We start from the raw sequence: 56,414 nt of genomic DNA on the forward strand, positions 1-56,414 counted from the left end.
ACGCGCCCCCCCCCCCCCCCCCCCCCGCCCCCCCCCCCCGCCCCCCCCCCCCCCCCCCCCCCCCCCCCCCCCCCCCCCCCCCCCCCCCCCCCGCCCCGTTTCGGCGCTACCCTCACCGAAGGACCCGGGCCGCAGCCCGCGTGGATCCGGTGAGGCGGGGGAAAGCGGGCAGACGGCGAGGGAGGGAGTCGCGGTCCGTGGCGTTCACGGACTCACGGCCCTCCGGACGAATCCGCGCCCGCGGCTGCCGCCCGACCGGGCATCCGCCGTCGCATCGCGGGTAATTTCGGTAATTCACAAGGTAGTTGTAGCCAGGAGGCTGGAATGGTTCGTACGGCGTTGGGCTTGCGGGGTTTGCGCACCACGCGTGCCGCGAAATCCGAGCGGCGGTCGCCGGAACCACCGCGGGAAGCAGCACCCCGGGAGCGGCGCGGACTCCCCTTCCTGGTACGCGTACTGGTCACCCTGCTGGCGTTCGCGGCCATGGTGGCGTTCGCGGCAGTACTGGCGAAGCTGACGCTGCAGCCGTCCCCGGCCTCGGAGGCGATGACCCACAACAACCTGCATCCGGGCCGCTCCCTGCGCGCGTACCTCAACCAGCCGGCGCTGTACGACGCCGTGAAGCAGGTCGGCGGGAACATTCTGCTGGGCGTGCCCTTCGGTGTGCTGCTGCCCATGCTGGCACCCAAGACCCGGGGACTGCTGCGGGTGGTGCTGCTGACCGCCGTGGCGATGCTGCTGGTCGAGGTGGTGCAGGGGGCGTTCCTCACCGGCCGCGCCTTCGACATCGACGACGTCATCCTCAACACGACCGGGGCACTGATCGGTTACCTGCTGCTGGGCCGGCGGCTCGGCAGGGCGGTGCACCCCCGTCGCCCCCGCCGCGACTGACCCGAGCCGCCGGGGAAGATGGTCCGGACCAAAGCCTTGACACCCCCTTACCTCACTTCTTAAATCAAGAGGCGAAGCATGCACCCCCCACCTCGCATCCCCCGCCTCGATCGGCAGGCCCGCCCGCACGGGCCGCCGTAAAGAAGGGAGAGTCATGGACTCCCCGCGCCTGCTCCGCCGATGTCTTCTCGCCGCTCTGGCCGCCGCGTTCGCCGCCTCCGCCGCCGTCGTTCCCGCGCACGCGGGTCCCCGGGCGGCGGCAGCGGCCGTGACGTTCTCGGACACCTTCGACGGTCCCGCCGGATCGGCCGTCAACTCCTCGAAGTGGCAGATCGAGACCGGCGACAACGTCAACAACCACGAACGGCAGTACTACACGCCGGGCAGCAACAACGCCGCCCTGGACGGCCAGGGCCATCTGGTGATCACCGCCCGCAAGGAGAACCCGGGCAACTACCAGTGCTGGTACGGCCGTTGCGAGTACACCTCGGCGAGGCTGAACACGTCCGGCAAGTTCACCAGCACCTACGGCCACGTCGAGGCGCGGATGAAGATCCCGCGCGGGCAGGGCATGTGGCCCGCGTTCTGGATGCTGGGCAGCGACATCGGGCAGGTCGGCTGGCCCAACTCGGGCGAGATCGACGTCATGGAGAACGTCGGCTTCGAGCCCTCCACCGTCCACGGCACGCTCCACGGCCCCGGTTACTCCGGATCGGGCGGCATCGGCGCCGGCTACACCCTGCCCGGCGGCCAGGTCTTCGCGGACGCCTTCCACACCTTCGCGGTGGACTGGGCGCCCGACTCGATCACCTGGTCGGTCGACGGCACGGTCTACCAGCGCCGCACGCCGGCCGACCTGGGCGGCAAGACCTGGGTGTTCAACAAGCCGTTCTTCCTGATCCTGAACCTTGCGGTCGGCGGCTACTGGCCCGGTGACCCGGACGGCTCCACGTCCTTCCCGCAGCAGCTCGTCGTGGACGAGGTGAAGGTGACGACCAGCGACTCGGGAGGCACCGCGGGCCCGATCACGGGTCTCGGCGGCAAGTGCGTGGACGTGGCGGGGGCCAGTGCGGCCAACGGCACCCCCGTACAGCTCTACGACTGCAACGGCACCGCCGCCCAGAAGTGGACGGTGTCCCCGGACGGCACGATCCGCGCCCTGGGCAAGTGCCTCGACGTCACCGGCAACGGCACGGCGAACGGTTCGACCGTCCAGCTGTGGGACTGCGCCGGGAGCCCGAACCAGAAGTGGGTGGTCACCTCGGCCCGCGACATCGTGAATCCCCAGGCCGACAAGTGCCTGGACGTGACCGGCAACAGTTCGGCCAACGGCACACGGCTGCAGATCTGGACGTGCTCCGGCGGCGCCAACCAGAAGTGGACGGTGGGTTAGTACTGCGACCGCATCTGCGCGACGGATGTGGTGTGGGGCTCGTTGGTGTATCTGTGTGCCGATGAGCTGACGGTTATGCAGGTCGAGTCGTGGACGTCCGGGTCCTCGCTTCTTCCAGCTCAGGGACTCGGATGGCAACGTCACCCCCCGAGCCCCGGCTGGAGGACCCCGTCCCGTACGCCGTCCGGCGAAGTCCACTCGTCCCGAGCCACCCGGGGTTCCGAGGCGGCCCCGGCTGCGGGCCCTGGCGACCTCCGGTTCTGCCCTCCCGGGTACCGCACCGGCTCGCTCCGGTCGGGCGGCGAGCAGTGCGCGGCGGGTCGCCTGCCGCCGCCTACGGCCGCAGCCGGGCCGCGAGTGCCTCGGCGACCTTCCTGAGCGACTCGCCGGCCAGGGCCGGGTCCGCCTTGGTGACGGGCCATCCCTGGGAGACCACGAGCGCCAAGTCGCCCTTGCCCGCCACCGCCACCCGTGCGACGGCGGCCGTGCCCCGGCCCGGGGTGACCCTGGTCTGGCCGATCCCGGGCTTGTCCTTGGAGAACGCCATCACCTCGGCAGCGCGGAGGTTGCCGAGGCGGGCGATCTGCGGCAGCGCCAGGTTCACCGCCACCCCTCCCTCGGACGCGGCCACGAGGTCGATCTCCACCGGGGCTTCCGAAGCCGTGAAGTTGCAGACGACGGACGCGTGCGGCGGGACGGCGGGGTTGGAGGGGAGCCCGAACGGCGGCGTGGGCTGCCCGCTGGGCCAGGCCTCAGCCGGCCGGCCCGGGTCGACGGTCCCCTGAGTCGCGGGGTGGCCGCCGGACGCCGCCGGGGTGACGGTCCGTTCGGCACCGGCCTCCTTCAGCGCCGCCGCCGGGTCGAGGCCGAACGGGCAGGCCGACGTACCCGTCAGCTGCTTCGCCGTCGAGGCGACCCGGTCGTAGGACAGCCTCTCACCGCCCGAGGCGGCCCCGCCGGAACTCCCGGACGAGGAACAGGCGCTCCCGGCGAGGGCCATCCCGGCCGCGCCGGCCAGGGCGAGGATGCGGCGGTAGTTGGCTGCTGTGCGATCAGCTGTCATCCGGTCAGCCTAATACTGCAACCGCGGGTCGTTGGTGTATCTGTGTGCCGATGAGCTGACGGTTGAGCAGGTCGAGTCGTGGTTCGAGGGGACAGTCGGGTTCCATGCCCGCATCGCGCATCATTTGGCAGGTCGGAGCCCCGCGATCGGGCGCTGGACTACCTGGCCGGGCTGCTGGCTCCGTAGGAGCGGAAGAACGGCTGGACGCTGGCCGAGCAGGTCGGGCAGCTCCGTCCGGACGGGGTTCAGCGCCTGCTGGAGGAACGCCGCATCGCGCACGTGCCCGCCACCAAGGTCAACGACACCGGACCGTCCCCCATTGACCTCGGCGGCGCCTCGCGATTGGCTTCCCTGGCTCGGTCAGGCACCATCCGCCCTTTCAACAAAGGGAGTTGCATGCGCCATCTCAGGCACATGGCCGTCTTGGCGGCAGTCTTGGGGACTTGCGCGACAGCGGCGCTGCCGGCGTCCGCCGCATCGGACGGGCACCGGGGGCGCACCGATCGGGTGAGCGTGGCTGCCGACGGCACGGAGGCGAACGGCGAGTCGGGGCAGGCGACGCTCAGCGGTGACGGCCGCGTCGTCATCTTCGGCTCGCAGGCAGACAACTTGATACCCGGCGACACCCGGAGAGGTGGCGCCTTCCTGAAGGAGCTGCGCACCGGCAAGGTGGAGCGGGTCAACGTGGCCGCGGACGGCGCACCGGCAGACGGCTTCACGGGGGACGCCGCGGTCAGCGGCAACGGACGGTTCGTCGTCTTCAGCTCGGACGCGACGAACCTCGTGCCCGGCGGCAACCCCACCGGCAGTACCGAGGTGTACGTACGCGACCGCTGGACGAGGCGTACGGAAGTCCTCATCGGGGACCGGCCGCACGAGCGCGTCGAGGACGGTGAGCCGTCGATCAGTGCGGACGGCCGCTTCGTCGCGTTCCTCTCCACGCGCAGCGACCTGGTGCCCGGGGACACCAACAGCGCGCAGGACGTGTTCGTGAAGGACAGGAGGCGCGGGACCGTCGAACGTGTCAGCGTCGCCTCCGACGGCACGCAGGCAGACGCCTACTCCATCTCTCCGGTGATCAGCGCGGACGGCAGCCGGGTCGGGTTCAGGAGCAGGGCGTCCAATCTGGTCCCCCGGGCGGTCGCTGACCGGGATGCGCTGGCGCGGCCCCGGGCCCAGGTGTTCTACGCGCACGACATGCGCACCGGCCGCACCCAGTTGGCTGCACACACTCTCACAGGCTCACAAGTGGCGGTCCTCACCAACATCGGCCTGAGCCCGGACGGGCGCCATGCGCTGTTCATGAGCGGCAACAGCGACATCGTCGCCGACGACACCAACGGCACCACGGACGCCTTCGCGACGGATCTGCGCACAGGCATCACCCGGCGGCTGAGCATCGCCGCCGACGGCACCCAGGCCAACGACATGTCGTACGGCCGCGTGGCCATGAGCGCCGGCAACCGGCGCGCGTTCTTCACCTCCGCCGCCTCCAACCTGGTGCCCGGTGACACCAACGGCAACGAGGACGTCTTCGTACGCGACCTGCGCACCGGCGTTGTGGAACGCGTCAACGTCGCGTCCGACGGAACGCAGGCCAACGCGTTCACGCTGAATTTCAGCGTTGATCTGGCCGGACGCACGACGGTGTTCGACAGCACGGCGAGCGATCTCGTCCCCGAGGACGGCAATGGGGTGAGCGACGTCTTCCTCCGCCGCCTGCGATGAGTCCAGCGGAAGACCAGAGGCCGGCAGTGCACGTCGGACGCGAGGTGGATCTTCGTGGTCAGTCCTTCGCGGGACCGTCAGACGGCATGGCCGTGCGGCTCTCCGACCGGGGCCCCGTTTTGCGGGCTCCGGACAATGATCCAACGGAACGGCTCAGTGGGGATGCCAGGTGAGCTTGTCGCCGCCGACCCAGCGGACGACGTCCGGGTCGTCGAGGTCGTGGACCGTGATGCCGTAGGCCGCGGCGGCCACCAGGACGTCGGTCAAGGCCCTGGCCTCGCCGACCACCTCGCCGTCGATCTCGACGATGCGGAACGGCGGCCTGCCCGGCTGCACCCCGAGCACCAGGATCCGCGGGGTGGAGATGTAGGGGCTCGCGCTTTCGGTCATGTCTAGAGCGTAAAGCGGTTCTCCCGGGTCAGTGGTGGGCCCGGGAGGCGGTCGTCGCCACGTCGGCCCGGTGTGGAGCCTGAGGGGCGAGGGGCCCGTGTTCGCCCAGCCGGGTGAGCCCGTGCCGTCGTAAGTGGCTGCGGCTGTCGGCAGGACGCCCTGCCGCAGCGCCCGCCCCTCGGCCGGTGCGCGGGCGGGGCGACCGCTTCGCCCGGTCCGCCGTGCGGGCCGGCGGCGGCTGGGCAAGGCTGGAGGCAGGAGGTGTCGATGGACCCCGTCGAGGCACTGGACCGGATCGCGTTCCTGCTGGAGCGGGCCCAGGCCCCCACGTACCGCGTCCGCGCGTTCCGTACCGCGGCCGAGGTGCTGGGCGCGCTGCCCGGGGACGAGCTCAGGGAACGGGCGACGGCAGGGACCCTGGAGTCCCTGAAGGGGGTCGGCCCCAAGACCGCTCAGGTGGCGCGCGAGGCACTCGCCGGTGAGGTGCCCGGCTACCTGGAGAAGCTGGAGGGCGAGGCCGACGCGCCGCTCGCCGAGGGCGGCGAGGAGCTGCGGGCCCTGCTGCGCGGCGACTGCCATCTGCACTCCGACTGGTCGGACGGCGGCAGCCCGATCGAGGAGATGGGCCGGGCCGCGGCACGGCTCGGGCACGAGTGGGCGGTGCTCACGGACCACTCCCCCCGGCTCACCGTGGCACGCGGGCTGTCCCCCGAGCGGCTGCGCGAACAGCTGGACGTGGTGGCGGAACTCAACCGGCGGTGGGCGCCGTTCCGGCTGCTCACCGGCATCGAGTGCGACATCCTCGACGACGGCTCGCTCGACCAGGAACCGGAGCTGCTGGAGCGGCTCGACGTGGTGGTCGTCTCCGTGCACTCCAAGCTGCGCATGGACGCCCGCCCGATGACACGCCGCATGGTGGCCGCCGTACTCAATCCGCACGCGGACGTCCTCGGGCACTGCACGGGCCGCCTGGTCACCGGGCGGGGGCGGCCGGAGTCCGAGTTCGACGCGGACGAGGTCTTCGCCGCCTGCGCCGAGGCGGGGACGGCCGTGGAGATCAACAGCCGTCCCGAGCGGCTCGACCCGCCGCGGCGGCTGCTGCGCAGGGCGGTCGAGGCGGGCGTGCTGTTCTCCGTCGACACCGACGCGCACGCGCCGGGCCAGCTGGACTGGCAGATCCACGGCTGCGCGCGGGCCGAGGAGTGCGGGGTGCCCGCCGAGCGCGTGATCACCACCTGGACGGCGGACGAGCTGCTGTCCTGGACCAGGAACAGGACGACACCGCGACGCGTGGCAGGCCCTTGACGTGGTACCCGTGCGACGTGAGAGGAGATCACATCTGATGGAACGGGCAGCCGTGTTCGATGTCGACGGCACTCTTGTCGACACCAATCACCTTCATGTGGCGACCTGGTGGGAGGCCTTTCGGCAGGCCGGGCACCAGGTGCCGATGCACGACATCCACCGGGCGATCGGGCTGGGCTCCGACGACCTGGTCCCCCACCTGCTCGGCGAGGACCGCGACCCGGACCAGGACGAGGCGCTGAGCCAGGCGCACAAGACCCTCTACGGGACCTACTTCGAACGCCTGCCCCCGATGCGGGACGCCGGGCGGCTGCTGCGGCGACTGGCCGACGACGGCTGGGCCGTGGTGCTGGCCACCTCGGCGGGCGGAGCCGAACTGGGTGCACTGCGCCGGGCGATCGACGCCGACGACGCCATCAGGGCGACGGCGAGCGCCGACGACGTCGACCAGGGCAAACCGGCCGCGGAACCGGTCGAGCACGCCCTGGAGCTGGTCGGTGTGCCGCCCGAGCGTGCGGTGTTCGTCGGCGACACCGTGTGGGACATGCGCGCGGGCACCCGGGCCGGCGTGACCAGCGTGGGCGTCCTGTCCGGCGGCATTCCGCGCGCCGACCTGGAGGAGGCCGGGGCCGGCTCGGTCTACCAGGACACGGCCCACCTGCTCGCCCGGCTGGCGGACAGCCCGCTGGCTCCGGACGCGTGAGCGGCGCGGTGCCGCCCGTGGACGGCGGCACGCGGGCCTGAAGCCCCGGCGGGCGGGGCCGAACACCTCCGACGGGCCGGGACCCGCCGGGCCGAAACTGTGCGCGGCCGGTCGGCTCAGGACGCGGGGGCCGCCCTGCGGAGGTTCGTGATGCAGGTGCTGATGGCCGCCTGGAGCTCCTCCAGGCGCTGGAGCATGTCGTCCTCGTAGATGTCGTCGATGTCCTCGACGTCGTCGAAGGTCAGCTCCTCGAAGACCTTCGTCGCCCGCTGGAGGCTGCTGTAGAACTTCGTACGGCGTTCCTGGACCCGCAGTTCGGGGTCGGCCTCGACGGTCTGGACGACGAGGCTCCTGACGGTGTCGTAGGCCTCGGTGGCCCACTGTCCGGCCTCTTCGTCCTCGTCCAGTTCGTCGATGAGGGACAGGTGCCGCTCGGCCTCCGCGCGCAGCGCGGCGGGGGCGTCGATGGTCTGCCCGGCCGGCGTCTTGACCTGGCCGTTCTCGACGATCTGGCGGACGTAGCCGATCCGGTCGGCCGCGCGGGTCTCGGTGGCGACGGCCTTCTTCAGGTCGTCGGTGCGCGCGATGTCCCGGGCCAGCTCGGTCTGCAGCGCCGGGTCCTCCTTCAGCCGGTCCAGGAGGGCCGACCGCGCGGCCTGGGCCGTGGAGGGGTCGGCGAGGATCGCGGCCCGCAGCGCCGTGGGGTTCTCGGCGACCTCCAGGGCCTTGGTCGGCCGGATGCCCTCGGCCTCCGCCGCCGCGGTGATGGCGGTCCCGCGCTCCGAGGCGGCGCTGGAGCGGGAGGCGTAGTACATCAGCCAGGCGTCGGAGTCCGGCAGTTCGACGTCCTGCCCCGGGGCCAGTACCTCGAAGTGCGGGACGAGACCGTCGTCGGCCGCCTTGTCCCATGCCTTGTAGTAGCGCATGACCCGCTCGGCCGAGCATCCGGCCAGTCCGGCGAACTCCCGCGCGGAGATCTTGGGGGTCTCCCCCGCCGCCTGCCCGCCGGGCGCACGCTGCGCGCCACCTTCAGCGCGAACGTCCAGCCGCCGGTCCGCGCGTAGACGCCGAACTCCCGCGCGTCCCGCGACACCCGCTCGTCCACCGGCCCGTCCACCGGCCCGTCCAGGGTGGCCGGCTCGTCCACCGGCTCCACCGGCCCGACCGGCTCGTCCACCGGGACCTCCTGGCCGGACGCGGCACCCTGCCCGGACGCGGCATCCTGGGCGGACGGCGCGTCCTGCCCGGACGGCGCTCCCGCGTCCCAGAAGTTCTCCTCGGCGGACGTCTCGTCGGTGGACGGAACGGCCGTTCCGGGCGCGGCGCTCGCTACGGACACAGGGGACTCCCAGCTCGGTGCGGATGACAAGAGGCGGAGCGAGCAGCCTATATGAGCCCCTTCACTTGCCTTTGTTCACCGCCTTCCGGGCCCGTGACACAGATCACCGCGCACTCCCCTCTTCCGGGGAACACCCACCGGTAGTTACCCGTTGAACCAACCGTGGGTGCGGATGGGACAGTGTCCCCGGGCCTCACCTATTGCCCACAGGGACGATCGTCCGGCTGAAGCCCTGTGGAGCGTCTCGCCGAGAGGCGACCGCCATGCGTGCCCACATCAGGACCGCCCCGACCGAGATTCCCCCGTCCCGGTCGGGGCTTTCTGCGTCCCGGGACCGCCGCGGGGAGTCGGCAGTCGTGTCCGCTTGACTTCGAGTGCTCTCCAATTCGTAGCGTTCCCGGCATGAGCACTGCACAGCACAAGATCGGTTCGGGCTTCGGCGCCCGCAGCACCGCCGACGACGTCCTGCACGGCACCGACCTCACCGGGAAGCTCGCGCTCGTGACGGGCGGCTACTCGGGGCTCGGTCTGGAGACGACGCGTTCCCTCGTGAAGGCGGGCGCCCGCGTCGTCGTCCCCGCGCGGCGGGTGTCCGTCGCCCAGGAGGCCCTGGCCGGCCTCGACGGGGTCGAGGTGGACGAGCTGGACCTCGGCGACCTCGACAGCGTGCGCGGCTTCGCGGAGCGGTTCCTTGCCACGGGCCGGAGTCTCGACATCGTCATCGGCAGCGCCGCGGTCATGGCCTGCCCGGAGACGCGGGTGGGGCCCGGCTGGGAGGCGCAGTTCGCGACCAACCACCTCGGCCACTACGCCCTCGTCAACCGGCTGTGGCCGGCCGTCGCCCCGGGCGGCGCCCGCGTGGTGTCCGTCTCCTCCGCGGGCCACCACTACTCGGGGATCCGCTGGGACGACGTGCACTGGCGGCACGGCTACGACAAGTGGGAGGCGTACGGCCAGGCGAAGACGGCGAACGCCCTGTTCGCCGTCCACCTCGACCGGCTCGGCCGGGACGCGGGCGTACGGGCCTTCTCGCTCCATCCCGGCGGGATCCTCACCCCGCTCCAGCGGCACCTTCCCAAGGAGGAGATGGTCCAGCGCGGCTGGATCGACGAGGACGGCACCCCGCTGAACCCCGCGGGCTTCAAGACTCCCGAGCAGGGCGCGGCCACCCAGGTGTGGGCCGCGACCTCGCCTCAGCTGGCCGGGATGGGCGGGGTGTACTGCGAGGACTGCGACATCGCGGAGCCGGCTCCCGCGGACGGCACCCGGACCGGCGTGAGCGCCCACGCGAGCGACCCGGAGCAGGCCGCCCGGCTGTGGCGCCTGTCGGCGGAACTGACCGGGGTCGACGCGTTCGCGTGAGCGCCGGGGCCCCTCACCCGCGGGAGACGAACTCCCGCAGGCCGGGGGCAAGTTGACCGGCGGGGGTGGCGCCAGAGGTCCGTGGCCGCCGTTCGCGTGGACCACGAGCGTGCTCGTACGGGCGGCCCCGCGCCGTGCGGAGGCCGGGACCGGCTACGCCCGCTGTTCTGCCCGTTCCCGCTGCGGCACGACCGTGTACCTGGGGTCCTGCGCCGAGGCGACGCCCGCCGCGAAGACGCCGAAACGGGTGCAGGCCGAACCGGCGAGGAGCGCGACACCGCTGACGGCGGCAGCGGCCCGGGAGCGGCCGCCCAGGAGGGCGCCGCCGAGCGCGCCGCCCGCGGTGAGGGCACGCGCGGCCCGCAGCAGCGTGCCCGCCCGGCCCTCGCGGTAGGTCTCCGCGACCATGCCGAGGCGGTGCTCCGCGGCCCGGGTCGCCGCCGTCTCGGCCAGCGCCGCCAGCGCCGCGGCGCAGCGGGCGGGCGCGGTCTCCCGGGCCGGGGCGACCACCAGCGCCATGCCGGCGGCGGCAGCGGTGGCCGACGCGACGAAGAGGTACGGCAGTTCGCGGTGGGCGCCGTGCCAGGCGGGTACGGCCGTGTCCGCCGCGAGGACCGCGGTGTACGCGGCGACGGCCGGGCCGAGCAGGGCGGCGGCGCCGGTCGCGGCGGCCCCGGCCCGCGGCAGCCGTCCCGTCAGCGCGCAGGCCGCGGCGACGCCGGCGGCGGGTCCGTACGCGGACAGCAGCCAGGAGCCGACGCTCATCGGCGAGGTCGGCTTGAAGACCCGCAGCATGTTGACGAAGCGGTCCGGCCGCCCGAGGTCGTGGACGAGGGCTGCCCCCGAGAGCGAGACCGCGGCGAGCGAGGAGACCTTCAGCGCCGTCGCCGTTGCCGTCCGGCCGGTCAGCTGGGCGCCGGCCGCGAGCACCGACCCCGCCCCGGCGAGCCCGCCGAGGAAGAAGTACCCGGCGATGTCCCGCGGCTCCCAGGACGGCGCCTTGATGACGGGCCGGCCGTAGTACGACTCGAACTCGGCCCGCGGGACCATCAGTTGCTCCCCGCGGCGGCCACGCCGCCGTCCGGGTTCCTGCGGCCGCGCGCTCGCGGAGCTGGTCATCGGCGTCCCCTCCCGGTCACGGCGAACGACAGCGCGATACCGCCCAGCAGGGACAGCGCCGCCGCCCCCGCGTGTTTCCACATGGCGGGCAGGTCCCGGGTGGTGACGACCGGGTCCGGGGGCAGCCCGTACACCTCTGGCCGGTCGAGCAGCAGGAAGAAGGCGCCGTCGCCCCCCACCCCGTCCGCGGGGTCGTGGCCGTACAGCCGGGCGTCTGCGACGCCGGCCGCGTGCAGCTGGTCGACCCGGAGCGCGGCCCGCTCGCGCAGCTCGTCGAGGGGGCCGAACTGGATGGACTCGGTGGGGCACGCCTTCGCGCAGGCGGGTTCGCGGCCCGCGCCGAGCCGGTCGTAGCACATCGTGCACTTGAAGGCCCGTCCGTCGTCGGGGCGTTGCTCGATGACGCCGTACGGACAGGCGGGGACGCAGTAGCCGCAGCCGTTGCAGACGTCCTCCTGCACGACGACCGTGCCGAACTCCGTGCGGAAGAGGGAGCCCGTGGGGCACACGTCCAGGCACGCGGCGTGGGTGCAGTGCTTGCAGACGTCCGAGGACATCAGCCAGCGCATCCCCTCGCCGTCGGCCGACGGGCCCGGCTCCCCCTGCGCCAGCGGGAGTTCGGTCCTGCCGTCGGGCCCGGGCGGCTCGCAGGGTCCGGCGGAGTGCGGCTGCTCGATGAACGCCACGTGCCGCCAGGTGGACGCGCCGAGCGCCTGCGTGTTGTCGTACGACATTCCGGTGAGCGAGAGCCCGTCCTCGGGAATCGCGTTCCACTCCTTGCAGGCCACCTCGCAGGCCTTGCAGCCGATGCACACGGAGGTGTCGGTGAAGAAACCGACCCGTTCCCCGCTCATGTCCGGGCCTCCGTTCCGGTGGTCTCGGTGATGCCCGCGCGACGGCGGTAGTCGGCGACCAGGCGCGGCAGTTCGGGCCCGCGTGGCCGGCGGCCCGGCCGGATGTCGGCGGTGAGCGCCTTGTCCTCCTGGATGTGGGCGTTGGGGTCGAGCGCGATCGCCACGAGTTCGTTGGCGGCGTCACCGGTGGCCACTCCGTTGGGGCCCCAGTGGAAGGGCAGGCCGATCTGGTGGACGGTGCGGCCCTGCACCGTCAGGGGACGGATCCGCGCGGTCACCATCACGCGTGCCTCGATGGCGTTGCGCGCGGTGACGACGGTGGCCCAGCCGCCGTGCTCGAGCCCGCGCTCGGCCGCGAGTTCCGGGGAGACCTCGCAGAAGAACTCCGGTTGCAGCTCGGCCAGATAGGGCGACCAGCGGCTCATGCCGCCCGCGGTGAAGTGCTCGGTGAGGCGGTGCGTGGTGACGATGTACGGGAAGACGTCCGCGCCCGGTTCGTCGCCGCTCGGGTGGTAGCGGTTGCCCTCGCGGGGCAGCAGCTGGCGCACGGGCGAGCGCGGGGTCGAGGGGTACAGGGCGTTGGTGAAGGGCGAGTCCTGCGGCTCGTAGTGCGTGGGCAGCGGCCCGTCCTCCAGGCCCGCGGGGGTGTACAGCCAGGCCTTGCCGTCGGCCTGCATGATGAACGGGTCGTCGCCGCGCAGCGCGTCGGGGCCGGTGGCGTCCTCGTCGGGCACGAAGCCCGGGGGCCGGTCGGGGACGAAGTCGGGGACGTCGTGCCCGGTCCACTTCCCGGCGTCCGCGTCCCACCAGACGTACGCCTTGCGCGCGCTCCAGGGCGTGCCGTCGGGGGCGGCGGAGGCGCGGTTGTAGAGGATGCGCCGGTTGGCGGGCCAGGCCCAGGCCCATTCGGCGGCCACCCAGTCCTGCTCGCTCCCGGGCTTCCTGCGGGCCGCCTGGTTGACGCCGCCGGCGTACACACCGCAGTAGATCCAGCAGCCGCAGCGCGTCGAGCCGTCGTCCTTCAGCTCGGTGTACGCGGTGAGCGGGCTGCCGTCCGGGCCGTGGCCGTTGATCTCCGCGAGGACGGCGTCGGCGACGGGTTCCCTGAGCGGTCCGGTCACCGGGTAGTCCCAGGTGAGGTCGAGGACCGGGCGGTCCATCGGGTCGGCGGAGCCGGCCAGCTTCTCCCGGATGCGGCGGCCCAGGTGGTAGGTGAACCACAGGTCGCTGCGAGCGTCGCCCTCGGGTTCGACGGCGGCGTGGTGCCACTGCACCCAGCGGTTGGTGTTGGTGAAGGAGCCGGACTTCTCGGTGTGGGCGGCGGCCGGGAAGAAGAACACCTCGGTGCCGATGTCCTCGGTGCGCAGCTCCCCGCTCTCGATCTCGGGACCGTCCTGCCACCAGGTGGCGGACTCGATGAGGGAGAAGTCGCGGACGACCAGCCAGTCGAGCTTCGCCATGCCGAGGCGTTGCAGGCGGGTGTTGGCGGAGCCCACGGCCGGGTTCTCGCCCATCAGGAAGTAGCCCTTGCAGATGCCGTCGAGCTGCGCCATGACCGTCTCGTACGTGGAGTGGGAGCCGGTGAGGCGCGGGAGGTGGTCGAAGCAGAAGTCGTTCTCGGGGGTGGCCGCGTCGCCGTAGTACGCCTTGAGGAGGCTGACGAAGTAGGCCCGCATGTTCCCCCAGAAGCCCTTCTGCGTCCGGCTCGCCGAGACGAAGGAGTCGAGGTCGATGTGGGCGTGGGCGTGCGGCATGGGCAGGTAGCCCGGCAGCAGGTTGTACAGGGTCGGGATGTCGCTGGAGCCCTGGATGGAGGCGTGGCCGCGCAGCGCCTGGATGCCGCCGCCGGGGCGCCCGATGTTGCCGAGGAGGAGCTGGAGGATGCTCGCGGCGCGGATGTACTGGGCGCCGACGGAGTGCTGGGTCCAGCCGACGGCGTAGCAGAAGGCGCTGGTGCGGTCGCGGCCGGAGTTGGACGTCAGGTCCTCGCACACCCGCAGGAACGTGTCGCGGGGCACGCCGCAGATCTCCTCGACCATCTCGGGGGTGTAGCGGGCGTAGTGCCGCTTGAGGATCTGGTAGACGCAGCGCGGGTGACGGAGGGTCTCGTCGCGCGGCGGGCGGGGGTCGGTGCGGGCGCCGCCGGATCCGTGCGTCTCGGAGCCGCCGAGCGATTCGACGCGCTCCTCGTACTGCTCGTCGACCTCGCCGGTGGGCTGCTGGACGTCGACGCCCTCGTACTGCCAGCTGCGCGGGTCGTAGTGGCGCTGCTCCTCGTCGAGGCCGGAGAAGACGCCGTCCAGGTCCTCGGTGTCGCGGAAGTCCTCGCGCACCAGGAAGGCGGCGTTGGTGTAGTTGAGGACGTACTCGCGGAAGTCCTTCTCCCCGGTCAGGACGTGGTTGATGATCCCGCCGAGGAAGGCGATGTCGGTGCCCGCGCGGATCGGGACGTGCAGGTCGGCGAGGGCGCTGGTGCGGGTGTAGCGCGGGTCGACGTGGATGACGCGGGCGCCGCGGGCCTTGGCCTCCATGACCCACTGGAAGCCGACCGGGTGGGCCTCGGCGAAGTTGGAGCCCTGGATGACGATGCAGTCGGAGTGCTGGAGGTCCTGCATGAAGGCGGTGGCGCCGCCGCGGCCGAAGGAGGTGCCGAGTCCGGCGACCGTGGAGCTGTGGCAGACCCGGGCCTGGTTCTCCACCTGCACCACGCCGAGGCCGGTCAGCAGCTTCTTGATGAGGTAGTTCTCCTCGTTGTCGAGGGTCGCGCCGCCGAGGCTGGCGATGCCCATGGTGCGGGCGGTGCGCACGCCGTCGTGCTCCCACTCCCAGGTCTCCCGCCGGGTGCGCACGACCCGCTCGGCGACCATCTCCATCGCCGTGTCCAGGTCGACCGGCTCCCAGTCGGTGCCGTACGGGCGCCGGTACAGCACCTGGTGGCGGCGGGCGGAGCCGGTGGTGAGCTGGAGGGTCGCGGAGCCCTTGGGGCAGAGCCGGCCGCGGCTGACGGGCGAGTCGGGGTCGCCCTCGATCTGGACGACGCGGTCGTCCTTGACGTAGACCTGCTGGCCGCAGCCGACCGCGCAGTAGGGACAGATCGACCGGGTCATCCGGTCGGCGGTGTCGGTGCGCGGCCTGAGCTGCTCCGTGTGCGGGGAGGTGGCGGCGGAGCCCCGGCCCAGGCGGTCCTCGCCCGTGAGCTGACGGTAGACGGGCCAGCGGCGGAACCGGTCGGACACACCCATGGATGCTCCCTCTCGGGGTCAGGCGGACGACTCGTCGGGGTTGGGGTCCTCGGGGTGGACGGTGTCCGAGCGGTCGCCGCCCCGTCTGCCGGTCCCGGCCTCGTCCGTGTCGGGCACGTCCGAGTCCGACTCGTCCTCGTCGTCCCCGCCCCCGGAGGCCGGGGTGATGTCCAGGGCGTCGTCCTCCCCCTCGTGGGCCTGCTGGTCGGGCAGGTCGCGCGGGATCGGATCGCCGTGCTCGCCGGGACCCTCCATCCGGTGATCGGTCACAACGCACTCCATTCTTCGGCAGGTCGGCACTCGCCGCACGCGCTCGTGGGCCACGCGCGGGTACCGCGGGAGTCACCGGCGAAACCCGCTGCCGCGGATGAGCCGGGGACCCGGCCAGTGGCCGCGCATGAGCCGGGGACCCGACCGGCTGCCGCGGATGAGCCGGGGACCCGGCCAGTGGCCGCGCATGAGCCGGGGACCCGACCGGCTGCCGCGTATGAGCCGGGACCCGGCCCGTGGCCGCGGATCAGTGCGGTGCCGGCACCCGAGGCGCCGCAGAGGAGTGCGGGCCCCCCTCGGGGCGGATCAGTGCGGTGCCCGCTCCTCCAGCGCCGTACGCCAGGCGGGTGACCGCCCCTCCCGTACGCTCTCGGCGCGCCGTCCGCCCCGGGCGAAGAAGTCGGCGAGCGGCAGGATGGCCGCGCCGACCGTGACCGCGTCGGGTCCCAGCCGTCCGAGGTCGATGGTGACGTGCTGGGCGGGGTAGCGCAGCGCGTAGGAGGCCGCGTACCGCCGGACGGCGGGCAGGAAGCGGGAGCCCAGCTGGAGGCCCGCCCAGCCGCCGATGAGGATGCGTTCGGGCTGGAAGAGGTTGATCAGGTCGGAGAGGCCCGCGCCCAGGTACTCGGCGGTCTCCTCCAGGACGGCGAGCGCCACGGGGTCGGGCGCGGTCCCGTCGGCCGGGTAGGCCGCGGCGAGCATCGCGGTCAGGGCGGTCTCCTCGTCGACGCCCTCGGGGGGCCGGCCGCCCTCCTCGCGCCAGCGGTCGAGGAGCGCCTCGGCACCCGCGTACGCCTCCAGGCAGCCCAGGGCCCCGCAGCGGCAGCGGCGCCCTCTGACCCGTACGGTCAGGTGCCCCCACTCCACGGCGCGGCCGTGCTCGACCTCCTCGGTCACCAGGCAGGCGCCGACGCCGGAACCGAACAGGACGACGGCGGCGTTGCGGGCGCCGCGCCCGGCGCCGAACCACATCTCGGCCTGGCCCAGGGTCTTGGCGCCGTTGTCCGTGAAGTACGGGACGCTGTCGGGCAGCCGGCAGGCCGAGCGGAGCAGGGACTCGATCGGGACGGCGTCCCAGCCGATGGTCTGGCCGTGGACCACCGCGCCGCGCTCGGCGGTGCGGGCGACGATCCCGGGGACGCCGATGCCGACGCCGAGGAGGCGTTCGGGCGCGATGTCCGCCGCCGCGAGGACCTCGGCGATGCCGTCGCAGATGTGGCCGACGATGACGTCGACGTCGTAGCCCTGCTGCTCCAGCGGTCTTTCGGTGCGGGCGAGTTCGGTGAGGGTGAGGTCGAAGAGTTCGACGCGTACACGGGTCTCCCCGACGTCCACGCCGATCATGTGGCCGCTGGCGGGTGCGACGCGCAGCAGGGTGCGCGGGCGGCCGCCGTCGGAGTCGACGCTGCCGGCCTCCTCGACGAGGCCGTCGGCGAGGAGCTCGGCGACCACGTTGCTGATGGAGCCGGAACTCAGTCCGGTGGCCGGCCCCAGTTCGTAACGGCTCATCGGCCCGTCGAAATACAACCGTTGCAGCACGGCGGTGCGATTGCCCCGCCGCAGGTCACGCACTGTTCGCCCGTTCCGCCCCGCCATGTGGGTCCCTTCCGGTCCGCCCGACCTGCAAGATACCCCTGCGCGATCCCTTGACGCGACTTTCTTCCCGGTCTTAACTCACGTCGTAAATTAAGCCGTGAGGGGCGTTCGGGAAGTGAACGCGTGCCCGGACCCTCCCACGGCTGGTTCTCCGGAAAGGGACACCAGAGCCATGCGCAGATTCCGAGCCGCGGCCGCCGGTGCGGTCACCGTCTCCATGCTGACCGCCGTGACCGCCTGTGGCGGCGGCTCGTCGACGGGCGGGGGCGGGTCGAACGACTCGCCGAAGACGCTCACCTACTGGGCCTCCAACCAGGGGCCCAGCGTAGAGGCGGACAAGAAGATTCTCACGCCCGAGCTGAAGAAGTTCGAGAAGCAGACCGGGATCAAGGTGAAGCTGGAGGTGGTCCCCTGGTCCGATCTGCTCAACCGGATCCTCGCGGCGACGACCTCGGGCCAGGGCCCGGACGTGCTCAACATAGGCAACACCTGGTCCGCCTCGCTCCAGGCGACGGGCGCGCTGCTGCCCTGGGACGACAAGAACTTCGACAAGATCGGCGGCAGGGACCGCTTCGTGGAGTCGGCGCTCGGCTCGGCCGGCGCGTCCTCCGCCGACCCGGCCGCGGTGCCGCTGTACTCGATGGCGTACGCCCTCTACTACAACAAGAAGATGTTCGCCGACGCGGGGATCTCGAAGCCGCCCGCGACCTGGGACGAGCTCGTCACCGACGGCAAGAAAATCTCCAAGGACGACAAGTGGGCGCTGGGCGCCGAGGGTTCGAACCTCTCCAACAACATCCACCAGGTCTTCGTCCTCGCCAAGCAGCACGGTGCCGACTTCTTCGACGCCGACGGCAAGCCCGACTTCACCTCCGACGGCGCCGTCGCGGCCGTGAAGCAGTACGTCGACCTGATGGCGAAGGACAAGGTCGTCGCGCCCGGCAACGCGGAATACGCACAGAACCAGTCGCTCCAGGACTTCGCCAAGGACAAGACGGCGATGGTGCTGTGGCAGACCGCCTCGGCCACCTTCAAGGCGCACGGCATGAGCGACGACGAGTGGGGCGTCGCACCGGTACCGGTCCGGTCGGGCACCCCGGGGACCGGGACGGCCACCAACTCCATGGTGGCGGGCATCAACATGGCCGTCTTCAAGAACACCAAGAACATCGACGGCGCCACCAAGTTCGTGAAGTTCATGACCAGCGACGGCGAGCAGAAGATCCTCAACAAGACCTACGGCTCCATCCCGCCGGTCAAGGCGGCGCAGGCGGACCCGGCGTTCAACTCCCCCGCCCTCGCGGTCATCAAGGACACCCTCGCCAAGAGCGCGGCACCGCTGCCGCAGGTCGCCGACGAGTCGCAGTTCGAGACGGCGGTGGGCACGGCCGTGAAGGAGCTCTTCGCGGACGCGGCCGGAGGGCGCGCGGTGACCACCGCCTCGGTGAAGGCCAAACTCGCCAAGGCGCAGCAGCAGATGCCGAAGAAGTGAGCACCCGATGACCGCCACTCCCGACGGGGGTACGAGGACGCCCTCCGTGACCACGACTGCCGAAACGAGTGCCCCATGACCGTGACCGCTGCCCCCGAAACCGGGGAGCGGGCGGTACGCAAGGACTCCCCCGGTGCGGCGCGCGGCCCGCGCCGCACCGGGCGGATCCGCCGCATCGGGCTCCCGTACCTGCTGCTGCTCCCCGCGCTGCTGCTCGAACTCCTGGTCCACCTGGTGCCGATGGTGATCGGCATCCTCATGAGCTTCAAGGAGCTCACCCAGTTCTACATCCGCGACTGGGGCACGGCACCCTGGTCGGGCGTGGACAACTACCGCCTGTCGGTGGACTTCGACGCGCCCATCGGGCAGTCGCTGCTCCACTCGTTCTGGGTGACGTGCGCGTTCACGGTGCTGTCCGTCGGCCTGTGCTGGCTGATCGGCACGACGGCCGCGGTGTACCTCCAGGAGACGTTCCGCGGACGCGGGCTGCTGCGGGCGATCTTCCTGATCCCGTACGCCCTTCCCGTCTACGCGGCCACCATCACCTGGGCGTTCATGTTCCAGCACGACAACGGCCTGGTGAACCATGTGCTGCACGACCAGCTCGGACTCACCGACAAGCCCTCCTTCTGGCTGATCGGTGACAACAGCTTCTACGCGCTGCTCGTCGTCTCGGTGTGGAAGGGCTGGCCGTTCGCCTTCCTCATCGTGATGGCGGGCCTGCAGAACATCCCCAAGGAGCTGTACGAGGCCGCGGCGATCGACGGCGCCGGGATCTGGCAGCAGATCCGCCGGATCACGCTGCCGTCGCTGCGGCCGGTCAACCAGGTACTCGTCCTGGTGCTGTTCCTGTGGACGTTCAACGACTTCAACACGCCCTACGTGCTGTTCGGCAAGGCGGCACCGGAGGCCGCGGACCTGATCTCGATCCACATCTACCAGTCGTCGTTCGTGACGTGGAACTTCGGCACCGGATCGGCGATGTCCGTGCTGCTGCTGCTCTTCCTGCTCGTCGTGACGGCCGTCTACCTCGTGCTGACCTCCCGGGGAAGGAAGACCGCCGATGTCTGACACCGCCCGCGCGTCCAGGTCGCCGATGGCGGCCCCGCGCTCCTTCCTGTGGTCCCGCCGGATCTTCCTCACCCTGCTCACCGGCTTCGTCCTGCTGCCGGTGTACGTCATGCTCTCCAGCTCGCTGAAGCCGCTGGAGGACGTGTCGGGGAAGTTCCGCTGGGTGCCGAGCGGGCTCACCGTCCGGCCGTACATCGACATCTGGTCGACGGTCCCGCTGGCGAAGTACTTCGTGAACTCGCTGATCGTGGCCGGCGCGGCGACGGTCTGCTCGGTGGTGATCGCGGTCTTCGCCGCGTACGCCGTCAGCCGCTACCACTTCCGCGGCAAGCGCCTGTTCACCGTCACCGTGCTGTCCACGCAGATGTTCCCGGGCATCCTGTTCCTGCTGCCGCTCTTCCTGCTGTACGTGAACATCGGCAACGCCACCGGCATCGCCCTGTTCGGCTCCCGCGGCGGCCTGATCCTCACGTACCTCACCTTCTCCCTGCCGTTCTCGATCTGGATGCTGATCGGGTACTTCGACTCGGTGCCGCGCGATCTGGACGAGGCGGCGACGGTGGACGGCTGCGGGCCGCTCGGCGCGCTGTTCCGGGTGGTGGTGCCGGCGGCGATCCCGGGAATCGTCGCGGTCGCCGTGTACGCCTTCATGACCGCCTGGGGCGAGGTGCTCTTCGCGTCGGTCATGACCAGCGACGAGACCCGCACCCTTGCCGTCGGCCTGCAGGGCTACGCCACCCAGAACGACGTGTACTGGAACCAGGTCATGGCCGCCTCCCTCGTCGTCAGCGTCCCCGTGGTCGCCGGGTTCCTGCTCCTGCAGCGCTACCTCGTCGCCGGGCTCACCGCGGGAGCCGTCAAGTGACCGGCTCCTCCCCTCCCGAAAGGACTTCCGTGACCATCGATCTCGCCGCCCTTCCCGACGACTTCCTGTGGGGCACGGCCACGTCGGCCTACCAGATCGAGGGCGCCGTCGCCGAGGACGGCCGCTCCCCCTCGATCTGGGACACCTTCTCGCACACCCCCGGCAAGATCGACAACGGCGACGACGGGGACCTGGCCTGCGACCACTACCACCGCTGGCGCGAGGACATCGGGCTGATGCGGCAACTGGGCACCAACGCCTACCGGTTGTCGATCGCCTGGCCGCGCGTCGTGCCGGGCGGCGACGGCCCGGTGAACGCGAAGGGGCTGGACTTCTACGACGGACTGATCGACGCCCTGCTGGAGGCGGGCATCACGCCGTCCGTCACCCTCTACCACTGGGATCTGCCGCAGGTGCTCCAGGACCGCGGCGGCTGGCCGGAGCGGGACACCGCGTACCACTTCGCCTCGTACGCGTCGGTCGTCGCGGAGCGGCTGGGCGACCGCGTCCGGCACTGGACCACGCTCAACGAGCCGCTGTGCTCGGCGTGGATCGGCCACCTGGAGGGCCGGATGGCCCCGGGCTGGACCGATCTGACGGCGGCGGTGCGCGCCTCGTACCACCTGCTCCTCGGCCACGGGCTCGCCACCCAGGCGATCCGCGCGGCGGCCCCGGGCGCCCAGGTCGGCATCGTCAACAACCTCTCCAGCGTCGAGCCCGCCACCGACCGCCCCGAGGACGTCGCCGCGGCCCACCGGCTGGACGGGCACACCAACCGCTGGTGGCTGGACCCGGTCCACGGCCGCGGTTTCCCCGCGGACATGCGCGAGGTGTACGGGGTGGACCTCCCCGAGCAGCAGGGCGACCTGGAGACCATGGCGCAGCCGCTGGACTGGCTGGGCCTGAACTACTACTTCCCTTCCGCGGTCGCCGACGACCCGGCCGGGCCGGCCCCGCGTGTCCGCACGGTCCGCAGGCTCGGTGTCCGCCGCACCGCCATGGACTGGGAGATCGACGCCGGGGGCATCGAGAGCCTGCTGCTCCGGCTCACGAACGAGTACGGCGCCCGCAAGCTGTACGTGACCGAGAACGGCTCCGCCTACCCGGACGTCGTACGGCCCGACGGGACCGTGCACGACCCGGAGCGCGCGGAGTACCTGGAGCAGCACCTCGCGGCCTGCGCCTCGGCGGCCCGCCAGGGCGTGCCCCTGGCCGGGTACTTCGCCTGGTCCCTCCTCGACAACTTCGAGTGGGCGTACGGCTACGACAAGCGTTTCGGACTCGTGCACGTCGACTACAAGACCCAGAAGCGCACGGTGAAGGGCAGCGGGCACCGGTACGCGGACATCATCCGCGCCCACGGGGGCCGGCGGAGGAACGCGGCGTAGTACCGACGACGGTCGCCGGCCCGCACACCCGCGGGGGCCGGCGACCGCAGCTGACCCCCGCGGACCAAACGGACGTGCGGGTGCCCGCCGACGTCACCGCGGAGCCGTCACGCACTGCCCGTTCCGTAGAAGCGCACGTAGTCGACCGTCATCGTGGAGGGGGCCGGCGTCGAGGTGTCGGGCGGGCCGGGCCAGTCGCCTCCGACGGCGACGTTGAGCAGCAGGTGCATGTCCTGTTCGAAGACCCAGTCGCGTGGTGAGGGCAGCTTCGACGGGGTCAGGGTGAAGTACGGCTTTCCGTCCACGGACCAGGTGATGCGACGCGGCTGCTTGTCGACGGCATAGGTGTGGAATGCCCGTGCGGCGTCGGCAGGAAGGGTGGTGGAGCCGCCGATCCCCTTCTCGTTGAAGTAGGTCGGCCCGTGCGCCGTGCCGTAGACGGTCCGCGGCTCCCCGCCGACCACCTCGCAGATGTCGATCTCGCCCTGTCCGGGCCACTCGATTCCGTTGTTGCCCAGCATCCAGATCGCCGGCAGCAGCCCCGTGCCGGTGGGTATCCTCGCGCGGATCTCCACGCGTCCGCGGGTGAGCGCGACCTTGCCCTCGGTGGTCAGACGGGCCGACGTCCAGGTGCAGAACTTCCGTGTGTAGCAGGGCAGTTCGGACCCGACTGGGGCCGGTCGCGCCGAGATCAGCAGGTGACCCGAGCCATCGAGAGCGGAATTCGCCGCGCCGTCCGTGTAGTACTGCAGTTCGTTGTTGCCCCACCCCTCGGCGTCCCGGTTGCCGGTTTCGGTGTTCCAGGACCTTCCCGACGGCCGGGAGCCCGCCGCTCCGCCGAACTCGGCCTGCCAGAAGGGCTCTTCCGCCGCCGAGGAGGAGTGCCTGTCGGGAGCGGAGCCACATCCGCCCAGCAGTCCGCCCAGCGCCAGCACGAGTGCCAGGCGGGTACGTCGGTTCATCGAGCTGCTCCTGAAAGGTCGCGCCGAAAGCGGAGAACAGGCTATCGCTCACCGGTCCTACGCCCGTACGCAGCCGTATATCGCCTTGCCGTCGACGAGTTCCGTCGGATAGGAATCCCGCATGCTGAGGGGCGACAAGATCGGGCTGAGGGCCCGGCACGAGGACGACATCCCGATCCTGCAGGCCGAGCTCTACGACGACGTGGTCACCCACTCGCGGTCCGACGGCCGGCCGTGGCGGCCGATCACGCCCGGCTCGAAGGATTCGCGGCTCCTGGTGGACGACAAGGACCACCAGAACGTCCCGTTCTCCGTGGTGGAGCTGGACGGCGGCACGCTGGTCGGCACCGCGGTGCTGTGGGGGATCGACAATCACAGCCGTTCCGCGCACATCGGTCTGGGGCTGCTGCCGTCCTCGCGCGGCAAGGGCTACGGCACCGACGTGGTCGCGGTGCTGTGCCACTACGGTTTCGTCGTGCGCGGTCTGCAACGGCTGCAGATCGAGACGCTGTCGGACAACACCGCGATGCTGCGCTCCGCCGAACGCAACGGCTTCGTCCGCGAGGGCGTACTGCGCTCCTCGGCCTGGGTGATGGGCGAGTTCCTGGACGAGGTGCTGCTCGGACTCCTCGTCCAGGAGTGGAAGCCGGACCCGAAGGCGTAGGCAGCCGGCCGGTTCCGGGCCCGCCGGGGGGCACCGGCAGCGCGGGCTGCCGCCCAGGCGACCGAGGACACGTCGACGGCTACGTCGCGTTGCGGCGCGAGGGGTGGCGAAGGGGCGGCGAAGTCTACGGAGCGTCTGCGGGTCGGCCGTCCAGCGGGTGACCAGTTCGAGTCGACCGTCGACCGGCCCCGCTGTTGGCGACCAGCGCCTCCAGCACGGAAAGTGCTGCGGGCGGAGTGGTATTGGTCAGGTGGTAGGCCCCTGGCGGGGCCGGCCGCCGCGGACCAAAACTCCGCGTATCCAATGGAACACGTTCCGGCACCACTTGGCGCGCCGGCGTTGGACTGGGCGTCTTGACCGAGACGTCCGCTCGGCGACCGGGCACACTACGAACCGATCGTCAGACGGGAGACACCCAGGCATGCCTACGCCGCCATCATCGCCCGAAACGGGACGCATTGACGGATCGACCGTCCGGATCGGTGCTCTCGTCCCGCTGTCCCGGCCCGGCTGGGTCGAGGCGGGGCGGCACCTGCTCGCCGGCCTCGACCTGGCCGTTCAGGAGGTGAACGGCACCGGCGGGATCGCCGGAAGACCACTCGAGCTGGTGGTCCGGGACACCGCGGCCGATCCGCAGAGAGCAGTGGCGGCCCTGGACGAACTGGCCCGCCTGGGCGTGGCAGCCGTGGCGGGGGAGTATCACAGCGTCGTCGCACGAGCCGCCGCCACCAGGGCCGACGCCCTCGGCCTGCCGTTCCTCTGCTCGTCGGCCGTTCTCGACGCGCTCACCGAAGAGCCGACGGACTGGGTCGCGCGCCTCGCCCCGGCGCAGTCCCACGGCTGGCAGCTCTACGCGGACTTCCTCCTCGGCGCGGGCCACAGCCGGATCGCCGTGGCGGCGGAGCCGAGCGTCTACTGGGCGTCCGGGGCCCGCATCCTGCGGGACCGGCTGGCTCCGCGCGGCGGCACGGTCGTCGAGCTCGACATGCGCGCCCTCACCCCCACGGACCTGTGCGGCGAACTCGTCGGCCGGCGCGCGACGGCTCTCCTTCTCCTGGTCGGCCACCCGGAGCCGGCGATGTCGATCGTCCGGTCCGTCCGCCGGGACCAGCGCCTCTCCGAGGTCTTGATCGGTGCTCCGGCCGGGCAGCCGGAGTTCGCCACCTGGGCGTCGTCCCTGGGCGACGACGGCGCGGGGATCCCGTTCCTGCGCTACCTTCCCGAACGCCTCAGCCCCCTCGGCGCACGCGTCGGGGCGGCCCTTCGCGCGCGGCTGGCCGAGGCCCCCTCCTTCGTCGCCTTCGAGGGCTACGACACCGTTGCCGTCCTGGCCGCCGTACTGCGTTCGCACGGCACGGACCGGGCGCGCCTGGCCGGAACCTGGCAGCACGTCGCGGTCGAGGGAACCCGTGGACGGATCCGGTTCTCCCGCACACCGGGCATCGGCGTGTGGCAGTGGGCCTGGGCACCCGTCCAGGTCGTTGACCGGGATCCGGCGGAACCCGCTCGCTTCCGGGTTCTGCACACCGGCTGACGGACCCCGCCGCACCGCTTTCGCCGCGCTCCTCGGCCGCGCCGAAATCCGGTGGCTCCTCCCCGTGCCGCTATGTAGCTTAGGCCTGAACCTAGTGGCCCTAGGTTCCGAACCGCAGACATACGCACACCTCAGGAGTTCCCCCGTGAGACCGCTCACCGAGACCGACATCCGCAACTCGTTCGTCAACTGCTCGAAGGGGGAGGCGAAACGTCTCGCGGTTCCGCGGGACCTGGACGAGCGGCCCTGGGAGCACCTCGACTTCCTCGGGTGGCGAGATCCCGGAGCGCCCGACCGCAGCTGTCTCGTCACCGAGTACGGGGACCGGCTCGTCGGCGTGACGCTGCGGCTCCCCTCGTCCCGGCGCGGGATGCTGCACCGCAGCATGTGCTCGCTCTGTCTGACGACGCATCCGGGCAGCGGCGTCTCCCTGATGACGGCCCGCAAGGCGGGCGCGGCCGGGCGCGAGGGCAACTCGGTCGGGACCTACATGTGCACCGACCTCGCCTGCTCGCTCTACGTGCGGGGCAGGAAGGCGCCGGAGCACGGGGGCCGCTTCGAGGAGACGCTCACCCTGGACGAGCAGATCGCGCGGACCGTGGGCAACCTGTCCGCCTTCCTGGCGAAACTGTCCGCCTGACGGGCCGGCCCCTCGGGGCCCGCCCCGGGAGCGCGTCGGCGGGGTCGAACGGGTCCGTGTCCGGTGACGACAGCGCCGTACGCCTGCTGATCGAGACGCGCGTGATTGACTACCTGGCGTACGGTCCACCCACCGCAGGGCGTCGGGCCCCAGGCCCGCTCCGGTACGGCCGCGACCACCTCACGCGGACAGGTGTGCGCCCGCGACAGCAACCCGATGCCCGCCGTGCCGACCAGGACGGTCCCCTTCCCTCACCTGACCCGTCGAGAACAACCCAGGCACACTTGCGGACAGTTACGGTCCTGAATGAGTACGGAAGAAAACGTTCGTTGCACCTGTGAAAGGGGAACAGCGCAAGGATGCAAAAGGCACGTGGTGAGTGGCGGACGTCCGTCGTACGGTTCGTGAAGCGACGCCGGGAACCCGCCGTCGTGCAGGCGCTGAGATCGACTCTGGCGGCGACGATCGCGTACGTGGTGGCCGTACGGCTCAGCCCCGAGGCCGCCCCGCTCACCGCTCCCCTGACCGCTCTGCTGGTCGTGCAGGTCACCCTGTACGGCACGATCACGACGAGCATGCGCCGGGTGAACTCGGTCGTCGCCGGTGTCCTGGTCGCCATCGGTTTCAGCGTGCTGGTGGGTCTGACCTGGTGGAGTCTGGCGCTGCTCATCATCGCCTCGCTGGCCGTCGGGCACCTCGTGCGGGTCAGCGAGTTCGTGCCCGAGGTGGCGATCAGCGCCATGCTGGTCCTCGGCGTGACGAAGGTGGGCGACTACGCGTGGGCCCGCGTGCTGGAGACGGTGATCGGCGCGGTGGTGGGCCTCGCCTGCAATCTGCTGTTCGCTCCCCCGGTGTGGGTGGACGCCGCCGGGGAGTCCATCGAGGACCTGGCACGCCGGATGCGGCAGTTGATGCTGCGGCTCGGCGAGGAGGCCGCGGGACGCACCCCGTTTGCACAAGCGGCGGCGCGACTGCACGAGGCACGCCGGCTCGACCACGACATCGCCGAGGTGGACGGGGCACTGCGCCAGGCGGAGGACAGCCTGAAGCTCAATCCGCGCGTCCGCGAGGGCCTGCTGCACCGGGTGGTGCTGCGCACCGGCCTCGACACGCTGGAGATCTGCACCGTCGTCCTGCGGGTGCTCGCGCGCAGCTTCACGGATCTCGCCAAGGAACACGAGCCCGAGCCGGTGTTCGACGCCCAGGTGGGCGCGGCGCTGGAGGAGCTCCTGTCCCAGGTCGGCGACGCCGTCGTCAGCTTCGCGGTCCTGGTGACCACCGACGTGAGCCGCAGCGCGGAGTCCGCGGAGGCCCGCCTCAGCGCGGAACTCGCCGCTGCGGCCGCCACGCGCGACAAGCTGGCCCAGTTGTTGCTGGACGGCGTCCAGCGCGACGCACGGCTGTGGCACCTGCACGGCGCCGTGCTCACGGAGGTCAACCGCATCCTGGACGAGCTCGACATGGAGCACCGGTCACGGCGTCTGCTGGAGGAGCTGGACCGCTGCACCCGTGAGCAGCGCGAGCGCTGGCCGCGGCTCGCCCGCCTGCAGCAGCACGCGCGCCGGCTGCGCCGCGGGCGGCGGCATTCCGGCCTGCCGTGGCGGAACCACCGCTCCCCCTCGAAGCGTTCTACCTGACGTGGCGCCGCGGCGACGCGTGGAGCCGGCTCGACGAGGGGAGCGTCCGGATGCCCGACGGCACCGTGCGGATCGACGGAAACTCACTGCTGCTGCCGGGGGACGTGCGGATCCGGTTCATGCGCACGCTCCGGCTGCCGGAGACGGGCACGCACGGACTCCCGCCCGGCCTCGGCGAGTTCCCGGTGCGCCGTGTCGAGGACTACGCGGACCGGGTGCCCGAGGGCTGGCGGGCCCGGGGCGGGGTGATGCTTCCGGTGTATCTGCGCGAGGCCATGTGGCTCGGCTTCGGGGGTTCGCAGGAGCCGGCCGCCCTTCAGGTCGGTGTCGGCAAGGTGTGCGCGATCTCGGGCAGGCCGTGGAGCGCCCGGTTGCGCCGGCGCCCTCAGAACTACGTGGTCCTGCCCCGTCAGCCCTGGCTCGACGGCATCAACTCGGGCAAGGGGACGGTCCGCCAGCTCGTGGCGGTGCCCCTCGGTCTCGGTGCCACCGTCGAGGGGCAGGTCACCGGCGAGGAGGTGTGGGGCGGAGTCCAGTTGCAGTCCTTCCCGCTGAACGCGCGGCGGCTGGCCGAGTGGCGCGAGGAGCAGCGCGTCCGGGCCGAGCGGGTCCGGGCGGTGCAGCCTCCCGCGGGCTTCGGCGCGATGCCCGCGCCGTTCGCCTCCGCGGCGCCGCCCGCTCCCGGCGCCGCTCCGGCGGGCGGCGCTCCCCGGCGGGCGGCGGCGATGGGGCTCGGGGTGGGCGGTTCGATGCGCCAGGAGGTCTACCGGGACGAGCGGCCCCGTGGCAGCTGGGCCGAGGAGCCCGCAGGGCGCGTGTTCGTGCACCTGGTGACGCCTCCGGAGTGGCGTCGCATCACCGGCGAGGCACCGCCGCCGACGCCGGTCGACCGGGCGGCGTACACCCGCGCGGGTCTGCCCTGGTTCGACTACTACGACCAGGACGCCGCGGACGTCGCCCCCACGGACACCCTCGGCGGGGTGAAGCCGGTCGGCGAGTGGCTCGGCGACGACCTCGATCCCTGGCAGCAGCCGTCGCCCCACCAGGTGAAACCGCTCGGGGACGCGCCGGGCGCGCCGGTCGGGGACGGCGACTGGTGAGCGCGAGCGCCCGTTGCGAGCCTCGCAAAGGGCGTTGTCTTTCTTGCATGGGGAGGGTGCGCCGCGTCAAGGTGGCTGTCACAGCCGAGGCGACCGACCCCTGAGGTGCAGGCATGAGCAGTGGTGGAGCAGCGGAGCGGAGTCCGGGCGGCGGCCGGTGGAGCAGGCGCCGGTTCGTCGGGACCGTCACGGCCGCCGCCGCCGTGACGGCGATTCCGGCGCCGGTCGCGCCGAGGGCCCCTTCGCCGGCGGACGCGGCGGCCCCCTCCACGCCGTCCGAGCCGGCGCCGGACTCCGTCTCTCCACCCGCCCGCCCGTCCGGCCCCCGCCCGCTCTTCCTCGGCACCTACACCTCGGTGGAGGGCGGCGGCCGGGGCATCGGCCTCGCGACGTACGACGCCGCGACGGGACGGATCACGGGGGCCGGGACGATCACCGGCGTCGCCGACCCGTCGTATCTGGCCGTGCACCCGGACGGCCGCACGCTGTACGCCGTCGACGAGCGCCCGGACGGCGGGGTGACGGCCGTGCGGCTCGCGAAGGGGAACAAGGTCCTGGGCACGCGCAGTACCGGGGGCTCGGGTCCCTGCCAGCTGTCGGTGCACCCGGGCGGGCGCTGGCTGCTCAGCGCCAACTACGGCTCGGGAAGCGTGGCCGTGCATCCGATCGACGCCTCCGGCGCGCTCGGCGAGCGCACCGACCTCGTCACGCACTCCCGCCCCCGCCCGGGACCCGGCCAGCAGGGCCCGCACGCCCACCAGTTCGTCACCGGCCCCGACGGCGGTCATGTCCTCGCCGTCGACCTGGGCACCGACACCGTGTACACGTACCGGCTCGACGTGTCCGAGGGCACGCTGGCCGAGGTCTCCGAGGCGCACACCCGTCCGGGCGCGGGTCCGCGCCATCTGACCTTCCACCCGGGGGGCCGCTTCGCCTATCTGGCGAACGAGGTCGACAACACGGTCGTGGTCTGCGCCTACGACCGGGCCACCGGACGCCTGACGCCGGGCGACCCCCAGCCGACCGGGACGGGAGCGGGGACGAGCTATCCGGCGCAGATCCTGGTCACCTCGGACGGGGCGTACGCGTATCTCGCCAACCGGGGCCACAACAGCCTGACCCGGTACGCGGTCGAGGCGGACGGTGCCCGACTGCGGCTCCTGGACACCGTGCCGGTCGGCGGCGACTTCCCGCGCCAGATCGCGTTCTCCCCGGACGAGCGGCTGCTGTTCGCGGCGAACCAGAAGTCGGGCACGGTCAGTGTTTTCCAGGTCGACCGCGGCAGCGGGGAACTGCGGCTCAGCGGGAAACCGTTCGCCTCACCGGTCGCCGTCTGTGCGCTGCCGCTGTAGGGAGCGGGGGCAGGCCGCCGCGCTCGCCTGTGCGAGCAGGACGTGCATGCGCTCCGTGAGCTGGGCGACGTCGTCGGCGGGTGCGTGGAAAGGCAGCCGTACGTCGCCGTTGCCGCGCGCCCGCTCGATGCGCAGGGTCAGTCCGTGCCGGTCGACGGCGAGCGGCTGGACGCGGACGGCGCCGTGCAGGCTGTCGGGCTCGACGAGCCGGGTCAGCCGCTCGACCGCGTCCGGGTGGGCGTCCGCGAGGTGGGTGAGCAGTTTCGCCTCCGCCGTCGCGAGCGGATCGGGCCGGGCGGCGGCCAGGTCGCCGAGGTCGACGACGACCGCTCCGGACGCCTCCCGCAGGACGGCACGCGAGGGCTGGAAGGCCAGGTGTCCCTCGTCGGGCGCGAACCAGCCGGCGAGCCAGAGCCTCGCGCGGATCCGGCTCCGTACCGGGACGGGCGCGACGTCGGCGAACTCCAGCACGGCGGACGGCTCCCCGCGCGGCGCGCAGATCGCCGCGGTGACCAGCGTGCTGTCCTCGGGCACGTGCAGGAGCACCCGGCCGTCGGCGCCGACGGTGTGCGCGCCGACGAGCTCCTCCCGGCCGCCCTCCGCGGTCACCGCGCAGGACCATGCGGCGGCGAGCACCGAGCGGGCACGTTCGGCTGCGGAAGGCGCTGCCGCCCAGGTGTGACGGTCACCCATCCCAAACCTCCTTAGGTAAGCCTTGCCTAACCTAGCGGAGTTCGGGACGTGCGCCAACCACGCCCCGCACATCGTGAACGTCTCTTCTCAGGCGGCGATCGCGCCCAGCAGCGCCCGTGCGCACAGATCACGCACCTGCGCGCGGGAGAGCCGGCCATCCCTGAGCCACTCCAGACAGACCGCCGTGGTGAACGCCAGCCACCCGCGGACCGCGATCCGCAGCTCCGGACGGCTTTCGGGGGCCCAGCCGAGGTCGGGGTCGGCGGCGAGCGCTTCGAGGATCTGCTGCTCCTGCGCGGCGAGCGCCCGTTGGTAGACCTTCCGCACCGCCCGGTCGCCCGCCGCGTCGGCGCGGTGGAAGGCCCGGAAGCCGTGCGCGTGCTCCTCGACATAGCCGAGGAAGGTGTCGAGGCCGGCCGCGAGCTGTTCGCGCACCGGGACCCCGGGCACCGCGGCCGTCATCCGCAGCATGCGCCCGCTCTCGCACTCCACGACGGCCGCGAAGAAGTCCCGCTTCGTCGGGAAGTAGTGGTACAGCAGCCCGCGCGAGACCCCGGCGATCTCGGCGACCTGCTCGATCCACACCTCGTCGTACGGGCTCTCCGAGAACAGTCTCGCCCCGACCGAGAGCAGCTGCTCCCGGCGTTCCTCGGTGCTGAGCCGACGGCGGGTGCGCTCCGTCCCGTCCCCCTGCTTCCCGGCCATGCCCGCACCTTACTTGACGCCGGTTCAACAACGGGACCACACTGACCGCGCTGTTGAACTGACGTACAACAGCGCGACGACGGGCTCGACTCGACGCGGACGCAAGGGAGACGGCGTGATGGCGCAGACGGCAGGGGCCGCACTCCCCAAGGGGTTCCGCAGTGCGGAGGTGGGCTGGCCCGAGCTTCACCGCATACCGCGTCCGCCGCTCCGGATCCCGCTGATCGGCGACGTGGTCGGCGCCGACGTCCGTACCCCCGTGCAGGACTCGCTGCGCTTCGGGGAGCGGCTCGGGCCGATCTTCCGCCGCAAGGCGTTCGGCAACGAGATCGTCTTCGTCGGCGGTGCGCGGCTGGCCGCCGAGCTGGCCGACGAGTCGCGGTTCGCCAAGCACGTGGGTCTCGGCGTCGCCAACCTCCGCCCGGTGGCGGGCGACGGGCTGTTCACGGCGTACAACCACGAGCCCAACTGGCAGCTCGCGCACGACGTGCTGGCCCCGGGCTTCAGCCGTGAGGCCATGGAGGGCTACCACCCGATGATGCTCGCCGTGACCGAGCGGCTGACGGACCGCTGGGACCGGGAGGCGGCGGCCGGGCACGCCGTGGACGTGCCCGGCGACATGACCAAGCTGACCCTGGAGACGATTGCCCGCACCGGGTTCGGCCACGACTTCGGCTCCTTCGAGCGCTCCCGCCCGCACCCCTTCGTGAACGCGATGGTCGGCGCGCTCACCCACGCGCAGCGCCGCAACGTCGTACCCGCGCCGCTGGCCCCCGTACTGCTGCGCCGCGCGAGCCGCCGCAACGAGGCGGACATGGCCTGCCTGAACCGCACGGTGGACGCGGTCGTGGCGGCCCGCCGCACCACGAGCGGCGACGGGGACCTGCTGGACCGGATGCTGGAGACGGCCCACCCGCGCACCGGCGAGCGGCTGACACCGGAGAACATCCGCCGCCAGGTCATCACCTTCCTGATCGCGGGCCACGAGACGACCTCGGGCGCGCTCTCCTTCGCCCTGCACTACCTGTCCCTGCACCCGGACGTCGCCGCCCGCGCCAGGGCGGAGGTGGACCGCGTCTGGGGCGACACCGCCCGGCCCGCCTACGACCAGGTGGCGAGGCTCCGTCACGTGCGCCGGGTCCTCGACGAGGCGCTGCGGCTGTGGCCGACGGCGCCCGCCTTCGCCCGGGAGGCCCGGCAGGACACGGTGCTCGGCGGGGTCCACCCGATGCGGCAGGGCGCGTGGGCGCTGGTCCTGACGGCGATGCTGCACCGTGACCCGGAGGTCTGGGGCGCCGATGCCGGGCGCTTCGACCCCGGCCGCTTCGACGCGAAGGCCGTACGCGCCCGCCCCGCGCACACCTTCAAACCGTTCGGCACCGGGGTGCGGGCCTGCATCGGCCGTCAGTTCGCCCTGCACGAGGCGACGCTGGTGCTGGGGCTGCTGCTGCGCCGCTACGAGCTGCTGCCCGAGCCGGGGTACCGGCTGCGGGTCGCCGAACGGCTCACGCTGATGCCGGAGGGACTGCGGCTGCGCCTGGACCGCCGGGCCCCCGCCGCGCCGGTGCCCTCAGCCGTGCGCCGCCCAGTGTCCGGGGCGGGTGACTGACTCCGGCAGCTTCGTGCCGGCGCTGCCGCCGGCCGCGTTGAGCTGGGGCTGGGTCAGGAAGAACGCGCCGGTCAGATCGGCGTCCGTGAGGTCGGCGTCACGCAGGTCGGCGCCGATCAGGTCCGCTCCGCGCAGGTCGGCGCCGGTGAGGTCGGCGGCGATGAGGTAGGCGCCGCGCAGACAGGCGCCGCGCAGGTCGGCTCCCCTCAGACGGGCGCCCATGAGGTCGGCGCCGCGCCGGTTCCTGCCCTTGCCGCGGCCGGCGCCGGCCCGCACCAGGTCGCTCGTGCGCAGCAGCAGCACGTTGACCTGCTGCCGGTGCGCGCCCACGTCCAGCCCCCGCAGTTCCTGCGGGGTCTGCCGGGTGAGCCGCTCGGTCTCGGCGCGCAGGCGGCGCAGGTCCCCGTGGACCGGGCGGGCGGCCGGCAGGGTCAGTGCCTCGTTCAGGTACCAGAGCAGTTCGTGCAGCTGCCGGACGACCGGGAACACGTCGAACATCTGCCGGGCGCGCTCGGGCGGCCCCGAGCGCCAGTCCTGGCCGCCGAAGGTGACCTGTGAGACCTGCTGGCCGGCGCCGAAGCAGTCGTAGACCGTGCAGCCGGTGAAGCCCGTCTGCCGCAGGCGGGTGTGGATGCCGCAGCGGAAGTCGGCCGCCAGGTTCGCGCAGGGCTTTCCGGCGTCCTTGTCGGCCGCGAAGTCCGCCGAGCGGGAGAAGGGCAGGGCGACGCAGCACAGCCCGAAGCACCGGTCGCAGTCGGCTCGCAGCCCGGGGCGCCGGTCCTCGGCCGTCCCGCTCTCGTCTCGCATGCCCTCCATCCTACTGACCTGCGGGCACACGCTTCGTTCCCCCTTGACCTCCTGACAGCCCGTCAGGCAAGCCGGATGACCGGTCGGCTGTTCGCAGACTCGCCGACCGGCACTCCGCTCCCGCTACGCCGCTTCGTAGTGGTGCGCGTCGGCGCCGCGCCATTTCACCCACGCGGGGTCGTCGAGCAGGTCCTCGGCGTCGGGCAGACCGGCGCGGCCGAGGAACTCGACGACGTCCTCGTCGGAGAAGGCCAGACCGAGGATCTCACCGCGTGCGGTCACCCGGCGACCGCCGGTGCCGTTCGGCGGATGCACGACTACAGGGGCCCGTCCGGACATGTCTCCAGGATGGTCCCGTGCGCCGGGACGCGCATCCGGACCGGTATCCGGAGGCCGTGGACGCTCAGACCTCGTCGCGGCTCAGGGCCAGCAGGCGGTCCAGCACCCGGGGGCCGCCCGCGCGCACCCCGTCGTGCTCGAACTCGTCGGTCACCCAGGTGCGCAGCCCCCGGACGGCGCGTGCCGTGCGCAGGGAGTGCCCTGCGTCGACGTACATGTCGTCGTGGTAGACGGCGGCGGCGACCGGTACCTCGTTGACGGCGAGGCGGGCCGGGTCGTAGAGCGGTGTCCAGTCCGTGCGCGCGGCGAGTTCCTCCGCGGTCTCGCGCAGGGGGCGCAGCGCGGGATCGGTGTCGAACATCCAGGGGTGCACGGACTCGCCGGTGAACAGCAGCGGCTCGTCCCCGGCAAGTGTCTTCGCCGCGTCGAACTGCGGGAACTCGGCGCGCACCCGCTCCGCGGACCAGGCGGTGGGGCGGCTGTCCTGGGCGTAGACCGCCTCGTGGACGAGTGCGTACAGGGGGTGGCTCGCGTACGAGAGCAGACTGCGGACCTCCTCCTGGAACGCGTCGGAGAGAGCCGGGCCCTGCGCGGTGCGGACGAAGGCGTGCTCCAGGAGGTAGTGCAGGCGGTGGCTGCCCTCTCCCCCGCCGAGCAGGATGCCGAGCGACTGGAAGGCCTCGACGGTGAGCCGGTAGCCGCCGGGCAGGACCGGCTCGTGCCCGATCAGGTGCTCGGCGATGCGCCGGGCCCGCTCGACGTCCTGCGGGTAGCGCGCGTAATGGGCGGCGACCTCGCGCTCGATGCGCGGGTACGCGGCCCGGTAGACGTCGTCCGCGTGCGCGTCGAGGGAGGGCAGCCCGCCGGTGAGGAGGGCGGCGCGCAGTCCCTCGGGCGCGGTGGACAGGTAGGTCACCGTGCAGAAGCCGCCGAAGCTCTGGCCGAGCACCGTCCAGGGTGCGCCGCCGGTGACGGCGGGACGGATGGCCTCGCAGTCGCGGACGATGGAGTCCGCGCGGAAGTGCGCGAGATGGTCGGCCTGCTCGCGGGGTCCGCCGCGCAGCGGCAGCGTCTGCCGGTTGGCGGGCGTGGAGTGGCCGGTGCCGCGCTGGTCGAGGAGCAGCACCCGGTACTCCTCGAGGGCACGGCCGAGCCACGCCTGCCTGCCGACGAAGCGGTTGGCGCCGAAGCCGGGACCGCCCTGGAGGTAGACGAGCCAGGGAAGCTCCTGTCCCGCCCGGTCGCCGGCGACGACCTCGCGGGCGAAGAGCTCGATGCTCTCCCCCGTCGGGCGGTCGTGGTCGAGCGGCACGGTGAAGTGCCGGTCGGTGAGGACGACACCGGGCTGACGATAACTCGTGCTCAAAAGGGCTCCCGAGACGTACGGATTCCAGGCCGCGTCCCAGTGGAGCACAAGTTCCGCCGGTGGCGGAGGCCGGGGATCAAGAAATCGGTACTGACCGGTCGCTCAGTGCGGAGATCGGCCGGAACTGAACGGCCGGTCAGCGTGCCGCCAGGCTGGAGCGGCGCACCACGAGTTCCGGCTGGAGGACGACCCGGCGGTGCTCGTGCGGGGCCGGCGCCGTCTTTGCCTCGGTCTCCTCCAGGAGGAGTTCTGCCGCGAGGGCGCCCATCGTCACGGCGGGCTGCCGTACGGAGGTGAGGGGGACGGCGGCGGCGGCCGCGAACTCGATGTCGTCGTAGCCGACGATCGCGAGGTCTTCGGGGACGGCGACACCGGCCGCGTACATGGCCTGCAGCACGCCGAGCGCGAGCAGGTCGTTGGCACAGAAGACGGCGGTCGGGCGCTCGGCGAGGCCGAGCAGGCGGGCGCCCGCGTCCCGGCCGGCCGCCACGTCGAGCCGCTCGGTGGGCAGCTCGCGCAGCAGGTCGGGGCCGAGTCCCGCCTCGGCGAGCGCGTGCAGGGCGCCCTCGCGGCGGTCCCTGACCTGGTTGAGGCCGGGCGGCCCGCTCACGTACGCGATGGAACGGTGACCGGCGTCGACGAGATGGCGTACGGCCAGGGCGCCGCCCGCCACGTCGTCGACCGACACCGAGCACTCCGTGGTGCCCTCGGCCACCCGGTCCACGAGCACGAACGGGATGCCGTGACGGCGGAACGCCGCGATGTTGCGTCCGGTCGCGTCGGCGGGCGTCAGCAGCACTCCGCGGACCCGCTGCTCGGCGAACAGCGACAGGTAGTCGGCCTCCTCGCCCGCGCTCTGCGCGCTGTTGCAGACCATGACCCCGAGCCCGGCCTCGCGTGCCGCGCGCTCGGCGCCGCGGGCCACGTCCACGAAGAACGGGTTGCCCATGTCGAGGACGAGCAGCCCCATGATGCGGCTGCGCCCGGCGCGCAGCTGGCGCGCGGACTCGCTGCGGACGTAGCCGAGCCGCTCTATCGCGGACTGGACGCGGGCCCGGGTCTCGGAGGCGACCGTGTCCGGGCGGTTGATGACGTTCGAGACGGTGCCCACGGAGACTCCGGCGACGCGGGCGACGTCCTTGATACCCACCGACTGGGCCATCAGGCAGGGACCTCCAGAGGGGGGAGAAGCGGCGGGCAGGGGCTCACATTACCCGCGGGCCCGGCGAAACCGGTGGTCATGAGGGGAGCCGGAAGTCGACGACGCGCAGCGCGGACGGAGTCGTGCCGCTGGACCTCTCCTGGTACATGACCGACAGGATCCCGTCCTGCGGGACGCGCATCTCGTCGATCAGGACCTCCCCGAAGGCGTTCAGCGCGCCGCCGTCGTACAGCAGCCTCCAGTCGGTGTACCCGGAGGACTTCGACGCGCCGGCGATCCGGCCGAACGGCAGGACCGCGTAGGCGTTGTCGTACCGGTCGAGGGCGAGCCGGGTGCGCTGGCTGGAGTTCAGCGGGACGGGGATCTCGGTCTTTGTCCAGCCGCCGGATGAGTTCTTGCGGAGGTGGAAGGCGCGGCCGTGTGCCGTCCGGTCGGCGACGTAGCCGGTGGTGCACTGGCCGAAGCGGCCGGGCACATAGCTGATGATCGCGTGCGGCAGCCCGGCGGAGTCGGTGGCCTGGCTCTCCTGGTTCATCAGCGAGTGGTCGGGATTCAGCGCGTCGACGACGAGTCCGGCGTCCGTCACGGCGACCTTGTCGGTGCCTCCGGTGGTGCCGACGACGGCACCCGCGTCGTTGCGCCAGGTGCGGCCCCGGTCGGTGGAGTGGACGTAGCCCGTGTCGTGGTTGGTGATGCCGCCGCTGCCGCACATGACGGAGTTCGACTGCTCGCGCCAGGTGAAGAAGGCGTGCAGCCGGCCGCCGCGGTCGTAGTCGATGCCGTGCAGGTACATGTTGCGGGCGGTGCTGGAGCCGTGTTCGCTGGTGTACGTGCCCGTGGAGCTGCTCCATTCGCCGAGCGCCCGCCAGGCCGAACCGTCGTACTCCGCGAGGGCGTTGCGGCCGTTCCCCGAGATGCCCGCCCGGTAGCTGAGCTGGAGCCTGCCCTCCGGGGTCGCGACGAACTGCGGGTAGGTGAACTGCGGGGTGAGGGCGAGTCCGTCGAGCGTGGTCTGCGCGGGTCCGAAGGCGGCCGCGGTCCAGGCCGTGGCCGTCGGGTTGTCGAGCAGCCCGGCCGCCGACTTCACGTAGAAGAAGCCGTCGCTGTGCGAGTCCATGTTCAGGTGCAGCCGGCCGTCGGTCCGGGACACTCCCATGGAGATCACGTTGTGCGAGTCGTCGCTCTTGAGTGTGTGGGCGAGGGTGACCTTCGACCAGGTCGACGCGGTGAGCGCCCGGCGGGCCACGACCGCGCTGCGGTCGGCGGTGTACCAGGCCGCGTACTGGTGGCCCTTGTACGTGAACAGGCCGTTCTTCTGGAACGAGTTGTTGTTGACCAGGCCGTCGTAGGACACGAAGTACAGGGCGGCGGCGTCCAGGAGGGTGCTGCCGGCCGGGGTGACGGCCGGGCCGGGATCGGCCGCCCTCGCCGTGCCGGGTGCCGCCACCACGCCCGCGAGGGCCGTCGCCAGCAAGGTGCGTCTTCTCATGTCCGGGACTCCTGGGGTCGGGCCGAATGGGGCGGACGAAAGGTGCGGGCGGGAGGTGCGGGCGGGAGCGGGCGGCTGCTCACGTCCGGTGGGGGTCACGCGAGGTGGAACACCTCGCTGAGGGGCTTCATGGCCTCGTCGGGTCTGGCGCCGTCCAGCGACTCGAAGAACGGCGCCATCTCCGCCTGCCAGCGGGCGTTGACGTCGGTGGCCTCCATGCCGGCCTGTGCGGCGGCGAAGTCCTCGATCTCCAGGTAGCCGACCAGGAGACCATCCTCCCGCAGGAAGAGCGAGTAGTTGTGCCAGCCGGTCGCCGAGAGCGCCTCACGCATCTCCGGCCACACGGTGGCGTGCCGCTCGCGGTACTCGTCGAGGCGGTCCGCACGGACCTTCAGCAGAAAGCACACACGCTGCATCAAGAAGCCTCCGCTGCCTAGAAGTTGAACTGGTCGATGTTCTTCTTGTCGAAGACGGTCGGCTTGCCGAGACTGATCACGCCGTCCTTGCCGATGGTGTACGAGCCCATGTCACCGGCCTTGAAGGTCTCGCCCTCCTTGCCGGAGATCTGCCCCGACGACAGGGCCACCGCGGTCCGCGCGGCCAGCTCGCCGAGCTTCGCCGGGTCCCACAGCTCGAAGGCCTCGACCGTGCCGTTCTTCACGTACTTGCGCATGTCGTTGGGGGTGCCGAGGCCGGTCAGCTTGACCTTGCCCTTGTACTTGGAGCCCGAAAGGTACTGTGCGGCGGCCTTGATGCCGACGGTGGTCGGAGAGATGATCCCGGCCAGCTTCGGGTGCTCCTGGAGCAGGCCCTGGGTCTGCTGGAAGGACTGCTGGGCGTCGTCGTTGCCGTACGCGACCTTCACCAGCTTGATGTTCTTGTACTTCGGGTCCTTCAGCTCGTCCTTCATGAAGTCGATCCAGAGGTTCTGGTTCGTCGCGGTCTGCGCGGCCGACAGGATCGCGATCTCGCCCTTGTAGCCGATCTGTTCGGCGAGCAGCTGCACCTCGGTGCGCCCGAGGTCCTCGGCGCCGGCCTGGGAGACGAAGGCGTTGCGGCAGTCGGCCTTGGTGTCGGAGTCGTAGGTGACGACCTTGATCTTGTTCTTCATGGCCTGCTTGAGCGCCGTGCACAGGGCGCCCGGGTCCTGCGCGGAGACGGCCATCGCGTCGACCTGCTGCTGCGTGAGGGTGTTCACGTACGACACCTGGCCGGAGGTGTCGGTGGCGCTGCTCGGGCCGACCTCCTTGTAGCTGGAGCCGAGTTCCCTGAGCGCCTTCTCGCCGCCCTTGTCGGCGGAGGTGAAGTACGGGTTGTTGACCTGCTTGGGCAGGAAGCCGACGGTGAGGCCCTTCTTGGTGGCGGCGTTCGGGTCGGCCTTGCCGGCCGAGGCGGCGGCGCCGCCCCCGTCCTTGACGTCGTCCTTGGTGGTGCCGCCGCAGGCGGTGGCGGCCAGGGCAAGGGAGGTGACGGCGGCGAGGGCCGCGCAGGTGCGGCGGATCGATGACTTGCGCATGGCGGAGATCCTTTGCGGAAGGTACGAGGGGTACGGGTTACGAGGCGGGGGTCGGGGTGGAGGCGGCTCTGCGTCCCGCCCTCGCGACGGAGATCTGCCGTGCGACCCGGGGGCCGAGCACGGAGAGGACGAGCAGGACGCCGGTGACGACGATCTGCGACTGTGCGGAGACGTCCTTCAGGCTCATCACGTTCTGCAGTGCGCCGAGCAGGAAGACTCCCGCGATCGCGCCGCCGAGCGTGCCCTTGCCGCCGTCGAAGTCGATGCCGCCGAGCAGGACGGCGGCGACGACGGACAGTTCGAGCCCGGTGGCGTTGTCGTAGCGGGCGCTGGCGTAGTGCAGCGCCCAGAAGATGCCGGTGAGCGACGCCATCAGTCCGGTCGCGACGAACAGGAGCAGCTTGTGCCGCCGGACGCGGATGCCGGCGAAGCGTGCGGCCTCCTCGTTCGCGCCGACCGCGAACAGGGAACGCCCGAAGGGGGTGGCGTGCAGCACGACCACCGCGATCGCGAGCAGCGCCAGGAAGGGCGGGAGGGCGTACGGGACGAACGTGCCGCCGATGCGTCCGGCGGCGAAGTCCAGGTACGGGGTGGGGAAGTCCGTCACCGCGTCGGAGCCGAGCACGATCTGCGCGATGCCCCGGTAGGCGGCGAGGGTGCCGATGGTGACGGCGAGGGAGGGCAGGCCGAGCCGGGTCACCAGCAGACCGTTGACCAGGCCGCAGGCCACGCCCAGCAGCAGGCACAGCGGGATGATCGACTCGATGGACATGCCCTGGTTCCACAGGGCGCCCATCACCGCGCCGGACAGGCCGGCCGTGGACGCGACGGAGAGGTCGATCTCCCCGGCCACCACGAGCAGGGTCATCGGCAGGGCGATCAGCGCGATGGGCAGAGTGTTGCCGATCAGGAACGACAGGTTGAGGGCGTTGCCGAAGCCGTCGACGAGCCCGAAGGAGAACAGCAGGACGACGATGAGGAGGGCGCCGACGGCTGAATCCCACCTTTTCAAGGCGGACCGGCGCACGGCGCGCGCGAGGGACGAGTCAGCCATGGCGGGCGTTCCTCTTCTTCAGGGCGGTGGCCACGCGCAGCGCGACGATGCGGTCGACCGCGATGGCGAGGATGAGCAGGACGCCGTTGATGGCGAGCACCCACACGGAGCTGACGCCGAGGGCGGGCAGCACGCTGTTGACGGAAGTGAGCAGCAGGGCGCCCAGGGCGGCCCCGTAGACGCTGCCGGAGCCGCCGGTGAAGACGACGCCGCCGACCACCACCGCGCTGACGACGGTGAGTTCGTAGCCGCTGCCGGTGCCGGAGTCCACGTTGCCGAAGCGGGCGAGGTAGAGGGCGCCGGCGAGTCCGGCGAGGCCGCCGCAGAAGGTGTAGGCGGCCAGGATCCGTTTGCGGACGGGGATGCCGGCGAGCCGGGCGGCCTCGGGGTTGGAGCCGAGCGCGTACAGCTCGCGTCCGCTGCCGAAGTGCTTGAGGTAGTACGCCGTCGCGATCAGCACCGCCAGGGCGATCAGCGCGAGGTAGGGCACCGCGGAGATGCCGCCGGAGCCGAAGTCGATGAATCCGTCGGGCAGGCCCGCCGCGGTGATCTGCCGGGAGCCGACCCAGATGGAGTCGATGCCGCGGATGATGTACAGCGTGCCGAGGGTGACGACGAGCGCGGGCACCTGGCCGAGGCTGACGAGCAGTCCGTTCACCAGTCCGCAGCCGATGCCGAGCAGGAGCGCGAGAAGGATCGCGACGGCGGAGCTGCCGCCGCCCTGGAGGTAGGTGCCGGCCGCGAAGGCGCTGATGCCGAGGGTCGAGCCGACCGACAGGTCGACGTTCCTGGTGATCACGACCAGTGACTGGCCGGTGGCGACGAGGACCAGGATCGTCGCGTTCAGCAGCAGGTCTCTGATGCCCTGTTCGGAGAGGAACTCGCTGTTGCCCGCCTGGGTCACGGCGATCATCACCAGGAACACGGCCAGGATGGCCAGTTCACGCATCCTGAAGACGCGGTCGACGAGCCGGGTGCCGCTCGACTTCGAGACGTCGGCGGCGGGCGCGGAGTCGGGTGCGGTCACCGTCATGCGGCGGCCCTCCCGGTGGCTGCGGCCATCACGGCTTCCTCGGTGGCTTCGGAGCGCGGGATCTCGGCGGTGAGGCGGCCCTCGTGCATCACGAGCACGCGGTCGGCCATGCCGAGGATCTCGGGCAGGTCGGAGGAGATCATCAGGACGGCGACCCCGTCGGCGGCGAGCTGCGAGAGCAGCCGGTGCACCTCGGCCTTCGTACCGACGTCGATGCCGCGGGTGGGCTCGTCGACGATGAGGACCTTGGGGCCGGTGGCGAGCCACTTGGCGAGGACGACCTTCTGCTGGTTGCCGCCCGACAGGGTGCCGACGGCGTCCGCGATCCGCGCGTACTTGACCTGGAGCCTGACGGCCCAGTCGAGGGACCGGCTGCGTTCTGCGCCGCGGTCCATCAGGCCGGCCCTGACGGTCGAGCGCAGGCCGGTGAGTCCGATGTTGCGCTCGATCGACATGTCCATCACCAGGCCCTGCGCCCGCCGGTCCTCGGGGACCAGGGCAAGGCCCGCGGCCATGGCCGCGGACGGGGCGCCGTTCGTCAACTGCCTTCCGTCGACCGCCACTTCGCCCGCGTCCCGGCGGTCGACGCCGAACACGGCCCGGGCGACCTCGGTGCGCCCGGCGCCGACGAGCCCGGCGAGGCCGACGATCTCGCCGCGGCGCACGTCGAAGGAGACGTCGGTGAAGACGCCCTCGCGGGTCAGCCGCCGCACGCTGAGGGCGACGTCGCCCGGCCGGACGTCCTGCTTGGGGTAGAGATCGTCGAGGTCGCGGCCGACCATCCGGCGCACGAGGCCGTCCTCGGTCATGCCGTCCAGCGGTTCGCTGGAGATCAAGGCACCGTCGCGCAAGGTCGTGACCCGTTGGCAGATCCGGAAGATCTCCTCCAGGCGGTGGGAGATGAAGAGCACCGCCGAGCCCTGCTCGCGCAGGGTGCGCACGACGCCGAACAGGCGCGCGACCTCGCTCCCGGTGAGCGCGGCGGTCGGCTCGTCCATGATCAGCACGCGGGCGTCGAAGGAGAGTGCCTTGGCGATCTCGACGATCTGCTGGTCCGCGATGGACAGGCCGCGGGCCGGGCGGTCGGGGTCGAGTTCGACACCGAGGCGCCGCATGAGGGCCAGGGTCGCGGCGCGGGTGGCCTTGTGGTCGATGCGGCCGAGGGTGCGCCGGGGCCGGCGGCCCATGAAGATGTTCTCGGCGATCGACAGGTCGGGGAAGAGCGTGGGTTCCTGGTAGATCACGGCGATGCCCGCGTCGCGGGCGTCGGCGGGACCGTGGAAGACGGTGGGTTCCCCGTCCAGCAGCACCTGACCGGCGTCCGGTCGGTGCACGCCGGCGAGCGTCTTGATGAGGGTCGACTTGCCCGCGCCGTTCTCGCCGGCGAGGGCGTGCACCTCGCCGGGGAAGAGTTCCAGGGACACGTCCCGCAGGGCGCGTACGGCGCCGAAGGACTTCGATATGTCCCTGAGCGCCAGCACGGGGGCCGGACCCGAGTCGGACCGGTGGGTCATGTGGGCTCCTCAACGACGCGGGCGGGGAAGCCTCACGACGTCGTGAAAGGTTTCAACTAGGTTGCCGGGACGTTAGGCAGGTCACGCAGGTCACGTCAATGGGTGCGAGTCGAAATTTTCGATACCCGGTGGTCACGACCGAATCACGGAAGGCAGTCCGGGTCGAGGGGGTTGACAGCCCTGCGGGGTGCTCATAGCTTCTGGCTTCTGAATCGTTTCAGACCGACTCGTTCAGAACCGATGTCGCACCCGAAGTCACAGGAGCCCTGAAGTGACCGAGCTCGCCGCGGTGAAGGCCGCACTCAAGACCCAGGCAGTAGAGACGCCGTCATGGGCGTACGGGAACTCGGGAACCCGCTTCAAGGTGTTCGCGCAGCCAGGAGTGCCGCGCGATCCGCGCGAGAAGCTGGACGACGCCGCCAAGGTGCACGAGTTCACCGGGGCCGCGCCGACCGTCGCGCTGCACATCCCCTGGGACCGGGTCGACGACTACGCGGCTCTCGCGAAGCACGCCGAGGAACGCGGCGTGCGGCTGGGTGCGATCAACTCCAACACCTTCCAGGACGACGACTACCGGCTCGGCAGCATCTGCCACCCCGACGCCGCGGTGCGCCGCAAGGCCGTCGACCACCTGCTCGAATGCGTCGACATCATGGACGCCACGGGGTCCAGGGACCTGAAGCTGTGGTTCGCGGACGGCACGAACTACCCCGGCCAGGACGACATCCGCGAGCGCCAGGACCGGCTCGCCGAGGGCCTCGCGAAGGTCTACGAGCGGCTGGGCGACGACCAGCGGATGCTGCTGGAGTACAAATTCTTCGAGCCCGCCTTCTACACCACGGACGTCCCCGACTGGGGCACCGCCTACGCGCACTGCCTCAAGCTCGGCCCCAAGGCGCAGGTCGTCGTCGACACCGGGCACCACGCGCCCGGCACCAACATCGAGTTCATCGTCGCCACGCTGCTGCGCGAGGGGAAGCTCGGCGGCTTCGACTTCAACTCGCGCTTCTACGCGGACGACGACCTCATGGTGGGCGCCGCCGACCCCTTCCAGCTCTTCCGGATCATGTACGAGGTGATCCGGGGCGGCGGCTTCGCGCCCGAGGTCGCCTTCATGCTCGACCAGTGCCACAACATCGAGGCCAAGATCCCGGCGATCATCCGCTCGGTGATGAACGTCCAGGAGGCCACGGCGAAGGCTCTCCTCGTCGACGGGTCCGCGCTCGCCGAGGCCCAGCGCTCCGGTGACGTGCTCGCGGCGAACGCGGTGGTGATGGACGCGTACAACACCGACGTACGGCCGCTGCTGGCCGAGGTCCGTGAGGAGCTCGGTCTGGATCCCGACCCGGTCGCCGCGTACCGCCGGTCCGGCTGGCAGGAGCGGATCGCCGAGGAGCGGGTCGGGGGGCGGCAGGCGGGGTGGGGAGCGTAGCCGCTGCGCTCGGCCCGGGCGGGGTTCGGTCACCGTCGGCCCCGGTGCCGGGGGTGGCCTGCGGGCGGCGGCCCGCTCGGGCGGGCGTCTTCGGCCGTCCGCCGGTGGGGGCAGCCGCCCGGCGTAGGGCCCGAGGCCGGTGGTGGACCTGCGGTCGGCTTCGGCTGGTCGCGCAGTTCCCCGCGCCCCTTACGGGGCACAGCCAGCCGTCCGCCGGTGCGGGCCGCCGCCCGCCGTAGGGCCCGAGGCCGGTGGTGGACCTGCGGTCGGCTTCGGCTGGTCGCGCAGTTCCCCGCGCCCCTTACGGGGCACAGCCGGCCGTCCGCCGGTGCGGGCCCCCGCTCGCCGTAGGACCTGAGGCCGGTGGTGGACCTCGGGCCGGGGTGGGCTGGTCGCGCAGTTCCCCGCGCCCCTTGCGGGGCACAGCCGGCCGTCCGCCGGTGCGGGCCCCCGCTCGCCGTAGGGCCCGAGGCCGGTGGTGGACCTCGGGCCGGGGTGGGCTGGTCGCGCAGTTCCCCGCGCCCCTTGCGGGGCACAGCTCAACGCGCGGATGTCCGCGCGCCTATTCGTTCACACTCTCTCTAAGGACCCGGAACATGGCACCCCATCCCGAAGCCGCCGCTCTGCTGGCCCGTTCGCGTCGGCTCGGCGCCGATCCGCGCAACACGAACTACGCGGGCGGCAACACGTCCGCCAAGGGAAGCGAGACCGACCCCGTGACCGGCGGTGACGTCGAGCTGATGTGGGTCAAGGGGTCCGGCGGCGACCTCGGCACCCTCACCGAGTCCGGTCTCGCGGTGCTCCGCCTCGACCGGCTGCGCGCCCTGACGGACGTCTACCCGGGGGTGGAGCGCGAGGACGAGATGGTCGCCGCGTTCGACTACTGCCTGCACGGCAAGGGGGGCGCGGCCCCGTCCATCGACACGGCGATGCACGGACTGGTGGACGCGGCGCACGTCGACCATCTGCACCCCGACTCCGGCATCGCGCTGGCCTGCGCGGCCGACGGCGAGAAGCTGACCGCAGAGTGCTTCGGCGACAGCGTGGTGTGGGTGCCCTGGCGCCGCCCCGGCTTCCAGCTCGGCCTGGACATCGCGGCCGTCAAGGAGGCCAACCCGCGGGCCGTCGGCTGTGTCCTCGGCGGACACGGCATCACGGCGTGGGGCGAGACCGCGGACGAGTGCGAACGCAACTCGCTGCACATCATCCGCACCGCGGAGGCGTTCCTCGCGGAGCGGGGGAAGGCCGAACCGTTCGGACCGGTCGTCGAGGGATACGAGGCGCTCCCCGAGGCTGAGCGCCGGGAACGCGCCGCGGCCCTCGCGCCGTACGTACGCGCCGTCGCCTCCAAGGACCGCCCGCAGGTCGGCCACTTCACGGACTCCGACGTCGTCCTCGACTTCCTGGCGCGCGCCGGGCACCCGCGTCTGGCGGCGCTCGGCACCTCCTGCCCCGACCATTTCCTGCGGACGAAGGTCAGGCCGCTCGTGCTCGACCTGCCGCCGTCGGCCTCCCTCGACGACGCGGTCGCCCGCCTCGGGGAGCTGCACGCCGAGTACCGCGAGGAGTACGCGGCCTACTACACCCGGCACGCCGACGCCGGATCCCCCGCGATGCGCGGCGCGGACCCGGCGGTGGTCCTCGTCCCCGGGATCGGCATGTTCAGCTTCGGCAGGGACAAGCAGACCGCGCGGGTGGCGGGTGAGTTCTACGTCAACGCGATCAACGTGATGCGCGGGGCCGAGTCGGTCTCCACGTACGCGCCGATCGAGGAGTCGGAGAAGTTCCGGATCGAGTACTGGGCGCTGGAGGAGGCCAAGCTCCGGCGGATGCCGAAGCCGAAGCCGCTCGCCACCCGGGTGGCGCTCGTGACGGGTGCCGGCAGCGGCATCGGCAAGGCGATCGCCGGGCGGCTGGTCGCCGAGGGTGCCTGTGTGGTGGTCGCCGACCTGAACGCGGAGGGCGCGGCACAGGTCGCCGAGCAGCTGGGCGGACCGGACAAGGCCGTCGCCGTGGCCGTCGACGTGACCTCCGAGGAGCAGATCGCCGAGGCCTTCAGGACGGCGGTGCTCGCCTTCGGCGGGGTCGACCTCGTGGTCAACAACGCGGGCATCTCGATCTCCAAGCCCCTTCTGGAGACCTCGGCCCGCGACTGGGACCTCCAGCACGACATCATGGCCCGCGGCTCCTTCCTCGTCTCGCGCGAGGCGGCCCGCGTGATGATCCGGCAGCGGCTGGGCGGCGACATCGTCTACATCGCCTCCAAGAACGCGGTCTTCGCCGGCCCCAACAACATCGCCTACTCCGCCACCAAGGCCGACCAGGCCCATCAAGTGCGGTTGCTGGCAGCCGAGTTGGGGGAGCACGGCATCCGGGTCAACGGTGTGAACCCGGACGGCGTCGTGCGCGGCTCCGGGATCTTCGCGGGGGGCTGGGGCGCGCAGCGCGCGGCCACGTACGGCATCGAGGAGGAGAAGCTCGGCGAGTTCTACGCCCAGCGGACCATCCTGAAGCGGGAGGTGCTGCCCGAGCACGTCGCGAACGCGGTGTTCGCCCTGACGGGCGGCGACCTGACCCACACCACCGGCCTGCACGTCCCGGTCGACGCCGGCGTGGCCGCCGCCTTCCTGCGGTGACGGCCGTGCAGACGTACGCCGCGGTCGACCTCGGCGCGTCCAGCGGGCGCGTCATGGTCGGCCGCGTGGGCCCCGGGTCGCTGGAGCTCACCGAGGCGCACCGCTTCCCCAACCGGCCGGTGCGCGTCCCCGAGGGGCTGCGCTGGGACATCCTCGCGCTGTACGCGGGTGTCCTGGACGGCCTGCGGGCCGCGGGGCAGGTCGACTCCGTGGGCGTCGACAGCTGGGCGGTGGACTACGGGCTGCTCGACGCGGACGGGGCGCTGCTGGGCAATCCGGTGCACTATCGCGACCCCCGCACGCAGGGCGTCGCGGAGCGGGTGTGGGAGACGGTGCCGGCCGCCGAGCTGTACGCGGCGACCGGACTGCAGTACGCGCCCTTCAACACGCTCTACCAGCTGACGGCCGCCCGGTCGTCGGCCCAACTGGCGCATGCCGAGCGGTTGTTGCTCATCCCCGACCTGCTGACGTACTGGCTCACCGGCGAGGCGGGCACCGAGCTGACCAACGCCTCCACCACGCAGCTGATCGACCCGCGCACGCGCGACTGGTCCCACGACGTGGCGGACCGGCTCGGCATCGACCTGAAGCTGTTCGCCCCGCTGCGCAGGCCCGGCGACCCGGCGGGACTGCTGCGGCCGCACGTCCTTCAGGAGACCGGGCTGACGGGGCCGGTGCCGGTGACGGCCGTCGGTTCGCACGACACCGCGTCCGCGGTGGCCGCCGTCCCTGCCCCTGGCGAGCGCTTCGCGTACATCTGCACCGGCACCTGGTCCCTGGCGGGTCTGGAACTGGACGCGCCCGTCCTCACCGAGGCGAGCCGCGCGGCCAACTTCACCAACGAGCTGGGGCTGGACGGCACGGTCCGCTTCCTGCGCAACATCATGGGCCTGTGGCTGCTCCAGGAGTGCGTACGGGAATGGGGCGGCCCGGACCTGGCCGGACTGCTCCGGGACGCGGCGGAGGTGCCGTCGCTGCGCTCCGTCGTCGACGCGGGCGACACGGCGTTCCTCGCGCCCGGCCGGATGCCGGCCCGGATCGCACAGGCGTGCCGGGCGTCGGGCCAGCCGGTGCCCGAGTCGCGGGCGGAGATCACCCGCTGCATCCTCGACTCCCTCGCGCTCGCCCACCGGCGGGCGGTCACCGAGGCGCAGGCGCTCGCCGACCATCCGGTCGACGTCGTGCACATCGTCGGCGGCGGCACCCGCAACGCCCTGCTGTGCCGGCTCACCGCGGACGCCTGCGGCCTGCCCGTCGTGGCGGGCCCGTCCGAGGCGGCGGCCCTGGGCAACGTCCTCGTCCAGGCCCGCGCCCGGGGACTGGTCGGCGACCGCGCCGACATGCGCGAACTCCTCGTACGCACCCAGCCGTTGGTGCGCTACGAGCCGCGCGGCGACCCGGCGGCGTGGGAAGCGGCCCAGAGCCGCCTCACCGGCCGGTGAGCGCGGACAACCGTTCCGCGCCGCCCGTCCGGTCCCCCACTACGCTGAGCGCGTGTGGCGGGACCCAGCACCCATCCGATGACTGACCCCGAGGAGCCGCGATGCGTGTCGCCCTGTTCCTGACCTGTGTCAACGACACGCTCTATCCGGACACGGGCCGCGCCGTGGTGAAACTGCTGACCAGACTGGGTGTCGAGGTCGACTTCCCGATGGCTCAGACGTGTTGCGGGCAGGCGCACTACAACACCGGGTACCGGCACGAGGCCGAGCCGATGGCCCGGCATTTCTCCGATGTATTCGGTGGCTACGAGGCGATCGTGACACCGTCCGGGTCGTGCGGCGCGATGGTCCGGGAGCTGTATCCGCGGATGGGCGAGCGGGCACGGTCGGAGGGCCGCGGGGGCACCCTCGCGGCGAGGCTCGCCCCGGTCGTGCCGAAGACGTACGAGCTCACCGAGTTCCTCGTCGACGTCCTCGGGGTGACCGACGTCGGCGCGTACTACCCGCACACGGTGACGTACCACCCGACCTGTCACGGACTGCGCGGCCTGGGCCTGGGTGCGAGGCCGCGCCGGCTGCTGGAGGCGGTGAGGGGGCTCGAACTGCGTGAGCTGCCGGGTGCGGAGGAGTGCTGCGGCTTCGGCGGGACCTTCGCGGTGAAGAATCCCGACGTCTCGATGGCGATGGGCACCGACAAGGTGCGCCACGCCGAGTCGACGGGCGCTCAGGTGCTGTGCGCGGCGGACAACTCCTGTCTCATGCACATCGGCGGCACCATGGCCCGGCTCGGCACGGGCATGCGGCCGGTGCACATCGCGGAGATCCTGGCGAGCACGGAAGAGGAGACCCTGACATGAGCGGGACCTTCGTCGGCATGCCGGCCTTCCCCGAGGCGGCGCGCGAGGCCGTCAACAACCCGACACTGCGCGGCAATCTGCGCCATGCGACGCACACGATCCGCGCCAAGCGCGCGCACGCGGTCGCCGAACTCGGTGACTGGGCCGCCCTGCGCGAGGCGGGCAAGCAGATCAAGGACCACACACTCCGTCACCTCGACCGCTACCTGGTGCAGTTGGAGGAGTCGGTCACGGCGGCCGGGGGCACCGTGCACTGGGCCGCCGACGCCGACGAGGCCAACCGGATCGTCGCGGACCTCGTGAAGGCGACCGGTGAGAGCGAGGTCGTCAAGGTCAAGTCGATGGCGACGCAGGAGATCGGGCTGAACGAGGCGCTGGAGGCCGAGGGCATCCGCGCGTACGAGACCGATCTCGCCGAGCTCATCGTGCAGTTGGGCAGGGACCGGCCCTCGCACATCCTGGTCCCGGCCATCCACCGCAACCGCGGGGAGATCCGTGAGATCTTCGCGCGGGAGATGGGCGAATGGGGCCGCCCGGCGCCCGAGGGCCTCACCGACACGCCCGCCGAACTGGCCGAGGCGGCCCGCCTCCACCTGCGGGAGAAGTTCCTGCGCGCCAGGGTCGGCATCTCCGGCGCCAACTTCATGGTCGCCGAGACCGGCACCCTGGTGGTCGTGGAGTCCGAGGGCAACGGCCGGATGTGCCTGACCCTGCCCGAGACGCTGATCTCGGTAGTCGGCATCGAGAAGGTCGTCCCCACCTGGCAGGACCTGGAGGTGTTCCTCCAGACCCTCCCCCGCTCCTCGACGGCCGAGCGCATGAACCCGTACACCAGCACGTGGACCGGCACCACCGAGGGGGACGGCCCCCGCCACTTCCACCTGGTCCTCCTGGACAACGGCCGCACCGACACGCTCGCCGACGAGGTCGGCCGGCAGGCCCTGCGCTGCATCCGCTGCTCCGCCTGCCTCAACGTCTGCCCGGTGTACGAGCGGGCCGGCGGCCACGCGTACGGCTCGGTGTACCCGGGCCCGATCGGCGCGATCCTCAGTCCCCAACTGCGGGGCACCGGAAGCGAGATCGACGCCTCGCTGCCCTACGCCTCCTCCCTGTGCGGTGCCTGCTACGACGTCTGCCCGGTCGCCATCGACATCCCCGAGGTGCTGGTGCATCTGCGGGAGCGGGTGGTCGAGGGCGGCGTGGTGACCCGCGACGGCGCCAGGGTCGTCCTGAAGCCCGCCAAGGGGCACGCCGCGGAACGGGCCGCGATGCGCGCGGCACGGTGGACGTTCGGCCGTCCGGGCGCGCTGCGAGCGGGCCAGCGGCTGGCGTCGCGGACGCGCCGTTTCCATCCGCGGACGCTGCCCGGCCCCGGCAGGGCGTGGAGTGCCGGCCGTGAGCTGCCGGCGGTGCCCGCGGAGCCGTTCCGCGACTGGTGGCAGCGTACGCACGGCGGAAAGGACCCCAAGTGAGCAGCAGGGACGTGATCCTGGGCCGGGTACGGCGCGCGATCGCCGACGTCCGGCCGGACGACACGCCGTACGAGCAGGCCTTCGCGAGGGACTATCTGCGCGAGCACGGGGAGCGGAGCGTCGCGGAGACGGTGGATCTGCTGGCGGAGAACCTCGCGGACTACCGGGCGGTGGTGCACCGCACGGATCCCGGCGAACTGCCGTACCTCATCATGAGGTTGCTGGCCGAGCGGGGGCCGCGGTACGTCCTCGTGCCGCCGGGGCTGCCGCCCGAGTGGATGTCGGCCGCCGACCCCACCCGGATCCACGACCGCGCCGTGAGCACCGCGCACGAGCTGGACCGGGTGGAGAGCGTGGTCACGGGCTGCGCGGTGGCGATCGCCGAGACCGGCACCATCGTCCTGGACGGCGGCCCCGACCAGGGCCGCCGCCGGATCACACTGGTCCCCGACCACCACGTCTGCGTCGTACGGGTGCCCGACCAGGTCGTCTCCTCCGTCCCCCAGGCCCTCGGCCGCCTGGACCCGGCCCGCCCGCTGACCTGGATCTCCGGACCGTCCGCGACGAGCGACATCGAGCTGGACCGGGTCGAGGGCGTGCACGGCCCACGCACCCTGGAGGTGGTGCTGGTGAGCGGGGGGTGACGAGCGGGTCCCGTGACCGCACCCGCTCGGGCGGGACCGGCGCGTTGCGGTGGCCCGTACGGGCTTCTGGCGCCGGGCCGCACACCACCGACGTGGGGGCCACTGAGGCAGACGGGGTGGAAGACGCCGCGTGCGGCCCGATCCGGCCGCACCACCCGGCGTTCCGGACCACGCCGGTCGGCCGCGTGGCAGGATGAGCCCATGTGGGGGCGACTGCCGTTCGGGGACGTGTTACGGGCCGAGCTGGGAGCGCCCCGGCGCTTCCACGCACTGGACAGCAGCCCTCGCTCACGCGTGTGGCGCGTCGAGTTGCCGCAGACGACGGCCGTGCTGAAGCAGATCGTCGACGGCCCTGACGCCGACGAGCGGTACGCCCGCGAGGTGGCCGCCCTGCGCCTCGCCGCCCGGGCCGGGCTGCCCGTGGTGCCCACGTTGCTGGCCACCGATCCCGGCCGGCGGATCCTGGTGCTCGAGCACCTGGACCACCGGCGCCCGGCCGGGGACTGGATCGTCGGCTACGCGACCGCGTTGGCACGGCTGCATGCCACCGGCCGCCCGGAGGACGCCGGGACACTCCCCCGGTGGCAGGGCCCGAACCACGCCGATGCCGGGTCCTTCCTGCGGCTGGCCGGGGCTCTGGAGGTTCCTGTCGGCGCCGGCGTGTCCGGGGAGCTGACCGGCCTCGTGGACCGGCTCGGCCAGGTACCCGGGCATGCCCTTCTGCACGGGGATCCCTGTCCCGGCAACGACCTCCACACCGCCGCGGGGATCAGGTTCATCGATTTCGAGCAGGCGTCACTGGGCAGCGGCCTGATGGAGCTGGCCTACCTGCGTATCGGTTTCCCGACGTGCTGGTGCGTCACGTCGGCGCCGGAGCGATTGCTGGCACGGGCGGAGAGCGCGTACCGGAAGGAGTGGCTGCTCCTGACCGGCTCCGAGATCCGCGACAGCCTCGCCGACGCGTGCGCCGGCTGGCTGCTCCGCGGCGACGCGCTGGTCGAGCGGGCACACCGCGAGGGCACCGATCATCTGGCCCGGATTCCGCACCAGGACTGGACGTGGGGCACCGCGACCGCCCGGCAACGGCTCGTCCACCGGCTGGGGGTCGTCGGCCGGATGACGGCCGAGCACACCTCGCTCAGCGGCGTGAGTGGTCTCTGCACCGCCATGCGCCGGCGCATGCTCGCTCGCTGGCCCGCGCTTCGGCCCGTCCCGGCCGAGCGCCCCTGACCTCATTCCCGCTCCGACTCCTCCGCCAGCGTCCCCTCGCGCACCTTGTCGTAGCAGCCGCTGAGCAGCCGGGAGACGTGCATCTGCGAGATACCGAGCTGCTGCGCGATCCCGCTCTGGGTCATGCCGCAGAAGAACCGCAGGTAGAGGATGGTCTGCTCGCGTTCCGGCAGGGCCCGCAGGCAGGGCTTCACGGACTCGCGGTCGACGACCAGGTCGAATCCGGCGTCCGGCTGGCCGAGCGCGTCCCCCAGTGCGTAGCCGTCGTCGCTCCCGGGCAGTTCGGCGTCGAGCGAGAGAGCGGTGAAGCTGTCGAGCGCCTCCAGACCGGTGCGCACCTCGTCCTCGGTCAGCTGTGCCTCGGCGGCGATCTCGGCGAGGGACGGGTTGCGCCCGGGTGCTGTCTGCGACAGCTCCTTCACCGCCGTACGGACGCGGTTCCGCAGGTCCTGGACGCGCCGGGGTACATGCAGCAGCCACATGTGGTCACGGAAGTGGCGCTTGATCTCACCGGTGATGGTGGGGATGGCGTAGCTCTCGAAGGCGTTGCCGCGGGCGGGGTCGTAGCGGTCGACGGCCTTGACCAGACCGAGGGCGGCGACCTGGCACAGGTCCTCGGCGGATTCGCCCCGGCCCCGGAACCGGCCCGCGATGCGCTCGGCCATCGGCAGCCAGGCCCCGACCAGTTCCTCGCGCAGGGCCTGCCGCTCGGGACCGTCGGGCAGACCGCGCAGGTGTTCGAAGGCGGCGGCGGTGTCGGGAGCGTCGTCGTGCGGATGCTGCTTGATTCGGACCGTGACACTCATGGCGGGGCAACTCCTTCGAAAGGTGAACGTCACCTGGGGAGCGGCACATGAGGAGGTACGGGACACACCCGGGTTTCTGAGCCAGCTCCCACGGACGTGCCTCCTGTCCGAAGCACTAAAGGGGAAATTCCCGTTCCCGAAATCATTGAAACAAATGGCCGCCCGGGTTGACTCGCCGCAACGGGCTGATTCCGAGGTGTGATCGAATGATCGAAAAGGGCGCTTTTCAAAGCCGCGAATATTGATGGTGGGAATTCTTTCGGAAACAGCTTCGGATTTCACATGGCCTTTTCAAAGAGGGCCGGTTGCCGTACCGCGCGGGCGAAGTGAGGCGCATACGAGGCGAGTTGGGGTGCGACGCCCGGCGTCCGGTGCGTGGGGCGCAGGCATGGCCCGGCTGCCGGGGCGGACGGACTCGTTGTTACGGTTCCCCGATGTCTGACTCTTCACGGGACACTGCCGGGGGCGCCGGCTGGGGCGCCTCGGAGCCTGGGGACTACAAGCGGCTGATGCCGCAGCGGGTCGAGAAGCTGTCGTGGCTCGACCCGAGGACGCTGTGGCCGGCCCGCAACGGCGTGCTGGCGTCGTGGTTCGGGGACCCCACGGGCCGCACCCGCAGCCGCTGGGCACAGCAGCGCACAGCCGCCAGCGCTCCCGCGGACCGCGTGATCCGGCGCGACGTTCCGGACCGCTTCTCCTTCATGGTCATCGGGGACACCGGCGAGGGCGACGACTCCCAGTACGCCGTCGTGCCGGGCTTTCTGAAGGTCGGTCAGGACACGAGCTTCGCCGTCCTGGCCAGCGACGTGGTCTATCCGGTGGGCAGCGCCGACGAGTACGGCACGAAGTTCTTCCGGCCCTACCAGGACTATCAGGCACCCGTCTACGCGATACCCGGCAACCACGACTGGTACGAGGACCTCCAGGGCTTCATGCGCGTCTTCTGCGACGCCCCGCCCCTCGCCCCGCAGCCGGCCTCCTCCCGCCGACCGGCGTCGGCGTGGCTGCGTTCGCTGCTGTGGCACAGGCCGGGCCCGGTCGACGAGCAACGCCTCGCCGCCGCACGCGCGTTGCGCTCCGCACCCGCTCAACAGGTCGTGCAGCCCGGCCCGTACTGGGCGATCGACGCGGGACCCGTGCGCATCGTCGGCATCGACACCGGGCTCCTCGGCACCGTCGACGCCGAGCAGGGCCGGTGGCTGCGCGAGGTGTCCGCGGGGGACGTCCCGAAGATCCTGATCACCGGATCCCCCCTGTACGTGGACGGCGAGCACCACCCCTGCGCCATCGAGGGCGGCGGCACGGTCGACGACATCGTCCGCGACCCCCGCCACCACTACGTCGCGGCGATAGGCGGGGACATCCACAACTACCAGCGCTACCCGGTGCGGGTGGACGGCCGTACCGTCCAGTACGTGGTCGCCGGGGGCGGCGGCGCGTTCATGCACGCCACCCACACCATTCCCAAGGTCTCCGTCGCCGGCGTCACCGAGGACGACTTCCGCTGCTACCCCCTGCGCGGCGACTCGCTGGCCTTCTACAGCAGGCTCTACGGACGGCGGCTGCGGATGCGCCGCTTCTTCACGCTGGGCGAGGCCGAGGCGGCCGCAGTGATCGCCGAGCGGCTCGGCATCCGTCCGACCCGCTCCCAGGGGGCGCCCGTCCGCATCACCCGGCGCACCCGGCTGGTGGCGGGGCTGCTGGGCGCGGGCCGCCGCCCCGGCCGTCGTTCAGGGTTCCGGCTCCCCGTGCGCAAGACGTACACGCAGCTCTTCTCGCCGGGTTCGGCGACGTACAGTCCGCCCTTCTTCAAGTGCTTCCTGCGTCTGGACGTCGGCCCGGACGCGGTCCGGCTGCGCTGTTTTTCGGCCACCGGGAACCGTGATCAGGAAGTCGAGCCGCCCGTCGAGGACGAAGTGATCATCCCGCTGCGGTGAACCGGGAACCGGGCCGGCGGCCCGCCGCGTCCTTCACGTGACCGAAACGGAATGCAACTGTCCGCTTTCTGTCTGGTATCCGACGGAAGAGATCACTGTGACCACTGATAATTTGTGGGTGCCGCGATGTACCGAAAGGTCGGGGAGGGGGGCTCGCAGCCGCGTGCGCGGCAGCTGCATCGACCCGCGCGAGCAAGACTGAGTGCGAGGGAGACGCAGGCATGTCCACGTCATGGCAGCGAATACGCGAGGTGCACCCCGGCGGGGGGCCGCGGCCGGAAACCTTCCATGGCTAGGCCCGAGGAGAGCGGCGGCCCGCACCGTCGCGAGGACGCCCCGCAGCAGTCCGGTTCCCCCGAGCCCGCCCGCCGCACGCCCCCGTCCGGCCGGGACGCGGACGCGCCGCCGCGCACCGACCCCGAAGCCACCATGGCGCTGCGGGTCCCGGACGCCCCGGAGCCCGCACCCCGCCCCCGGGAGCGAACCGACCCGGAGGCCACCATGGCCCTCCGGACGCCCGACCTCGAGGCCCTCGCGGCGCGAGCCCGGGCCCTCCACCCGAAGCCGGACGCCGCGAAGCCGGGCGCCGCCAGGTCCGGCGCCGCGCAGTCGGGCGCCGCCAGGTCCGGCGCCGCGCCGTCAGGTGCCGCCAGGTCCGGCGCCGCGCCGTCAGGTGCCGCCAGGTCCGGCGCCGCGCCGTCAGGTGCCGCG

Annotated in this window: 46 protein-coding genes and 4 pseudogenes; 27 read left to right on the top strand and 23 right to left on the bottom strand. The window is 72.0% G+C overall.

The window, feature by feature from the left end:
* The first annotated feature begins 324 nt into the window (after positions 1 to 324).
* Both AC069T_RS15385 and AC069T_RS15390 read left to right on the top strand, forming a co-directional pair.
* On the top strand, positions 325 to 891 hold the full coding sequence (locus AC069T_RS15385) for a VanZ family protein (protein ID WP_478783211.1): 567 nt from the start codon (positions 325 to 327) through the stop codon (positions 889 to 891).
* 154 nt (positions 892 to 1,045) lie between these two features.
* On the top strand, positions 1,046 to 2,284 hold the full coding sequence (locus tag AC069T_RS15390) for a ricin-type beta-trefoil lectin domain protein (protein WP_478783212.1): 1,239 nt from the start codon (positions 1,046 to 1,048) through the stop codon (positions 2,282 to 2,284).
* A gap of 334 nt (positions 2,285 to 2,618) precedes the next feature.
* Here AC069T_RS15390 and AC069T_RS15395 read toward each other — a convergent pair whose 3' ends face one another.
* On the bottom strand, positions 2,619 to 3,347 hold the full coding sequence (locus tag AC069T_RS15395) for a hypothetical protein (protein WP_478783213.1): 729 nt from the start codon (positions 3,345 to 3,347) through the stop codon (positions 2,619 to 2,621).
* A gap of 55 nt (positions 3,348 to 3,402) precedes the next feature.
* Here AC069T_RS15395 and AC069T_RS15400 point away from each other — a divergent pair.
* Positions 3,403 to 3,605 (top strand): annotated as a pseudogene (locus AC069T_RS15400) (IS701 family transposase); the annotation flags it as partial.
* A 255-nt stretch (positions 3,606 to 3,860) separates the two neighbouring features.
* A complete protein-coding gene (locus tag AC069T_RS15405) occupies positions 3,861 to 5,075 on the top strand; it encodes a TolB family protein (protein ID WP_478783314.1) in 1,215 nt (404 codons plus the stop codon).
* 153 nt (positions 5,076 to 5,228) lie between these two features.
* On the opposite strand, the gene AC069T_RS15410 is transcribed toward AC069T_RS15405, so the two are convergent.
* On the bottom strand, positions 5,229 to 5,465 hold the full coding sequence (locus tag AC069T_RS15410) for a hypothetical protein (RefSeq protein ID WP_478783214.1): 237 nt from the start codon (positions 5,463 to 5,465) through the stop codon (positions 5,229 to 5,231).
* A gap of 267 nt (positions 5,466 to 5,732) precedes the next feature.
* On the opposite strand from AC069T_RS15410, the gene AC069T_RS15415 reads away from it, so the two are divergent.
* Together AC069T_RS15415 and AC069T_RS15420 are read left to right on the top strand one after the other, a co-directional pair.
* Positions 5,733 to 6,770 (top strand): PHP domain-containing protein, encoded by a 1,038-nt coding sequence (locus AC069T_RS15415; RefSeq protein WP_478783215.1) that lies wholly within the window; start codon positions 5,733 to 5,735, stop codon positions 6,768 to 6,770.
* A gap of 37 nt (positions 6,771 to 6,807) precedes the next feature.
* Positions 6,808 to 7,473, top strand: a complete 666-nt coding sequence (locus AC069T_RS15420) for an HAD family hydrolase (RefSeq protein ID WP_478783216.1) — start codon at positions 6,808 to 6,810, stop codon at positions 7,471 to 7,473.
* Between the two features lie 116 nt (positions 7,474 to 7,589).
* On the opposite strand, the pseudogene AC069T_RS15425 reads toward AC069T_RS15420, so the two are convergent.
* A pseudogene (locus AC069T_RS15425) lies at positions 7,590 to 8,620 on the bottom strand (hypothetical protein).
* A 594-nt stretch (positions 8,621 to 9,214) separates the two neighbouring features.
* Here AC069T_RS15425 and AC069T_RS15430 point away from each other — a divergent pair.
* Entirely contained in the window at positions 9,215 to 10,174 is a 960-nt protein-coding gene (locus tag AC069T_RS15430; RefSeq protein WP_478783217.1) for an SDR family NAD(P)-dependent oxidoreductase, read from the top strand.
* A 153-nt stretch (positions 10,175 to 10,327) separates the two neighbouring features.
* Here the strand turns inward: AC069T_RS15430 and nrfD are convergent, their stop codons facing one another.
* From nrfD to AC069T_RS15455, 5 genes are all read right to left on the bottom strand, one after another.
* Positions 10,328 to 11,293, bottom strand: a complete 966-nt coding sequence (gene nrfD, locus AC069T_RS15435) for an NrfD/PsrC family molybdoenzyme membrane anchor subunit (protein WP_478783218.1) — start codon at positions 11,291 to 11,293, stop codon at positions 10,328 to 10,330.
* Entirely contained in the window at positions 11,290 to 12,147 is an 858-nt protein-coding gene (locus AC069T_RS15440; protein ID WP_478783219.1) for a 4Fe-4S dicluster domain-containing protein, read from the bottom strand. Before AC069T_RS15440 ends, nrfD begins: the two co-directional genes overlap by 4 nt.
* On the bottom strand, positions 12,144 to 15,389 hold the full coding sequence (gene fdh / locus AC069T_RS15445) for a formate dehydrogenase (protein WP_478783220.1): 3,246 nt from the start codon (positions 15,387 to 15,389) through the stop codon (positions 12,144 to 12,146). The genes AC069T_RS15440 and fdh overlap by 4 nt, the downstream gene beginning before the upstream one ends.
* 18 nt (positions 15,390 to 15,407) lie before the next feature.
* Positions 15,408 to 15,659, bottom strand: coding sequence for a hypothetical protein (locus AC069T_RS15450; protein WP_358852059.1), 252 nt, complete (start codon positions 15,657 to 15,659; stop codon positions 15,408 to 15,410).
* 306 nt (positions 15,660 to 15,965) lie between these two features.
* The gene (locus tag AC069T_RS15455; protein WP_478783221.1) at positions 15,966 to 17,255 is read right to left on the bottom strand and encodes an ROK family transcriptional regulator; all 1,290 of its coding nucleotides are present in this window, start codon (positions 17,253 to 17,255) and stop codon (positions 15,966 to 15,968) included.
* 172 nt (positions 17,256 to 17,427) lie between these two features.
* Here AC069T_RS15455 and AC069T_RS15460 point away from each other — a divergent pair, with 172 nt between their 5' ends.
* The 4 genes from AC069T_RS15460 (at position 17,428) to AC069T_RS15475 (ending at position 22,071) form a co-directional block, all read left to right on the top strand.
* Positions 17,428 to 18,747 (top strand): ABC transporter substrate-binding protein, encoded by a 1,320-nt coding sequence (locus AC069T_RS15460; RefSeq protein ID WP_478783222.1) that lies wholly within the window; start codon positions 17,428 to 17,430, stop codon positions 18,745 to 18,747.
* Between the two features lie 75 nt (positions 18,748 to 18,822).
* Positions 18,823 to 19,818 carry a carbohydrate ABC transporter permease gene (locus AC069T_RS15465; RefSeq protein ID WP_478783223.1) on the top strand — a complete coding sequence of 332 codons (996 nt, stop codon included), beginning with the start codon at positions 18,823 to 18,825 and terminating at the stop codon, positions 19,816 to 19,818.
* Positions 19,811 to 20,683 (top strand): carbohydrate ABC transporter permease, encoded by an 873-nt coding sequence (locus AC069T_RS15470; RefSeq protein WP_478783224.1) that lies wholly within the window; start codon positions 19,811 to 19,813, stop codon positions 20,681 to 20,683. Before AC069T_RS15465 ends, AC069T_RS15470 begins: the two co-directional genes overlap by 8 nt.
* A 29-nt stretch (positions 20,684 to 20,712) precedes the next feature.
* A complete protein-coding gene (locus AC069T_RS15475) occupies positions 20,713 to 22,071 on the top strand; it encodes a GH1 family beta-glucosidase (protein WP_478783225.1) in 1,359 nt (452 codons plus the stop codon).
* A gap of 107 nt (positions 22,072 to 22,178) precedes the next feature.
* On the opposite strand, the gene AC069T_RS15480 is transcribed toward AC069T_RS15475, so the two are convergent.
* Positions 22,179 to 23,033, bottom strand: a complete 855-nt coding sequence (locus AC069T_RS15480; protein WP_478783226.1) for a glycoside hydrolase family 16 protein — start codon at positions 23,031 to 23,033, stop codon at positions 22,179 to 22,181.
* A 121-nt stretch (positions 23,034 to 23,154) separates the two neighbouring features.
* Here AC069T_RS15480 and AC069T_RS15485 point away from each other — a divergent pair, with 121 nt between their 5' ends.
* The 3 genes from AC069T_RS15485 to AC069T_RS15495 all read left to right on the top strand — a co-directional run bounded on the left by AC069T_RS15485 (position 23,155) and on the right by AC069T_RS15495 (position 25,871).
* Positions 23,155 to 23,697 (top strand): GNAT family N-acetyltransferase, encoded by a 543-nt coding sequence (locus AC069T_RS15485; RefSeq protein WP_478783227.1) that lies wholly within the window; start codon positions 23,155 to 23,157, stop codon positions 23,695 to 23,697.
* Between the two features lie 421 nt (positions 23,698 to 24,118).
* A complete protein-coding gene (locus AC069T_RS15490; protein ID WP_478783228.1) occupies positions 24,119 to 25,231 on the top strand; it encodes an ABC transporter substrate-binding protein in 1,113 nt (370 codons plus the stop codon).
* Positions 25,232 to 25,376: 145 nt separating this feature from the next.
* Positions 25,377 to 25,871 (top strand): FBP domain-containing protein, encoded by a 495-nt coding sequence (locus tag AC069T_RS15495; protein WP_478783229.1) that lies wholly within the window; start codon positions 25,377 to 25,379, stop codon positions 25,869 to 25,871.
* A gap of 23 nt (positions 25,872 to 25,894) precedes the next feature.
* Here AC069T_RS15495 and AC069T_RS15500 read toward each other — a convergent pair.
* A pseudogene (locus AC069T_RS15500) lies at positions 25,895 to 26,050 on the bottom strand (maleylpyruvate isomerase N-terminal domain-containing protein); the annotation flags it as partial.
* A gap of 180 nt (positions 26,051 to 26,230) precedes the next feature.
* Between AC069T_RS15500 and AC069T_RS15505 the strand changes: the two are divergent.
* The 3 genes from AC069T_RS15505 to AC069T_RS15515 all read left to right on the top strand — a co-directional run bounded on the left by AC069T_RS15505 (position 26,231) and on the right by AC069T_RS15515 (position 29,960).
* Positions 26,231 to 27,508 (top strand): FUSC family protein, encoded by a 1,278-nt coding sequence (locus AC069T_RS15505; RefSeq protein WP_478783230.1) that lies wholly within the window; start codon positions 26,231 to 26,233, stop codon positions 27,506 to 27,508.
* 50 nt (positions 27,509 to 27,558) lie between these two features.
* Positions 27,559 to 28,608 (top strand): hypothetical protein, encoded by a 1,050-nt coding sequence (locus AC069T_RS15510; RefSeq protein ID WP_478783313.1) that lies wholly within the window; start codon positions 27,559 to 27,561, stop codon positions 28,606 to 28,608.
* 113 nt (positions 28,609 to 28,721) lie between these two features.
* A complete protein-coding gene (locus tag AC069T_RS15515; RefSeq protein WP_478783231.1) occupies positions 28,722 to 29,960 on the top strand; it encodes a lactonase family protein in 1,239 nt (412 codons plus the stop codon).
* Here AC069T_RS15515 and AC069T_RS15520 read toward each other — a convergent pair.
* Positions 29,928 to 30,653, bottom strand: a complete 726-nt coding sequence (locus AC069T_RS15520) for a DUF2470 domain-containing protein (RefSeq protein ID WP_478783232.1) — start codon at positions 30,651 to 30,653, stop codon at positions 29,928 to 29,930. The two genes, AC069T_RS15515 and AC069T_RS15520, sit on opposite strands and share 33 nt — an antisense overlap.
* Before the next feature lie 87 nt (positions 30,654 to 30,740).
* The gene (locus AC069T_RS15525; protein ID WP_478783233.1) at positions 30,741 to 31,358 is read right to left on the bottom strand and encodes a TetR/AcrR family transcriptional regulator; all 618 of its coding nucleotides are present in this window, start codon (positions 31,356 to 31,358) and stop codon (positions 30,741 to 30,743) included.
* A gap of 118 nt (positions 31,359 to 31,476) precedes the next feature.
* Here AC069T_RS15525 and AC069T_RS15530 point away from each other — a divergent pair, with 118 nt between their 5' ends.
* On the top strand, positions 31,477 to 32,967 hold the full coding sequence (locus tag AC069T_RS15530; RefSeq protein ID WP_478783234.1) for a cytochrome P450: 1,491 nt from the start codon (positions 31,477 to 31,479) through the stop codon (positions 32,965 to 32,967).
* Here AC069T_RS15530 and AC069T_RS15535 read toward each other — a convergent pair.
* The 10 genes from AC069T_RS15535 to AC069T_RS15580 all read right to left on the bottom strand — a co-directional run bounded on the left by AC069T_RS15535 (position 32,929) and on the right by AC069T_RS15580 (position 43,247).
* Positions 32,929 to 33,774 carry a pentapeptide repeat-containing protein gene (locus AC069T_RS15535; protein WP_478783235.1) on the bottom strand — a complete coding sequence of 282 codons (846 nt, stop codon included), beginning with the start codon at positions 33,772 to 33,774 and terminating at the stop codon, positions 32,929 to 32,931. The two genes, AC069T_RS15530 and AC069T_RS15535, sit on opposite strands and share 39 nt — an antisense overlap.
* 123 nt (positions 33,775 to 33,897) lie before the next feature.
* Positions 33,898 to 34,113 carry a hypothetical protein gene (locus AC069T_RS15540; RefSeq protein WP_358852076.1) on the bottom strand — a complete coding sequence of 72 codons (216 nt, stop codon included), beginning with the start codon at positions 34,111 to 34,113 and terminating at the stop codon, positions 33,898 to 33,900.
* A 64-nt stretch (positions 34,114 to 34,177) separates the two neighbouring features.
* Positions 34,178 to 35,479, bottom strand: a complete 1,302-nt coding sequence (locus AC069T_RS15545) for an alpha/beta fold hydrolase (RefSeq protein ID WP_478783236.1) — start codon at positions 35,477 to 35,479, stop codon at positions 34,178 to 34,180.
* Between the two features lie 136 nt (positions 35,480 to 35,615).
* Positions 35,616 to 36,641, bottom strand: coding sequence for a LacI family DNA-binding transcriptional regulator (locus tag AC069T_RS15550; protein WP_478783237.1), 1,026 nt, complete (start codon positions 36,639 to 36,641; stop codon positions 35,616 to 35,618).
* A gap of 76 nt (positions 36,642 to 36,717) precedes the next feature.
* Positions 36,718 to 38,130 (bottom strand): BNR repeat-containing protein, encoded by a 1,413-nt coding sequence (locus tag AC069T_RS15555; RefSeq protein WP_478783238.1) that lies wholly within the window; start codon positions 38,128 to 38,130, stop codon positions 36,718 to 36,720.
* A gap of 95 nt (positions 38,131 to 38,225) precedes the next feature.
* Complete coding sequence (locus AC069T_RS15560) at positions 38,226 to 38,546, bottom strand: L-rhamnose mutarotase (protein ID WP_478783239.1); 321 nt, start codon at positions 38,544 to 38,546, stop codon at positions 38,226 to 38,228.
* Positions 38,547 to 38,563: 17 nt separating this feature from the next.
* Positions 38,564 to 39,646: a rhamnose ABC transporter substrate-binding protein gene (rhaS, locus tag AC069T_RS15565; RefSeq protein ID WP_478783240.1), complete on the bottom strand. Its 1,083-nt coding sequence runs from the start codon at positions 39,644 to 39,646 to the stop codon at positions 38,564 to 38,566.
* Positions 39,647 to 39,683: 37 nt separating this feature from the next.
* A complete protein-coding gene (locus AC069T_RS15570; RefSeq protein WP_478783241.1) occupies positions 39,684 to 40,700 on the bottom strand; it encodes an ABC transporter permease in 1,017 nt (338 codons plus the stop codon).
* Complete coding sequence (locus AC069T_RS15575; protein ID WP_478783242.1) at positions 40,693 to 41,733, bottom strand: ABC transporter permease; 1,041 nt, start codon at positions 41,731 to 41,733, stop codon at positions 40,693 to 40,695. Before AC069T_RS15575 ends, AC069T_RS15570 begins: the two co-directional genes overlap by 8 nt.
* Positions 41,730 to 43,247, bottom strand: coding sequence for a sugar ABC transporter ATP-binding protein (locus tag AC069T_RS15580; RefSeq protein ID WP_478783243.1), 1,518 nt, complete (start codon positions 43,245 to 43,247; stop codon positions 41,730 to 41,732). The genes AC069T_RS15575 and AC069T_RS15580 overlap by 4 nt, the downstream gene beginning before the upstream one ends.
* A gap of 271 nt (positions 43,248 to 43,518) precedes the next feature.
* Here AC069T_RS15580 and rhaI point away from each other — a divergent pair, with 271 nt between their 5' ends.
* The 7 genes from rhaI (at position 43,519) to AC069T_RS15615 (ending at position 52,960) form a co-directional block, all read left to right on the top strand.
* Entirely contained in the window at positions 43,519 to 44,679 is a 1,161-nt protein-coding gene (gene rhaI, locus AC069T_RS15585) for an L-rhamnose isomerase (RefSeq protein WP_478783244.1), read from the top strand.
* Between the two features lie 596 nt (positions 44,680 to 45,275).
* Positions 45,276 to 47,315 carry a bifunctional aldolase/short-chain dehydrogenase gene (locus AC069T_RS15590; protein ID WP_478783245.1) on the top strand — a complete coding sequence of 680 codons (2,040 nt, stop codon included), beginning with the start codon at positions 45,276 to 45,278 and terminating at the stop codon, positions 47,313 to 47,315.
* Between the two features lie 5 nt (positions 47,316 to 47,320).
* The gene (locus tag AC069T_RS15595; protein WP_478783246.1) at positions 47,321 to 48,757 is read left to right on the top strand and encodes a rhamnulokinase; all 1,437 of its coding nucleotides are present in this window, start codon (positions 47,321 to 47,323) and stop codon (positions 48,755 to 48,757) included.
* 101 nt (positions 48,758 to 48,858) lie between these two features.
* Positions 48,859 to 49,614: a (Fe-S)-binding protein gene (locus AC069T_RS15600; RefSeq protein WP_478783247.1), complete on the top strand. Its 756-nt coding sequence runs from the start codon at positions 48,859 to 48,861 to the stop codon at positions 49,612 to 49,614.
* The gene (locus AC069T_RS15605) at positions 49,611 to 51,086 is read left to right on the top strand and encodes a LutB/LldF family L-lactate oxidation iron-sulfur protein (protein ID WP_478783248.1); all 1,476 of its coding nucleotides are present in this window, start codon (positions 49,611 to 49,613) and stop codon (positions 51,084 to 51,086) included. The genes AC069T_RS15600 and AC069T_RS15605 overlap by 4 nt, the downstream gene beginning before the upstream one ends.
* Positions 51,083 to 51,730 carry a LutC/YkgG family protein gene (locus tag AC069T_RS15610; RefSeq protein WP_478783249.1) on the top strand — a complete coding sequence of 216 codons (648 nt, stop codon included), beginning with the start codon at positions 51,083 to 51,085 and terminating at the stop codon, positions 51,728 to 51,730. The genes AC069T_RS15605 and AC069T_RS15610 overlap by 4 nt, the downstream gene beginning before the upstream one ends.
* Before the next feature lie 201 nt (positions 51,731 to 51,931).
* Positions 51,932 to 52,960 (top strand): phosphotransferase, encoded by a 1,029-nt coding sequence (locus AC069T_RS15615; RefSeq protein ID WP_478783250.1) that lies wholly within the window; start codon positions 51,932 to 51,934, stop codon positions 52,958 to 52,960.
* A 2-nt stretch (positions 52,961 to 52,962) separates the two neighbouring features.
* Here AC069T_RS15615 and AC069T_RS15620 read toward each other — a convergent pair whose 3' ends face one another.
* Positions 52,963 to 53,766 (bottom strand): SigB/SigF/SigG family RNA polymerase sigma factor, encoded by an 804-nt coding sequence (locus AC069T_RS15620; protein WP_478783251.1) that lies wholly within the window; start codon positions 53,764 to 53,766, stop codon positions 52,963 to 52,965.
* 434 nt (positions 53,767 to 54,200) lie between these two features.
* Here AC069T_RS15620 and AC069T_RS15625 point away from each other — a divergent pair, with 434 nt between their 5' ends.
* Together AC069T_RS15625 and AC069T_RS15630 are read left to right on the top strand one after the other, a co-directional pair.
* Entirely contained in the window at positions 54,201 to 55,703 is a 1,503-nt protein-coding gene (locus AC069T_RS15625; protein WP_478783252.1) for a metallophosphoesterase family protein, read from the top strand.
* Positions 55,704 to 55,991: 288 nt separating this feature from the next.
* Positions 55,992 to 56,414 (top strand): annotated as a pseudogene (locus AC069T_RS15630) (hypothetical protein); the annotation flags it as partial.

The sequence above is a fragment of the Streptomyces sp. NPDC043867 genome (genome assembly GCF_056435845.1).

Coding starts and splice junctions, on each gene's coding strand:
- AC069T_RS15385 (WP_478783211.1), top strand. CDS start 325: ATGGTTCGTACGGCGTTGGGCTTGCGGGGTTTGCGCACCACGCGTGCC.
- AC069T_RS15390 (WP_478783212.1), top strand. CDS start 1,046: ATGGACTCCCCGCGCCTGCTCCGCCGATGTCTTCTCGCCGCTCTGGCC.
- AC069T_RS15395 (WP_478783213.1), bottom strand. CDS start 3,347: ATGACAGCTGATCGCACAGCAGCCAACTACCGCCGCATCCTCGCCCTG.
- AC069T_RS15410 (WP_478783214.1), bottom strand. CDS start 5,465: ATGACCGAAAGCGCGAGCCCCTACATCTCCACCCCGCGGATCCTGGTG.
- AC069T_RS15415 (WP_478783215.1), top strand. CDS start 5,733: ATGGACCCCGTCGAGGCACTGGACCGGATCGCGTTCCTGCTGGAGCGG.
- AC069T_RS15420 (WP_478783216.1), top strand. CDS start 6,808: ATGGAACGGGCAGCCGTGTTCGATGTCGACGGCACTCTTGTCGACACC.
- AC069T_RS15430 (WP_478783217.1), top strand. CDS start 9,215: ATGAGCACTGCACAGCACAAGATCGGTTCGGGCTTCGGCGCCCGCAGC.
- nrfD (WP_478783218.1), bottom strand. CDS start 11,293: ATGACCAGCTCCGCGAGCGCGCGGCCGCAGGAACCCGGACGGCGGCGT.
- AC069T_RS15440 (WP_478783219.1), bottom strand. CDS start 12,147: ATGAGCGGGGAACGGGTCGGTTTCTTCACCGACACCTCCGTGTGCATC.
- fdh (WP_478783220.1), bottom strand. CDS start 15,389: ATGGGTGTGTCCGACCGGTTCCGCCGCTGGCCCGTCTACCGTCAGCTC.
- AC069T_RS15455 (WP_478783221.1), bottom strand. CDS start 17,255: ATGGCGGGGCGGAACGGGCGAACAGTGCGTGACCTGCGGCGGGGCAAT.
- AC069T_RS15460 (WP_478783222.1), top strand. CDS start 17,428: ATGCGCAGATTCCGAGCCGCGGCCGCCGGTGCGGTCACCGTCTCCATG.
- AC069T_RS15465 (WP_478783223.1), top strand. CDS start 18,823: ATGACCGTGACCGCTGCCCCCGAAACCGGGGAGCGGGCGGTACGCAAG.
- AC069T_RS15470 (WP_478783224.1), top strand. CDS start 19,811: ATGTCTGACACCGCCCGCGCGTCCAGGTCGCCGATGGCGGCCCCGCGC.
- AC069T_RS15480 (WP_478783226.1), bottom strand. CDS start 23,033: ATGAACCGACGTACCCGCCTGGCACTCGTGCTGGCGCTGGGCGGACTG.
- AC069T_RS15485 (WP_478783227.1), top strand. CDS start 23,155: ATGCTGAGGGGCGACAAGATCGGGCTGAGGGCCCGGCACGAGGACGAC.
- AC069T_RS15490 (WP_478783228.1), top strand. CDS start 24,119: ATGCCTACGCCGCCATCATCGCCCGAAACGGGACGCATTGACGGATCG.
- AC069T_RS15505 (WP_478783230.1), top strand. CDS start 26,231: ATGCAAAAGGCACGTGGTGAGTGGCGGACGTCCGTCGTACGGTTCGTG.
- AC069T_RS15510 (WP_478783313.1), top strand. CDS start 27,559: ATGCCCGACGGCACCGTGCGGATCGACGGAAACTCACTGCTGCTGCCG.
- AC069T_RS15515 (WP_478783231.1), top strand. CDS start 28,722: ATGAGCAGTGGTGGAGCAGCGGAGCGGAGTCCGGGCGGCGGCCGGTGG.
- AC069T_RS15520 (WP_478783232.1), bottom strand. CDS start 30,653: ATGGGTGACCGTCACACCTGGGCGGCAGCGCCTTCCGCAGCCGAACGT.
- AC069T_RS15525 (WP_478783233.1), bottom strand. CDS start 31,358: ATGGCCGGGAAGCAGGGGGACGGGACGGAGCGCACCCGCCGTCGGCTC.
- AC069T_RS15530 (WP_478783234.1), top strand. CDS start 31,477: ATGGCGCAGACGGCAGGGGCCGCACTCCCCAAGGGGTTCCGCAGTGCG.
- AC069T_RS15535 (WP_478783235.1), bottom strand. CDS start 33,774: ATGCGAGACGAGAGCGGGACGGCCGAGGACCGGCGCCCCGGGCTGCGA.
- AC069T_RS15540 (WP_358852076.1), bottom strand. CDS start 34,113: ATGTCCGGACGGGCCCCTGTAGTCGTGCATCCGCCGAACGGCACCGGC.
- AC069T_RS15550 (WP_478783237.1), bottom strand. CDS start 36,641: ATGGCCCAGTCGGTGGGTATCAAGGACGTCGCCCGCGTCGCCGGAGTC.
- AC069T_RS15555 (WP_478783238.1), bottom strand. CDS start 38,130: ATGAGAAGACGCACCTTGCTGGCGACGGCCCTCGCGGGCGTGGTGGCG.
- AC069T_RS15560 (WP_478783239.1), bottom strand. CDS start 38,546: ATGCAGCGTGTGTGCTTTCTGCTGAAGGTCCGTGCGGACCGCCTCGAC.
- rhaS (WP_478783240.1), bottom strand. CDS start 39,646: ATGCGCAAGTCATCGATCCGCCGCACCTGCGCGGCCCTCGCCGCCGTC.
- AC069T_RS15570 (WP_478783241.1), bottom strand. CDS start 40,700: ATGGCTGACTCGTCCCTCGCGCGCGCCGTGCGCCGGTCCGCCTTGAAA.
- AC069T_RS15575 (WP_478783242.1), bottom strand. CDS start 41,733: ATGACGGTGACCGCACCCGACTCCGCGCCCGCCGCCGACGTCTCGAAG.
- AC069T_RS15580 (WP_478783243.1), bottom strand. CDS start 43,247: ATGACCCACCGGTCCGACTCGGGTCCGGCCCCCGTGCTGGCGCTCAGG.
- AC069T_RS15590 (WP_478783245.1), top strand. CDS start 45,276: ATGGCACCCCATCCCGAAGCCGCCGCTCTGCTGGCCCGTTCGCGTCGG.
- AC069T_RS15600 (WP_478783247.1), top strand. CDS start 48,859: ATGCGTGTCGCCCTGTTCCTGACCTGTGTCAACGACACGCTCTATCCG.
- AC069T_RS15605 (WP_478783248.1), top strand. CDS start 49,611: ATGAGCGGGACCTTCGTCGGCATGCCGGCCTTCCCCGAGGCGGCGCGC.
- AC069T_RS15615 (WP_478783250.1), top strand. CDS start 51,932: ATGTGGGGGCGACTGCCGTTCGGGGACGTGTTACGGGCCGAGCTGGGA.
- AC069T_RS15620 (WP_478783251.1), bottom strand. CDS start 53,766: ATGAGTGTCACGGTCCGAATCAAGCAGCATCCGCACGACGACGCTCCC.
- AC069T_RS15625 (WP_478783252.1), top strand. CDS start 54,201: ATGTCTGACTCTTCACGGGACACTGCCGGGGGCGCCGGCTGGGGCGCC.